This is a genomic window from Nocardia sp. NBC_01388 (assembly GCF_045040085.1).
In the GTDB taxonomy this organism is placed as follows: domain Bacteria; phylum Actinomycetota; class Actinomycetes; order Mycobacteriales; family Mycobacteriaceae; genus Nocardia.
In genome coordinates this window covers 5,988,877-6,045,417 of the sequence record NZ_CP109553.1, presented here as the reverse complement: position 1 = coordinate 6,045,417, position 56,541 = coordinate 5,988,877, and the positions used below count along the sequence as shown (strand labels likewise).

General features: G+C 66.7%; 57 protein-coding genes (2 of these 57 cut by a window edge). 33 read left to right on the top strand and 24 right to left on the bottom strand.

The window, feature by feature from the left end:
* Nucleotides 1-694: the 3' portion of an enoyl-CoA hydratase/isomerase family protein gene (locus OG716_RS29205; protein ID WP_405133773.1), read on the top strand. The gene continues 119 nt to the left of window position 1, outside the view; only the last 694 of its 813 coding nucleotides appear in the window; its start codon lies off the left edge, out of view; the stop codon is at nt 692-694.
* An 18-nt stretch (nt 695-712) separates the two neighbouring features.
* Here OG716_RS29205 and OG716_RS29200 read toward each other — a convergent pair whose 3' ends face one another.
* The 6 genes from OG716_RS29200 to OG716_RS29175 form a co-directional block, all read right to left on the bottom strand.
* Nucleotides 713-991: a DUF4190 domain-containing protein gene (locus OG716_RS29200; RefSeq protein ID WP_355130224.1), complete on the bottom strand. Its 279-nt coding sequence runs from the start codon at nt 989-991 to the stop codon at nt 713-715.
* A gap of 154 nt (nt 992-1,145) precedes the next feature.
* A complete protein-coding gene (rlmB, locus tag OG716_RS29195; protein WP_355130226.1) occupies nt 1,146-2,129 on the bottom strand; it encodes a 23S rRNA (guanosine(2251)-2'-O)-methyltransferase RlmB in 984 nt (327 codons plus the stop codon).
* Between the two features lie 241 nt (nt 2,130-2,370).
* The gene (gene cysS / locus OG716_RS29190) at nt 2,371-3,771 is read right to left on the bottom strand and encodes a cysteine--tRNA ligase (RefSeq protein WP_405133772.1); all 1,401 of its coding nucleotides are present in this window, start codon (nt 3,769-3,771) and stop codon (nt 2,371-2,373) included.
* Nucleotides 3,772-3,855: 84 nt separating this feature from the next.
* Nucleotides 3,856-4,323: a 2-C-methyl-D-erythritol 2,4-cyclodiphosphate synthase gene (gene ispF / locus OG716_RS29185; protein ID WP_355130280.1), complete on the bottom strand. Its 468-nt coding sequence runs from the start codon at nt 4,321-4,323 to the stop codon at nt 3,856-3,858.
* 14 nt (nt 4,324-4,337) lie between these two features.
* A complete protein-coding gene (gene ispD / locus OG716_RS29180) occupies nt 4,338-5,072 on the bottom strand; it encodes a 2-C-methyl-D-erythritol 4-phosphate cytidylyltransferase (protein WP_405139975.1) in 735 nt (244 codons plus the stop codon).
* Between the two features lie 11 nt (nt 5,073-5,083).
* A complete protein-coding gene (locus OG716_RS29175) occupies nt 5,084-5,572 on the bottom strand; it encodes a CarD family transcriptional regulator (protein WP_297607767.1) in 489 nt (162 codons plus the stop codon).
* A gap of 304 nt (nt 5,573-5,876) precedes the next feature.
* On the opposite strand from OG716_RS29175, the gene OG716_RS29170 reads away from it, so the two are divergent.
* Both OG716_RS29170 and radA read left to right on the top strand, forming a co-directional pair.
* Nucleotides 5,877-6,500, top strand: coding sequence for a hypothetical protein (locus OG716_RS29170; protein WP_405133771.1), 624 nt, complete (start codon nt 5,877-5,879; stop codon nt 6,498-6,500).
* A gap of 335 nt (nt 6,501-6,835) precedes the next feature.
* The gene (radA, locus tag OG716_RS29165) at nt 6,836-8,236 is read left to right on the top strand and encodes a DNA repair protein RadA (protein ID WP_405133770.1); all 1,401 of its coding nucleotides are present in this window, start codon (nt 6,836-6,838) and stop codon (nt 8,234-8,236) included.
* A gap of 203 nt (nt 8,237-8,439) precedes the next feature.
* Here the strand turns inward: radA and OG716_RS29160 are convergent, their stop codons facing one another.
* Both OG716_RS29160 and OG716_RS29155 read right to left on the bottom strand, forming a co-directional pair.
* Nucleotides 8,440-9,123: a hypothetical protein gene (locus OG716_RS29160; RefSeq protein WP_405133769.1), complete on the bottom strand. Its 684-nt coding sequence runs from the start codon at nt 9,121-9,123 to the stop codon at nt 8,440-8,442.
* A 195-nt stretch (nt 9,124-9,318) separates the two neighbouring features.
* A complete protein-coding gene (locus OG716_RS29155; RefSeq protein WP_327143374.1) occupies nt 9,319-9,942 on the bottom strand; it encodes a carbonic anhydrase in 624 nt (207 codons plus the stop codon).
* A 119-nt stretch (nt 9,943-10,061) separates the two neighbouring features.
* Here OG716_RS29155 and OG716_RS29150 point away from each other — a divergent pair, with 119 nt between their 5' ends.
* Entirely contained in the window at nt 10,062-10,925 is an 864-nt protein-coding gene (locus OG716_RS29150) for an A/G-specific adenine glycosylase (protein WP_405133768.1), read from the top strand.
* 223 nt (nt 10,926-11,148) lie between these two features.
* Here OG716_RS29150 and OG716_RS29145 read toward each other — a convergent pair whose 3' ends face one another.
* The 5 genes from OG716_RS29145 to kstR form a co-directional block, all read right to left on the bottom strand.
* Nucleotides 11,149-12,027, bottom strand: coding sequence for a metal ABC transporter permease (locus tag OG716_RS29145; RefSeq protein WP_355130238.1), 879 nt, complete (start codon nt 12,025-12,027; stop codon nt 11,149-11,151).
* Nucleotides 12,024-12,929 (bottom strand): metal ABC transporter ATP-binding protein, encoded by a 906-nt coding sequence (locus tag OG716_RS29140; RefSeq protein ID WP_405133767.1) that lies wholly within the window; start codon nt 12,927-12,929, stop codon nt 12,024-12,026. The genes OG716_RS29145 and OG716_RS29140 overlap by 4 nt, the downstream gene beginning before the upstream one ends.
* Before the next feature lie 324 nt (nt 12,930-13,253).
* Nucleotides 13,254-14,237: a metal ABC transporter solute-binding protein, Zn/Mn family gene (locus tag OG716_RS29135; RefSeq protein ID WP_405133766.1), complete on the bottom strand. Its 984-nt coding sequence runs from the start codon at nt 14,235-14,237 to the stop codon at nt 13,254-13,256.
* 227 nt (nt 14,238-14,464) lie between these two features.
* On the bottom strand, nt 14,465-17,056 hold the full coding sequence (gene otsB / locus OG716_RS29130; protein ID WP_405133765.1) for a trehalose-phosphatase: 2,592 nt from the start codon (nt 17,054-17,056) through the stop codon (nt 14,465-14,467).
* A gap of 269 nt (nt 17,057-17,325) precedes the next feature.
* A complete protein-coding gene (kstR, locus tag OG716_RS29125) occupies nt 17,326-17,979 on the bottom strand; it encodes a cholesterol catabolism transcriptional regulator KstR (protein WP_297607791.1) in 654 nt (217 codons plus the stop codon).
* 160 nt (nt 17,980-18,139) lie between these two features.
* Between kstR and OG716_RS29120 the strand changes: the two genes are divergently transcribed.
* From OG716_RS29120 to OG716_RS29095, 6 genes are all read left to right on the top strand, one after another.
* A complete protein-coding gene (locus OG716_RS29120) occupies nt 18,140-20,305 on the top strand; it encodes an acyl-CoA dehydrogenase (RefSeq protein WP_405133764.1) in 2,166 nt (721 codons plus the stop codon).
* Nucleotides 20,306-20,331: 26 nt separating this feature from the next.
* On the top strand, nt 20,332-21,420 hold the full coding sequence (locus OG716_RS29115; RefSeq protein ID WP_405133763.1) for an acyl-CoA dehydrogenase family protein: 1,089 nt from the start codon (nt 20,332-20,334) through the stop codon (nt 21,418-21,420).
* Entirely contained in the window at nt 21,405-22,574 is a 1,170-nt protein-coding gene (locus OG716_RS29110; RefSeq protein ID WP_327143381.1) for an acyl-CoA dehydrogenase family protein, read from the top strand. Before OG716_RS29115 ends, OG716_RS29110 begins: the two co-directional genes overlap by 16 nt.
* Before the next feature lie 209 nt (nt 22,575-22,783).
* Nucleotides 22,784-23,734: an OB-fold domain-containing protein gene (locus OG716_RS29105; RefSeq protein WP_355130250.1), complete on the top strand. Its 951-nt coding sequence runs from the start codon at nt 22,784-22,786 to the stop codon at nt 23,732-23,734.
* Nucleotides 23,731-24,141 (top strand): MaoC family dehydratase, encoded by a 411-nt coding sequence (locus OG716_RS29100; RefSeq protein WP_355130252.1) that lies wholly within the window; start codon nt 23,731-23,733, stop codon nt 24,139-24,141. Before OG716_RS29105 ends, OG716_RS29100 begins: the two co-directional genes overlap by 4 nt.
* Nucleotides 24,138-25,310 carry a lipid-transfer protein gene (locus tag OG716_RS29095; RefSeq protein ID WP_405133762.1) on the top strand — a complete coding sequence of 391 codons (1,173 nt, stop codon included), beginning with the start codon at nt 24,138-24,140 and terminating at the stop codon, nt 25,308-25,310. Before OG716_RS29100 ends, OG716_RS29095 begins: the two co-directional genes overlap by 4 nt.
* A gap of 59 nt (nt 25,311-25,369) precedes the next feature.
* Here the strand turns inward: OG716_RS29095 and OG716_RS29090 are convergent, their stop codons facing one another.
* Nucleotides 25,370-25,576 (bottom strand): hypothetical protein, encoded by a 207-nt coding sequence (locus tag OG716_RS29090; RefSeq protein ID WP_405133761.1) that lies wholly within the window; start codon nt 25,574-25,576, stop codon nt 25,370-25,372.
* 71 nt (nt 25,577-25,647) lie between these two features.
* Here OG716_RS29090 and OG716_RS29085 point away from each other — a divergent pair, with 71 nt between their 5' ends.
* From OG716_RS29085 to OG716_RS29030, 12 genes are all read left to right on the top strand, one after another.
* Nucleotides 25,648-26,211, top strand: coding sequence for a TetR/AcrR family transcriptional regulator (locus OG716_RS29085; protein ID WP_405133760.1), 564 nt, complete (start codon nt 25,648-25,650; stop codon nt 26,209-26,211).
* A gap of 79 nt (nt 26,212-26,290) precedes the next feature.
* Nucleotides 26,291-27,322: a medium chain dehydrogenase/reductase family protein gene (locus tag OG716_RS29080; RefSeq protein ID WP_405133759.1), complete on the top strand. Its 1,032-nt coding sequence runs from the start codon at nt 26,291-26,293 to the stop codon at nt 27,320-27,322.
* A gap of 115 nt (nt 27,323-27,437) precedes the next feature.
* Nucleotides 27,438-27,662 carry a DoxX family protein gene (locus OG716_RS29075; protein ID WP_405133758.1) on the top strand — a complete coding sequence of 75 codons (225 nt, stop codon included), beginning with the start codon at nt 27,438-27,440 and terminating at the stop codon, nt 27,660-27,662.
* Nucleotides 27,663-27,824: 162 nt separating this feature from the next.
* Nucleotides 27,825-28,166, top strand: coding sequence for a hypothetical protein (locus OG716_RS29070; protein WP_405133757.1), 342 nt, complete (start codon nt 27,825-27,827; stop codon nt 28,164-28,166).
* Nucleotides 28,167-28,282: 116 nt separating this feature from the next.
* Nucleotides 28,283-29,245 carry a cell division protein ZapE gene (zapE, locus tag OG716_RS29065; protein WP_405133756.1) on the top strand — a complete coding sequence of 321 codons (963 nt, stop codon included), beginning with the start codon at nt 28,283-28,285 and terminating at the stop codon, nt 29,243-29,245.
* A gap of 116 nt (nt 29,246-29,361) precedes the next feature.
* Nucleotides 29,362-30,576 (top strand): glycosyltransferase family 4 protein, encoded by a 1,215-nt coding sequence (locus OG716_RS29060; protein WP_405133755.1) that lies wholly within the window; start codon nt 29,362-29,364, stop codon nt 30,574-30,576.
* A 2-nt stretch (nt 30,577-30,578) separates the two neighbouring features.
* Nucleotides 30,579-32,030: a UDP-glucose dehydrogenase family protein gene (locus tag OG716_RS29055; protein ID WP_405139973.1), complete on the top strand. Its 1,452-nt coding sequence runs from the start codon at nt 30,579-30,581 to the stop codon at nt 32,028-32,030.
* Nucleotides 32,031-32,422: 392 nt separating this feature from the next.
* On the top strand, nt 32,423-33,373 hold the full coding sequence (locus tag OG716_RS29050) for a DUF4129 domain-containing protein (protein WP_355123881.1): 951 nt from the start codon (nt 32,423-32,425) through the stop codon (nt 33,371-33,373).
* Complete coding sequence (locus tag OG716_RS29045) at nt 33,370-33,873, top strand: hypothetical protein (protein WP_355123883.1); 504 nt, start codon at nt 33,370-33,372, stop codon at nt 33,871-33,873. The genes OG716_RS29050 and OG716_RS29045 overlap by 4 nt, the downstream gene beginning before the upstream one ends.
* Before the next feature lie 25 nt (nt 33,874-33,898).
* The gene (locus OG716_RS29040) at nt 33,899-34,861 is read left to right on the top strand and encodes a MoxR family ATPase (RefSeq protein WP_327143393.1); all 963 of its coding nucleotides are present in this window, start codon (nt 33,899-33,901) and stop codon (nt 34,859-34,861) included.
* 184 nt (nt 34,862-35,045) lie between these two features.
* Nucleotides 35,046-36,323 (top strand): DUF58 domain-containing protein, encoded by a 1,278-nt coding sequence (locus tag OG716_RS29035; RefSeq protein ID WP_405133754.1) that lies wholly within the window; start codon nt 35,046-35,048, stop codon nt 36,321-36,323.
* Entirely contained in the window at nt 36,320-36,751 is a 432-nt protein-coding gene (locus tag OG716_RS29030) for a hypothetical protein (protein ID WP_405133753.1), read from the top strand. The genes OG716_RS29035 and OG716_RS29030 overlap by 4 nt, the downstream gene beginning before the upstream one ends.
* 26 nt (nt 36,752-36,777) lie before the next feature.
* On the opposite strand, the gene OG716_RS29025 is transcribed toward OG716_RS29030, so the two are convergent.
* Nucleotides 36,778-37,125, bottom strand: coding sequence for a hypothetical protein (locus OG716_RS29025; RefSeq protein WP_405133752.1), 348 nt, complete (start codon nt 37,123-37,125; stop codon nt 36,778-36,780).
* 183 nt (nt 37,126-37,308) lie between these two features.
* Here OG716_RS29025 and OG716_RS29020 point away from each other — a divergent pair, with 183 nt between their 5' ends.
* Nucleotides 37,309-38,343, top strand: a complete 1,035-nt coding sequence (locus OG716_RS29020) for an AraC family transcriptional regulator (RefSeq protein ID WP_405133751.1) — start codon at nt 37,309-37,311, stop codon at nt 38,341-38,343.
* 131 nt (nt 38,344-38,474) lie between these two features.
* Here OG716_RS29020 and OG716_RS29015 read toward each other — a convergent pair whose 3' ends face one another.
* Both OG716_RS29015 and kstD read right to left on the bottom strand, forming a co-directional pair.
* On the bottom strand, nt 38,475-39,338 hold the full coding sequence (locus OG716_RS29015; RefSeq protein WP_355123893.1) for a MaoC/PaaZ C-terminal domain-containing protein: 864 nt from the start codon (nt 39,336-39,338) through the stop codon (nt 38,475-38,477).
* 508 nt (nt 39,339-39,846) lie between these two features.
* Complete coding sequence (gene kstD / locus OG716_RS29010; RefSeq protein WP_405133750.1) at nt 39,847-41,562, bottom strand: 3-oxosteroid 1-dehydrogenase; 1,716 nt, start codon at nt 41,560-41,562, stop codon at nt 39,847-39,849.
* A 142-nt stretch (nt 41,563-41,704) separates the two neighbouring features.
* On the opposite strand from kstD, the gene OG716_RS29005 reads away from it, so the two are divergent.
* The 3 genes from OG716_RS29005 to dmpG are packed head-to-tail and all read left to right on the top strand — an operon-like array spanning nt 41,705 to nt 44,492.
* Nucleotides 41,705-42,490, top strand: coding sequence for a 2-keto-4-pentenoate hydratase (locus OG716_RS29005; protein WP_327143400.1), 786 nt, complete (start codon nt 41,705-41,707; stop codon nt 42,488-42,490).
* Between the two features lie 28 nt (nt 42,491-42,518).
* The gene (locus OG716_RS29000) at nt 42,519-43,427 is read left to right on the top strand and encodes an acetaldehyde dehydrogenase (acetylating) (protein ID WP_355123898.1); all 909 of its coding nucleotides are present in this window, start codon (nt 42,519-42,521) and stop codon (nt 43,425-43,427) included.
* A gap of 12 nt (nt 43,428-43,439) precedes the next feature.
* On the top strand, nt 43,440-44,492 hold the full coding sequence (dmpG, locus tag OG716_RS28995) for a 4-hydroxy-2-oxovalerate aldolase (RefSeq protein ID WP_327143402.1): 1,053 nt from the start codon (nt 43,440-43,442) through the stop codon (nt 44,490-44,492).
* Between the two features lie 80 nt (nt 44,493-44,572).
* Here the strand turns inward: dmpG and OG716_RS28990 are convergent, their stop codons facing one another.
* Nucleotides 44,573-44,995, bottom strand: a complete 423-nt coding sequence (locus OG716_RS28990) for a hypothetical protein (protein ID WP_405133749.1) — start codon at nt 44,993-44,995, stop codon at nt 44,573-44,575.
* Nucleotides 44,996-45,217: 222 nt separating this feature from the next.
* On the opposite strand from OG716_RS28990, the gene OG716_RS28985 reads away from it, so the two are divergent.
* From OG716_RS28985 to OG716_RS28975, 3 genes are all read left to right on the top strand, one after another.
* Nucleotides 45,218-45,892, top strand: coding sequence for a hypothetical protein (locus tag OG716_RS28985; RefSeq protein WP_405133748.1), 675 nt, complete (start codon nt 45,218-45,220; stop codon nt 45,890-45,892).
* A gap of 149 nt (nt 45,893-46,041) precedes the next feature.
* Nucleotides 46,042-46,968, top strand: a complete 927-nt coding sequence (locus tag OG716_RS28980; RefSeq protein ID WP_405133747.1) for an NADP-dependent oxidoreductase — start codon at nt 46,042-46,044, stop codon at nt 46,966-46,968.
* Between the two features lie 70 nt (nt 46,969-47,038).
* The gene (locus OG716_RS28975; protein ID WP_405133746.1) at nt 47,039-47,971 is read left to right on the top strand and encodes an AraC family transcriptional regulator; all 933 of its coding nucleotides are present in this window, start codon (nt 47,039-47,041) and stop codon (nt 47,969-47,971) included.
* Between the two features lie 81 nt (nt 47,972-48,052).
* Here the strand turns inward: OG716_RS28975 and hsaB are convergent, their stop codons facing one another.
* Genes hsaB through hsaA form a run of 4 tightly spaced genes read right to left on the bottom strand, consistent with a single transcriptional unit; the run spans nt 48,053 to nt 51,628 of the window.
* Nucleotides 48,053-48,640, bottom strand: coding sequence for a 3-hydroxy-9,10-secoandrosta-1,3,5(10)-triene-9,17-dione monooxygenase reductase subunit (gene hsaB, locus OG716_RS28970; RefSeq protein ID WP_405133745.1), 588 nt, complete (start codon nt 48,638-48,640; stop codon nt 48,053-48,055).
* A 33-nt stretch (nt 48,641-48,673) separates the two neighbouring features.
* Nucleotides 48,674-49,573 carry an iron-dependent extradiol dioxygenase HsaC gene (hsaC, locus tag OG716_RS28965; RefSeq protein ID WP_405133744.1) on the bottom strand — a complete coding sequence of 300 codons (900 nt, stop codon included), beginning with the start codon at nt 49,571-49,573 and terminating at the stop codon, nt 48,674-48,676.
* Nucleotides 49,574-49,575: 2 nt separating this feature from the next.
* Nucleotides 49,576-50,454, bottom strand: coding sequence for a 4,5:9,10-diseco-3-hydroxy-5,9,17-trioxoandrosta-1(10),2-diene-4-oate hydrolase (gene hsaD / locus OG716_RS28960; RefSeq protein WP_327143409.1), 879 nt, complete (start codon nt 50,452-50,454; stop codon nt 49,576-49,578).
* Nucleotides 50,455-50,458: 4 nt separating this feature from the next.
* Nucleotides 50,459-51,628, bottom strand: coding sequence for a 3-hydroxy-9,10-secoandrosta-1,3,5(10)-triene-9,17-dione monooxygenase oxygenase subunit (hsaA, locus tag OG716_RS28955; RefSeq protein WP_405133743.1), 1,170 nt, complete (start codon nt 51,626-51,628; stop codon nt 50,459-50,461).
* Nucleotides 51,629-51,842: 214 nt separating this feature from the next.
* Here hsaA and OG716_RS28950 point away from each other — a divergent pair, with 214 nt between their 5' ends.
* On the top strand, nt 51,843-53,048 hold the full coding sequence (locus OG716_RS28950; RefSeq protein ID WP_405133742.1) for a Rieske 2Fe-2S domain-containing protein: 1,206 nt from the start codon (nt 51,843-51,845) through the stop codon (nt 53,046-53,048).
* The gene (locus OG716_RS28945) at nt 53,048-53,377 is read left to right on the top strand and encodes a hypothetical protein (protein ID WP_327143412.1); all 330 of its coding nucleotides are present in this window, start codon (nt 53,048-53,050) and stop codon (nt 53,375-53,377) included. Before OG716_RS28950 ends, OG716_RS28945 begins: the two co-directional genes overlap by 1 nt.
* Here the strand turns inward: OG716_RS28945 and OG716_RS28940 are convergent.
* Nucleotides 53,374-53,784, bottom strand: a complete 411-nt coding sequence (locus OG716_RS28940; protein ID WP_405133741.1) for a cupin domain-containing protein — start codon at nt 53,782-53,784, stop codon at nt 53,374-53,376. The genes OG716_RS28945 and OG716_RS28940 overlap by 4 nt on opposite strands.
* Nucleotides 53,781-54,533: a DUF427 domain-containing protein gene (locus OG716_RS28935; RefSeq protein WP_405133740.1), complete on the bottom strand. Its 753-nt coding sequence runs from the start codon at nt 54,531-54,533 to the stop codon at nt 53,781-53,783. Before OG716_RS28935 ends, OG716_RS28940 begins: the two co-directional genes overlap by 4 nt.
* A gap of 161 nt (nt 54,534-54,694) precedes the next feature.
* Between OG716_RS28935 and OG716_RS28930 the strand changes: the two genes are divergently transcribed.
* Nucleotides 54,695-56,092, top strand: coding sequence for an amino acid permease (locus OG716_RS28930; protein ID WP_405133739.1), 1,398 nt, complete (start codon nt 54,695-54,697; stop codon nt 56,090-56,092).
* 106 nt (nt 56,093-56,198) lie between these two features.
* Nucleotides 56,199-56,541, top strand: the 5' portion of a protein-coding gene (locus OG716_RS28925) for a hypothetical protein (protein ID WP_405133738.1). The gene runs 527 nt beyond the window's last position; the window shows 343 of its 870 coding nt (coding positions 1-343); its start codon is at nt 56,199-56,201; its stop codon lies off the right edge, out of view.

Below are 56,541 nucleotides of genomic sequence, written 5' to 3'. Positions count from 1 at the left end.
GCGCTGCGATACCGAGGATGCGATCGGCGCGGTCGTCATCACCGGCACGCCGCCCGCATTCTGCGCGGGCGCGGATCTGTCCCTGAAGTCCGGCGAGGTGAACGGGCTCATCGATCCGCCGCCCTTCCGCATTCGTAAACCGGTCATCGCCGCGGTGAACGGGCATGCGGTGGGCATCGGCCTGGAAATCGCGCTGCAGTGCGATCTGCGGTACGTGGCGCGCGATGCGGTGTACGGCCTCAACCAGGTCCGCCGCGGTGCGATCGCCGGCGGCTACGCGCACTGGACGCTGCCCCGGCTGGTCGGCAATGCCAATGCCGCCGATCTGCTGCTCACCGGCCGCACCTTCGACGGGGAAGAGGCGCAGGTCCTCGGTGTGGCCAATTCCTGCCTGCCCGCCAGCGAGGTGCTGCCGACCGCGCTCGCGGTGGCGCACGATATCGCGCACGGTTCCGCGCCGCTCCCGGTGGCGCTGTCCAAGCGGTTGCTGTGGGAGGCGCCCGCCATGACGCCGGAAACCGTGGGCCGCCTGGAAACCGAACTCAACGACTATGTAGCCAAGAGTTCCGACGGCGGCGAAGGTGTGGCCGCGCTCAAGGACCGCAGGCCGCCGAAGTGGACCGGGAGCGTCAGCTCCGAATGGCCCGCCTGGGATGCCGTCACCGGCAGTGCGCCCCGGCCCGGACTGGACTGAGCGCTGGTGGACTGAGCCTCAAGCCCTTCCGCTGACGACCATCATCAGGAACAGGATTCCGAACAGGACCATGAACACGGTCCCGACGATGCCCAGCACGTAGCCGACCACCACCTGCACCCGGCCACCGTAGGCGCCGCCCGACGCCTCGATCTCGTTCAGTGCGCGCCGCCCCATGACCCAGGCCACCGGCCCCAGTGCGCCACAGCAGAACACGCTGAGCGCTCCCATGATCAACACCGCCGTCGCGTACTCGTGCTCGGTGGGTGCGCCGATGGGCTGCTGAGGGATGACCACCGCCTGATTTTACGTTCGCGGCGGCGGAATTGCCCTGCGGACTCGCAGTGTTCGGTTGTGCGACACCCCGTTCCGCGTGTCGCGGCCGATATCGCGAGGCCCGCCCCCGATCGCCGATCGGATTGTGCCGGAGGCGATTCGGGGGCGGCCGGGCTCAGACGCGGCGCTGGCGCGCGATGTCGGCGAGGACCACGCCCGCCGCCACGGAGGCATTGAGCGATTCCACCGGACCGGCCATCGGAATGGAGATGATGGCGTCGCAGGTTTCGCGAACCAGGCGGGACAGGCCTTTACCTTCCGAGCCGACCACGATGACAGTCGGTGCGCTGCCGTCGAATTCGTCCAGATGGGTATCGCCGCCGGCATCCAGGCCGACGATCTGGTAGCCCTCGTTCGCCCAATCCTTCAGGGTGCGAGTGAGATTCGTGGCGCGCGCGACGGGCAGGCGAGCTGCCGCACCGGCGCTGGTGCGCCATGCGACAGCGGTGACGCTGGCACTGCGCCGCTGCGGGATGACCACGCCGTGACCGCCGAACGCGGACACCGAGCGAATGACCGCACCCAGATTGCGCGGGTCGGAAATATTGTCGAGCGCCACCAGCAGGGCCGGCTCGCCGGAGGCCCGCACGCGCGCCACCATGTCGTCCGGATGCGCGTAGCGGTACGGCGGCACCTGCAGGGCGACGCCCTGGTGCATACCGTTGCGGCTCATCTTGTCCAGGTCGCTGCGCGGCACCTCGAGAATGGTGATGCCGGTATCGGCGGCGATCTTCACCGATTCGGTGAGCCGGTCGTCGTTCTCGGTGCCCACCGCGACGTACAGCGCGGTGGCCGGGACCTCCGCGCGCAGGCACTCCACCACCGGGTTGCGGCCGAGCACGAGCTCCGGGCCCTCGTTGTCCTTGCGCCCGGCGATCGGACGGCTCGCATTGCGGCTGCGCGCGTCCGCGGCGGAGGTCTTCGCCTTCGCCGCCGCCTTGGCCCGCTTGGCCGCGGGATGTTTGGTGCGCTCGACCGCGGGCGGCGTAGCGCCCCGGCCCGCGAGCCCGCGGCTGCGCTTGCCGCCGGAGCCGACGACGGCGCCCTTCTTGGTGCCGTCCTTGCGGGTCGCACCGCGTCGCTGCGAATTGCCTGCCATTACTTCGCCTTCCGTATTACGCGGGGAACCCGCAGTCGGCCGGTCACGGGAGAACCCGCGCTCCGTCGATCATGCGGGAAACCTGCATCCGGTCGGCGCAGCGAACGGCTGCGCCCAAATATCTGTGCCGCCCGAAGACAGCGCTTGGCTGCCCGAGGGCAGTGTTCGACCCGGCGTCAGCCGTGTCATGTCTCGCCTCGAGTATCTCGAGACCCTGTTCTGCCGGAGGACCCGGCCGAACTCAGCGTTCTTCCTTGGTCAGCGACCATTCCGGGCCGCGCGGAGTATCGGTGACCTCTACCCCCGCCGCCTTCAGGCGATCGCGGACCGCATCGGCCGCCGCCCAGTCCTTATCGGCCCGAGCCTGCTGCCGCCGCTCCAGTTCCGCGCCGATCAGCACATCCAGCGCCGCCACGGCGGTGGACGAATCGGCGGGCGCGGCCCAGTGCGGATCCAGCGGGTCCACGCCGAGAATTCCCAGCATGGTCCGGATCTGCCCGGCCAGCACGCGCGCGGTGTCCAGATCGCCGGCCTCGACGGCCTTGTTGCCCTCGTGCACCAGCCGGTGAATTTCGGCGAGCGCCTTGGGAACTCCGAGATCGTCGTTCAACGCGTCGGCGAAGGCCTCGGTCCAGGTCCCCGGGAGAATATCCCCGGTGCGCTCGCCCACCCGCTGGATGAACGCCTCGATCCGCTGATAGGCGGACGCGGCCTCGGTGAGCGCGTGGTCGGAGTACTCGAGCATGGAGCGATAGCTCACGCTGCCCAGGTAGTAGCGCAGCTCGACGGGCCGAACACCCACCCGCTGCAGCACATTCGGAATGGACAGCACATTGCCCAGCGATTTGGACATCTTCTCGCCGCCCATGGTCACCCAGCCGTTGTGCAGCCAGTAGCGGGCGAACCCGTCCCCGGCGGCACGCGACTGCGCGATCTCGTTCTCATGGTGCGGGAAGATCAAATCCATTCCGCCGCAATGGATATCGAATTCGGCCCCGAGGTAGTACTCGGCCATGGCGGAGCATTCCAGATGCCAGCCCGGGCGACCCGGACCCCACGGCGACGGCCAGCTCGGCTCACCGGGCTTGGCGGCCTTCCACAGCGTGAAATCGCGCGGATCCTTCTTGCCCTGCCCGAGGCTCTCGCCCTGGTGCACATCGTCGAGCCGATGTCCGGACAGCTTGCCGTAGTCCGGGAAGCTCACCACGTCGAAATAGACATTGCCTTCGGACGGATACGCGTGCCCGCGCTCGATGAGCCGCTCCATCATGCACACCATCTGGGTGATGTGGCCGGTTGCCCGCGGTTCCGCGGACGGCGGCAGCACCCCGAGCGTGTCGTACGCGCGATCGAAGGCCCGCTCGTGCGTGGCGGCCCACTCCCACCACGGGCGGCCGTGCTCGGCGGCCTTGTTCAGAATCTTGTCGTCGATATCGGTGACGTTCCGGACGAAGGCCACATCGGAACCATTGGCGCTCAACCAGCGTCGCAGCACGTCGAAGGCGACGCCGCTGCGCACATGTCCGATATGGGGTTCGCCCTGCACGGTGGCGCCGCACAGGTACACCGAAGCGTGGCCGGGGACCAGCGGAATGAAATCACGCAGGGTCCGCGTCTCGGTGTCGAACAGGCGCAGAGTCACGACCAGGCATCCTAGCTGTTGAGATATGGCGGAAGGCGGGCGGATACGGCATAGGTCAGCCGCGAAGGGAATTGCGGAGGCGGTTCAGGACCGACAACACAGCAGGGCGGTGGCGACCGACGCCACGCCTTCACCACGGCCGGTGAGTCCCAGACCGTCGGTGGTCGTGCCGGAGACCGACACCGGTGCACCCAGAATCTCGCCCAGCACCTGTTGCGCCTCGGCGCGCCGCGGACCGATCTTGGGCCGATTGCCAATTACTTGTACAGCCGCATTGACAATTGTGAAGCCGGACTCATCCAGCAGCCGCCGCACTTCCTTCAGCATGGCCGCGCCGGACACGCCCTCCCATTCGGGACGGCCGGTGCCGAACACCGCGCCGACATCGCCCAGACCGGCGGCCGACAACAGCGCATCGCATAGCGCGTGAGCAGCGACATCGCCATCGGAATGGCCCTCGCAACCACTGTCGTCGTCGAACAGCAGACCGGCCATCCAGCAGGCCCGGCCGGGCGCGATCGGGTGCACGTCACTGCCGATTCCGACGCGCATGGCGGTGGGGTCGATCATGAGTTCGCCACCGCCTCCCGGTCCTGGTCACGCTGCTTTACGGGGACGGCAATCCCACCCTGTGCCACCAGTGTATTAGCGAGTACCAGGTCCAAGGGCGTGGTGATCTTGAAGGCCAGCGCATCACCCGGCACCGTGCGCACGACGGCGCCCAGAAGTTCCACCAGGCCCGCATCATCGGTCGCCTGGGTGGTGGTCGCATAGGCCGCGCGCAAAAGCTGCGCATCGAAGCCCTGCGGAGTTTGTATGGCGCGCAAGGTGGATCGATCGGGCGTTCCGGTGACCGCACCCGTGGCATCCACGGATTTGATGGTGTCGGTGACCGGTAGCGCGGGCACCACGGCCGGCGCGCCCGCACGCAGTTCGGCGACCACCCGCGCGATGAGCGCGGGCGGCGTGAGCGCGCGAGCCGCATCGTGAACGAGCACCAGGGTGGCGTCCGGCGCGGCATCGAGACCTGCCCGGACCGAATCGGTGCGCTCGGCGCCGCCGGGCACCACATGAATCGGAATTTCGCTGACCGGCAGTAGTGCACGGGTCTGGTCGACGAGTTCGGCGGGCACCATCACCACCACCTCGTCGACGGACCCGGAGGCGATCAGCCCCTGTAGCGCGAGTGCGAGCATGGGACTGCCGCCGACCGGAACGAAGGCCTTCGGTGTGGATTCACCGAGGCGCACGCCCATGCCAGCGGCAGGAACCAGCGCAACAACACGACTGGCGCCGTGCAATGCGTTCACGTTCAGGAGGCCGCGGCGAGAACCTCGTCGAGCAAAGTGTCGGCCCGCTCGGCGTCAGTACCCTCGGCGAGCGCGAGCTCACCGACGAGAATCTGCCGGGCCTTGGCCAGCATTCGCTTCTCACCAGCGGAGAGACCCCGATCCTGCTCGCGACGCCAGAGGTCACGAACGACCTCGGCCACCTTGTTCACATCGCCGGAGGCGAGCTTCTCGAGGTTGGCCTTGTAGCGGCGAGACCAGTTGGTGGGCTCTTCGGTGTGCGGTGCACGCAGCACCTGGAAAACCTTGTCGAGGCCTTCCTGGCCGACGACGTCGCGGACGCCGACATACTCTGCGTTCTCAGCGGGAACCCGAACGGTCAGGTCGCCTTGAGCGACCTTCAGGACCAGATACTCCTTTTGTACACCCTTGATGGTGCGAGTTTCGATAGCTTCGATCAACGCCGCTCCGTGGTGGGGGTAAACGACGGTGTCTCCGACCTTAAAAATCATCTGTCCCGTGCCCCTTTCGATGTTCACAGTTTAACATGCGACTCGGTAACGGCGCGATCAACGGCGCAGGTCAGGGCCACAACGAGCCAGCGGTGGGGGTTGACAACCGCAGAATCGTGTGCATCCTGTTGTGGCATAAGGGGATACCGCTCGGCGGTATCGGAAGACATATGCGTTGCCGCTCTCCGCATACGAGACTTTCCGTATACGCCGCCCCCTCGAGAGGCGTGGGAACGCACGCATTACTCTCGTTGACTACTACTCTGCATAGTGGAGTGAGCCCGGTCGACATGGAGGACAACCCGTGACTGCCCAGAAAGCCACCACAGCGTCGAAGGCGCGCCGGCGTGCCTTGACAGTTGCTGCACTCGCTGCGGGCGCGGTGCTCGCGCTGACGGGTTGCAGTGCCGGTCAGCTCGCGCAGACCTCGCACGAGGTCGCGGCGGTCAATGGCAACAGCGCCGATGTCGGCAAGATCGCCCTGCGTGACGTGCGATTCCTGCTGCCGCAGTCGGAGGAGTACAACAACGCCAAGGGCGGCAAGGCCGTCCTGGCCTTCAGTGCCGCCAACCTCGCCCAGGCCGCGCCGGACGAGCTGGTCAGCGTCACCACCGACTTCGGCACGGCGAAGATCAACGGCAAGGCCGATATCAAGGCCCAGGGCACCCTGGTCGCGGACTTCAGCAAGCCGTCCACCACCACCACGCCCGCCGCGGCGCCGGCCGGTGACAAGCCCGCCGATCCGGATGCGCACCCGCTGCTCATCGAGGTCGACGGCCTGACCAAGGACATCACCCCGGGCCTCACCTACCCGGTCACCTTCATCTTCAAAGAGGGCGGCACCGTCGCGCTGAACGTCCCGGTGGACGCCGGCGCGAACAACCCGCGCTCCGAGCCTGTTTCGGCCGAGACCAAGTCCGGCCACTGAATTTTCTGCCTCCGCTTCGCTACGACGGGTTCGCGGCCCTGGGAGTCTCGGTCTTCCCTCCTCCGCTCCGTCAGTCCAGACCGAGACGGGCCGCGAACTAGGGGCGGTTGCATCGAGGCAGACCGCTAGGCTGACCCGAATTCGTTTGTCTCGCACCTCGCTTCGGATTTCCGAGGCGAGGTGCGGGTCTTTTCGGGGCGACAGGCTCTGCCGTTCGCGTTCCTGACGAGGCCCTATGCAGGCCGGGCGTGTCGTCGGGGGATGGGCGGCGAATCGGCGGTGATCGCCCGGTGCGGTGCGAGTTGTCTGTCGGAGTCCGTCATTAGGCTGCCCGCGTGGCCAAGGTGAAATCGCTGTACCGCTGTGCTGATTGCGCGAACGAGGTCGCCAAATGGGTGGGGCGGTGCCCGGCGTGCGAGGCGTGGGGCACCCTCGAGGAGGTTGCCGCCTCCTCCGCCGCAGTGGCGGTCGGGCGCCGGGCCATGCTGCCGAGTACGGCCGCCGCGCCCATTTCGAGTATCGATTCCAAGACCACGCAGGCGCGGTCCACCGGGGTTTCCGAATTGGACCGGGTGCTGGGCGGCGGGATCGTGCCCGGTTCGGTGGTGCTGATCTCGGGTGAGCCCGGGGTCGGCAAGTCGACGCTGCTGCTCGAGGTCTCGCACCGGTGGGCACGGGCGCGCGATGAGATCGCGCTGTACGTGACGGCCGAGGAGTCGGCGGGTCAGGTGCGCCTGCGCGCGGACCGGACCGGCGCGGTGCACGAAAAGGTGTACCTCGCGGCCGAATCCGATCTGGCGACGATTCTCGGGCATGTCGAGCAGGTGCGGCCGACGCTGCTGGTGGTCGACTCGGTGCAGACCATGCTGGCCGGCGATGTCGACGGTGTGATCGGCGGTGTCACCCAGGTGCGGTCGGTGACGGCGGCGCTCACCTCGCTGGCCAAGTCCACGGGTATCGCGGTGCTGCTGGTCGGGCACGTGACCAAGGACGGCTCGGTCGCCGGCCCGCGCACGCTGGAGCATCTGGTGGACGTGGTGCTGCAGTTCGAGGGCGACAAACACTCCACGCTACGCATGGTGCGCGGCATCAAGAATCGTTTCGGCAGCACCGACGAGGTGGGCTGCTTCGAGATGCGCGAGGCCGGAATCGCCTGTGTGGACGACCCTTCCGGGCTGTTCCTGCACCATCGCGGGGAGGCGGTGTCCGGTACGGCCGTCACCGTGGCCATGGACGGTAAGCGGCCCATGCTGGGCGAGGTGCAGGGCCTCACCGTGGACACCTCGGTGCCCGCGCCCCGCCGCGCGGTGAGCGGGCTCGACTACAACCGCGTCTCCATGGTGCTGGCGGTGCTGCAGAGCCGCTGCGGCGTCTATGTCGGCAAGCAGGATGTGTACGCCGCCACCGTCGGCGGTATGCGGCTCACCGAACCCGCCGCGGATCTGGCTGTCGCGCTTGCCATCGCGAGCGCCAGTCAGGATCGTGCGCTGCGCAGCGGCATGATCGTGCTCGGCGAGGTCGGTCTCGCCGGTGAGGTGCGCCAGGTGACGGGCCTGACACGGCGGCTGGCGGAGGCCGAGCGGCTGGGTTTCACCGAGGCGCTGGTCCCGGCCGGGGTCGACCGGGTGGGCCGCACCATGAAGCTGCACGAGGTCGCCGATCTCAGTGCGGCCCTTGCCGTCTGCGGGCTGCGCGGCCCGCGCCGCGCCAAGGCGAAGGCCGATGTCGAGGATTAGACGCGATTTGCGCGCGCGGCGGGTTGAAACACGCCGTGCGCGTGTTCGGCCGTCACACGGGCTTCCAGGGGCCTGATCGGGCCGATCCGGGCGGATGACCGGAATGAATATCCAACGCGCACGCGGCTTTCGCGCCGCCGGGATTTCGACGGCGAAGGCCGGGCCCCGCGGGGACCCGGCCATCATGCTGAAAAGCGCTGGAATCAGGCGATATTGAAAGGTTCGGGTGCGCTGCGCACCGAACCGAGCTGAGCGACAACGGTGTAGGGGCCCGTGGGCACCGGTACGCGCTCGCCCGCGCAGCCGGGCTGCGAGGTGGATCCGGACCAGGTGACGGTGAATGCCGCCTGCTGACCGGGATTCAGAGTGCGCATATCGGGGGTGCCGTCCGGATAGCAGTCGGTGCTGGACCACAGGCGGCGCTGGCCGTCCAGCGATTGCACCGATACCAGCTGCAACCCCGAGCCCATATCGCGTTCGCAGGCGGCACTGGAGATATTGGTGATGACGATGCCGAAGACCGGTTGTTCGGTGGTCTTGTAGGTCGGCTGTCCGACATTCACCTTCACGGCGAGGGACTGGTCGGGGCACTGTCCGGCCGCGGCTACGGGCGCAGCGCTGCCGCTGACAGGTGCGCTGCCGCTGGCAGACGGCTTGGGCGCACCCGGATCGGGCGCGCTGGAGGAGGCTCCGGCGGCCTTGTTCGTCGACCCGGCGGCGGCGGAGGCGGTGGCTTTGGCGTCCGATTTGTGGTCGTCACCGCCGCCGCGTATCAGCGCGACGGCCACCCAGAGCACCAGCAGGAGGGCGACCGCTATCGCGCCGATCGCTATCGCGCGACGGCGCCAGTAGATTTCCGGCGGCAGTGGTCCATTCGGTTCCAGCACGCTGACAACGGTAAGGGCACCGTCGGGTGCATCCCGCTCAGGGTCTCGGCGTGTCGGAGGTGAAACGACCTACGTGCCAGGTACATTTCGCCGCTTCCGGACACGGGTCGGCTCAATCCCCATCTGCCGGTTATTGTCTCGGCATCGGGGACCGAATCCTGCTATCTCTGGCAGATTCCCGAAGAATCGGAAGAATCAGACAACTTCGCCGATATTGCCGATCACCCGGTGCAGTTTGATCTGTCCCTCTGCGAGGTTGTAGGTGACGCAGGCGATGGCGCATTCGCCGGTGGCGACCCGCTGGGAAATGGTCATGGAGCGCTGCATGAGCAGGCGGGCGGTCTCCTCGACGTGCCGGGCCTCCAGCTCATCGACCGATTCCAGACCCTCGCGGCGGCCGATGAGAATCGACGGCATGACCCGCTCGACAACGCTGCGAATGAAGCCGCCGGGCACATTGCCGTGGTCGAGGGCGTCGATGGTGGCGCGCACGGCGCCGCAGGAGTCGTGTCCGAGGACCACGATGAGCGGCACATTCAGCACCTGCACGCCATATTCGATGGAACCGAGCACCGAGGAGTCGATGACGTGTCCGGCGGTGCGGACCACGAACATATCGCCGAGGCCCTGGTCGAAGATGATCTCGGCGGCCACGCGGGAGTCGCCGCAGCCGAACAGAACTGCCCCGGGCTGCTGCCCGCCGACGAGCTTCGCCCGGTCGACGGCACCTTGGCTAGGATGCTGCAACGTGCCGTTGACGAAGCGGTCATTGCCTTCACGCAGGGATTTCCAGGCACTGATCGGATTGTTGTGGGGCATGTGTCTCATTTTCCATGGGGGAGCGGTTACTGGCGAGTCCGAGACGTTACGGTCCGGCAACTACCGGCTGGCCATCACACCGCCCAGCGAGTGAGCCGGCGGCGAAGAATCGAAGGACGATGGATAGCGACATTCTGATCGACTGGTACCGGGAGACCGCACGTGACCTGCCGTGGCGGCGCTCGGGCGTGACCGCCTGGCAGATCCTCATGAGCGAGATCATGCTGCAGCAGACCCCGGTGGTGCGGGTCGAGCCCATCTGGCGGGAATGGGTGGCGCGCTGGCCGGTGCCCTCGGCCATGGCCGCCGCACCGCAGGGTGACGTGCTGCGCGCGTGGGGCAAGCTCGGCTATCCGCGCCGCGCGCTGCGGCTGCACGAATGCTCCAGGGTGCTCGCGGAGCAGCACGGTGACGAGGTGCCGACCGATGTCGAGACACTGCTGAGCCTGCCCGGAATCGGCGATTACACCGCCCGCGCGGTGGCCTGCTTCGCCTACGGTCAGCGAGTTCCGGTGGTGGACACCAATGTCCGCCGTGTGGTGGCCCGCGCGGTGCACGGCCGGGCCGAGGCGGGCAATCCCGCCTCGCGTGACCTGGGGGAAACCGAGGCCCTGCTGCCCGCGCACGTGGGTCGCGCGGCCGTCTTCTCCGCCGCACTCATGGAACTCGGCGCGACCGTCTGCACCGCCCGCACCCCCGACTGCGCACGCTGCCCGCTGCCCACGTGCGCGTGGGTCGCCGCGGGCCGCCCGGCCTCGGACATGGTGCGCCGCACCCAGAAATACGAGGGCACCGACCGTCAGGCCCGCGGCCGCCTCCTCGACGTCCTGCGCGCCGCCACCGGCCCGGTCGAGCAGATCCGCCTGGACCTGGCCTGGACCCGCGATCCGGGCCAGCGCGCCCGCGCCCTGGACTCACTGCTGGTCGACGGGCTCATCGAGCAAACCGCAGACGGCTTGTTCGCCCTCGCCGGCGAAGGCTGATCGCCGCGCGCCCTCCCGGCCGCACGAATTTCTGCGCGTCCCTCCCAGGGCAGCACTGATCACCCTGGGAGGGATGCGACAGCACGATCTGCAGCCCCTCACGCGGCAGATCGCAGGAACCCCGTCATCCCGAACACCCCGGTCGTCGTCATCCCGGCGTGCTCTCGGCCGGGATCCACAGCGGATTCCAGCCGAATGCAGTGGTATGACGAGAAATTCGGCGTCAGGCGGGGACGAGTTCGCGGCGGCGGTTGCGGGTGCGGGAACCGACGGCGCGGCAGATCAGGTAGATGGTGAACGAGATGGCGGTGACGAAGGTCGAGATCGGGACGCCGGGTGCGAGGGACAGCAGAATGCCGCCCACCGCGGAGGTTTCGGCGAAGACGATCGCGAGCACGGTGGCGCGGACCGGGCTGGCGGTGAGTTGCGCCGCCGCGGCGGCCGGGGTGATGAGCAGCGACAGCACCAGCAGGGCGCCGACGATCTGCACGCCGAATGCGGCGGTGATGCCCAGCAGCACCGCGAACACGATGGACAGTGCCCGCACCGGAACTCCGCGCGCGACAGCCACTTCCGGGTCGGAGCTGGCGAACAGCAGCGGGCGGTAGACGGCGGCCAGCACCAGCAGTACCCCGACGGTGCAGATGGACAGCAGCGTGAGGCCGTTGTCGCCGACGCTCACCACCTGTCCGGTGAGCAGTGAGAATTTGGAGCCCGCGCGTTCCGGGCCGAGCCACAGGAACAGCACGGACAGGCCGAGGCCGAAGGACAGCACCACGGCGATGACCGAATCACGTTCGCGGGCACGGGAACCCAGAATGCCGAACAGGACGGCCGCGACCACCGATCCGGCGATCGCGCCGACCCCGACGCCGACCCCGGCGAGCAGCGCGGCCGCCGCGCCGGTGAGCGACAGTTCGCTGGTGCCGTGGACGGCGAAGGACATCTGGCGGCTGATGATGAGCGGACCGATGGCTCCGGCGAGCAGACCGAGTAGCGCCGCCGCCAGGACCGCCTGCTGGACGAAGTCGTAGGACATCAGGTGTGCGGTGGTGGAGAAGTCGAACATTCCGGAGAAGACGCCGGAGAGTTTGTCGATCATGCGCGCACCTCGTCGTTCTCGGCGTGGCAGTGCTGTGCTCCGGCCTCACCGAGCGCGTCCATGGTGTCGCCGGTGCCGACGACCACCAGTCGCCCGCGCACCCGCAGCACGTCGACCTCGGTACGGTACAGCTCGGAGAGCACCTCGGAGGTCATCACCTCGTCCGGCGTCCCGATCCGGAATTTGCCGTCGACCAGGTACAGCACCCGATCCACCAGCGGCAGAATCGGATTGATCTCATGTGTCACGAACAGCACCGCGGTGTCGTGCGTGCGCCGCCGCTTGTCGATGAGCTGCGATACCAGCCGCTGATTGGCGAGGTCCAGCGACAGCAGCGGTTCATCGCACAGCAGCACCCGCGGATCCCCGGCCAGCGCCTGCGCGACCCGCAGCCGCTGCTGCTCCCCACCGGAGAGCGCATCCAGCGGCGCATAGGCGTACTTCTCCGCCCCCACATCCGAAATGGCCTGCGCCACTTTCCGTTTCCGCTCCGCGCGCCCGCGCCACCCGAGCCCCCACCGATGCCCGTCCACTCCGAGCCCCACCAGATCGACACCGCGAAGCTGTGTCCCGGCATCCAGCGTCTTCTGCTGCGGCACGTACCCGATATCCGGATTCCCCACCCGCGCAGGCCCTCCCGCGATCTCCGCCGTCCCCTTGGACAGCGCGACCTGCCCCAGCAGCATCTTCAACAGCGAAGTCTTCCCGGACCCATTGGGCCCGAGCACCGCAATGAATTCCCCCGCCCCGACTTCGAGATCCAACCCCGCCCACAGCGTCCGATCCCCATAAGACAACCGCGCATCCGTAAGCCGCACAGCGGGAACCGCGCTCCGCGCCCGTGCGGCCGAACTCGTGTCCAGCGCCTGCTCGACCGAATCGTTCGCGTTGCCCACCGACATGCCTGCGCCGTTCGAAGCGGCACCAGTGCTGTCGAGCAAGGTATTCACGCCGGCCGTGGATAGGTCGCTCCGAGTCGCTCCGGCGTCTGCGCCATTCGGCGGCGCTTCCAGGGCGGGGCGCTCCTGTTCTGTTGCAGGGATACAGGTTTCGGTGGGATTGTTCATGGTGGAGCTCCCGGGGGTGGTCGTGGTCCGGGGGGAGGGGGCTGACGCGACGCTGACCCCGGGCGCGTTGTGTGCGCCCGGGGTGTGGGGGCCGGTCTGTTCGGCCGGTTCGGTCAGCGCCACTCCCGTGGCGGTGGTGGGGGGCATAGGTCGTCGGACCTATGCGAGTGCGGTCGCGAGAGATTGGGCGTTGCGGGTCATCCACTGGATGTAATCCAGGCCCTGGGGCAGGGTTTCGGTGACCTCGACGACCGGCAGGCCGGCCTTCTGCGCGGTGGCGCGCATATCTTCGGTGGTCTTGTCCTCGGTCTGGATGTTGTAGACGAGGGCGCGAACCTGTTTGGAGCTCAACATGTCTCGTACGGCGGCGACATCGGTGGGGGAGGGGTCGGTGCCCTGTTCGATGGCCTCCTGGAAGGCGTGCGGGGTGCGGTCGTCGGCCTTGGCGTCGAGCAGCATGTAGTAGGCGAGCGGCTCGGTCTGCACCACCGGCTGACCGGGGTGGTCGGCGGCGATCTCGGCGGTGATGGCCTCGATGCCGCTCAGCTTCGCGGTGAAGGCGGCGGCGCGATCGGTGTAGTCCTGCTTGTGCGCGGGATCGAGGTCGCCCAGTGACGTGGCAATGTGCTCCGCGATGTGACCGGCGGCGTGCACATCGTAGAAGACGTGCTCGTTGGTCCCCGAGTGATCATGTGCGGCAGCCTCTTTGGCAGGTGTAGCCGATTCGCTCGCGTGTGCGCCCTCGCCGGCGATATCCACCGCGTTCACGGTGCGCTTGCTCTTACCGGCGATGGCCTTGTCGATGAAACCGTCGTAACCGCCGCCGTTGTAGACGATCAGATCCGCATCGCTGATCTGTGCGCCCTGGACAGCGGTGACCTCGTACGAGTGCGGGTCGGCGGCCGGATCGTTGATCAGGGATTCGACCTTCACATCCGGCCCGGCGACGGTCTTCGCGATATCACCCCACACATTGGTGGAGGCCACGACGGTGAGCCCGCCGGAATCGTTCTTCGACGATCCGCAGGCGGTCAGGGTGGCCACTGTGGCGAGCCCCGCGGCGATCACGGCGAATCCTTTTGCAAAGCTTCTGGTCACGCGGGAACTCCTGGAACGCTTATCCGAAACGAAAACGATTGCCATTAAAATGTAGCGCACCTGTCCAGCCCCATCCGCATTACGAGCAGCAAATGTGGCGCTGAACACGCGGGTGTGCGACGGAAATCCCCTGGAACAGCAAAGACCCCGCGAATGCCTTCGCGGGGTCGATGGTGACGACAGATTTCGTGAGGGCCGGGTAACTCGTCGGGTACGTCCAGAACCTGAGGACGCACCCGACCGTCGGCACGCGAATGAGACTTTCGGGGCTCCTAGCCGTGCGCTGAAGTTCCGGAGAGGCGGGGCAGCACTGGTTGCGACAAGAGTTGGGCGCAGCGCAGCAGGCCGAGGTGGCTGTAGGCCTGGGGATGGTTGCCGAGGGAGCGTTCGGCGACCGGGTCGTACTCCTCGGAGAGCAGGCCGGTCGGGCCCGCCACATCGACGAGTTGGGCGAAGAGCGCCTCGGCGTCCTCGCGCTTTCCGATCAGCAGGTAGGCCTCCACGAGCCAGGCGGCACAGAGGTGGAAGCCGCCTTCCCCGCCGGGCAGACCGTCGTCGTGGTGGTAGCGGTACACCGTGGAGCCGCTGCGCAGTTCCGCCTCGGTGGCCACGACGGTGGCGGCGAAGCGCGGGTCGGAGGGGTCGATCAGACCGCTCAGCCCGATGTGCAGGGTGGCCGCGTCGAGGTCGGTGCCCTCGTAGGCGGCGGTGTAGGACTGGACCTCTTCGTTCCAGCCCTCGGCCTTCACCTCATCGGCGATGGTGTCGCGCAGCTTCTCCCATTCGGGGTCGGCGGTCCGGCCGAACTGGCGGGCGAGGGTGATCGCCCGGTCGGCGGTGAGCCAGCCCATGACCTTCGAGTACACGTGGTGCCGCGGGTTGCCGCGGATCTCCCAGATGCCGTGGTCGGGTTCGCGCCAGCGCCGCTGTACGGCCGAGACCATGGCGTGCACCAGATCCCAATCCGCGTCCGGCAGCGCCTTTTTCGGGTCGTTGATGCCCTTGTGCTCACGCGCGTGGGCGAGCTGTGAGATGAGGTCCACGATCGGCCCGAACACGTCGAGCTGGACCTGCATGTTCGCCGCGTTGCCGACGCGCACCGGCCGGGACCCGGCATAGCCGGGCAGCTGGTCGATGACGGCCTCGGGCGGCAGCGTCTCGCCGTAGAGCGTGTACAGCGGGTGCAAACGCTCGGGTCCGGGCAGCGTCTCGAGCACCCGGTGCACCCAGTCGAGCAGCTCCTCGGCCTCGCCGACGGAGCCCAGCGAGACCAGTGCGGCGGCGGTGAGCGAGGCGTCGCGCAGCCAGCAGTAGCGGTAGTCCCAGTTGCGCACGCCGCCAATGTCTTCCGGCAGCGAGGTGGTGGCGGCGGCCAGGATGGAACCGGAAGGTGCGTGCACCAGCCCGCGCAGAGTGAGCGCGGACCGCTTCATGAGATCGGGCTTGAGCGGCGGAAGCTCCAGTGTGGCAGCCCAATCCGACCAATACCGCTCGGCTTCCCGGCGCCGGTCGATCTCGGAGGTCATGCACGGTGCGAGATCGGAGGTGCCGCAGCGCATTTCCAGCACGACCGGCCCCTGGCGCGGGTCCACGGTGGCGCGGGCGGTGTGGTGATTGCCCTCGTCGATGATCTCCCAGTCCACACCCGGGGAGCGCAGCACGAGTGGATCATTGGTGCCCTGCACCCGCAGTCCGGCGGGATCGCGCACGATGCGCACCGGCACCTGCCCGAATTCCGGTCGCGGTGCGAAGGTGATGACGGCCTTGGTATCGCCGGTGATGACGCGGGTGAGATCGGTGCGCTCGGGCACCACGTCATGCGGCAGATAATCGACGACCTGCAAACTGGCCCACCGGGTTTCGACGGTCATGGTGCCGTCTTTGTAGCGCTGGGACAGCGGCAGTCCGGCGCGCTCCGGATGGATGGCGAAATGTCCGGCGCCCGGCCCGCCGAGCAGGTGCGCGAACACCGCCGCCGAATCCGGTTCCGGGTGGCACAGCCAGGTGATGGTGCCGTCGGGGGTGACCAGGGCCTTGGATCGCGGGCTGGCCAGCATGGTCAGCCGCTCGATGCGGGGGGCCGAGGCGCCCGCCAGCCAGGTGCGGCGTTCCTCCAGGATGAAGGCCAGCGCCTTGGACACGTCCTCGGTGCTGTCCACCCGGAATTTGGCGAGACTCTCGCCGGGGCCGACCTTGATGCCGACATCGGGCCCGGAGAGACGAGTGAACGCCTTCTCATCGGTGACGTCGTCGCCGATGAAGACGGCGGCCGAGGCGCCCTGCTGATGCCGGACGATGTCCAGCGCGGCGCCCTTGTCGGTTTCGACGACCGCGAGCTCGATGACTTCCTTGCCCTCGGTGGTCTGCACGCCGACCCAGCTGGCCGGACCCTGACGCACCTGAACCACTGCGCGACGGCCGATTTCGGGGCTGGCATTGCGGACGTGCAGGGCAACGCTGGCCGGTTTGATCTCGACGGTCGCGCCGGGATTGTCCTGCGCGATCTGGGTCAGCGTCGACTGCACTTCCTGCAGTAGCTGTTTGGCGTCATTGTCGATGGCATGCACGAAGCCGACGTCGAATTCGGAACCGTGGCTGCCGATCAGCTGCACCTCGACGGGTAAACGGGACAGTGCCGCGAGATCACGCAGGGCACGCCCGGAGATCACTGCGGCGGTGGTACCGGTGAGTCCGGCGAGTGCGCGCAGCGCATTCACCGACTCCCTGTGGGGATAGGCCTTCGCGGGGTCGTCGACGATGGGCGCGATCGTCCCGTCGTAGTCCGAAGCGACCAGCAGCCGTGGCACTCGGGCGACAGCCGCCAACGCACGGCGAAGTTCCAGTGGCAAATCCTGTGCGCTCACGCATCCAACCTAGTGATCGGAGGAGATTTTTCAGGGCGTGCGTGACTCTACTGGGTGTTCATTGCCTGCTCGTTCTGACGGTGATACATAGCGTTTACAAGACACTTCCCTGCGGTTCACATAATGTCCGATTTCCGCTCGCGCGGTGCACGTTTCGGGGGCTTGACCAGTGACGTTCCACAATCACGAAAAAGGGCCGCCCAGTCCTTTCGGACGGGGCGGCCCCGGTGTCATTCGTGCGAATGCCTAGATTGCGTTCGCCTCGGCGCTCAAGACTTCTCGCCGCCGATGAGCAGATCGACGGTGAGCTCCAGGCGCTCGGTCACATCGGTCGCGGAGGCGCGGCGGGTGAGCCAGGCCACCAGATTGGACAGCCACACATCGCTGATGACGCGGGCGATGGCGAGCTGGCGCTCATCGGGCACCTCGTCGGAGAGGGCGCGGGCGAAGAAGCGGTCCATCACCTTGCCGACCCGATCGACCTCGGCGGCCGCGGAGGCGTCGGCGAACATGAACGCTCGCGTCATGGCCTCGGTGAGCAGCGGGTCGCGCTGCATGGCCCGGGTGATCTGGGTCAGCATCAGGTGCATGCGCTCGCGGGGATCATTGCCGGGCAACGGTTTGCGACGGCCTTCGAGCTGCTCGAATTCGCGCGCGAGGGCCGAGACGAGCAGGTGCACCTTGGACGGGAAATACCGGTACAGGGTGCCGACGGCGACGTCGGCGCGCTCGGCGACCGCACGCATCTGTACCGCGTCGTACCCGCCCTTGGAGGCGAGCGCGAGGGTGGCGTCGAGGATGCGTTTGCGCCGGTCGCGCTGCGCTGCCGAACTCAGGTCCTCCTCGCTGAGGGTGGTGACGGGCGCGGTGGTGCGCGCGCCGGCAACCCCATCGTCGGACTGCGATCGGGAGGGACTGGCCATCGGTTGAGAGTCCTTTCCTGCACGAATCGTTCGGTTCATCTCACCGGCGTCGACCGGCTACGAGTTCGTACCGCGTTCGGGCGGCGCTTGACTTACGCCCGGCTCGAACATTAGAACATGTTCTAGGAGTGGAAGTCACCCCAGAAAGGCGGTATGGAGTGTGACCATAGCCACCACTGACGAGCATAAAGCCGTCCAGGAGTCGATGCGCGGATGGGCAGCGGCAGTACGCCCAATTGCAACAATGCGTACCGGAGGGCCGGATTTCTGGCGCGAATACTGGTCGCGCCTCGCTGATCTCGGAATATTCCGGGTCGCGGTCCCGGAAGAAGCCGGCGGAGCGGGTTGTTCCGTCGGAGATCTGGCCGTTCTGGTGGAGCAGGCGGCGCATGATCTCGTGGGCGGACCCGTGCTTTCGACGGCGCTTGCCGGCCTCGTTGCCGGTGAGATGCTCGACGAGAATACGCCGTGCGGGATTGCGCTCGAGGGCGAAATCGAGATATCGATCGGCGAATCCGGGGCAATTCTGACCGGTGAGTGGGACTCGGTTCTCGGCGCCGCACCGGGCACCGCTGTTCTGGTACCGGTTCGCGGCGGAGAGCGCCTGCTGTGGTGCCTCGTCGACGCCGATGCGGCGGGCCTGCGGGTGGAGCCGCTGGACGCCATCGACAAGACGCTGCCGCTGGCCCGGGTGTCGTGCTCGGAGGTTGCTGTCGCGCCGGAGCACGTCTTCGAACCGGCGCTGCCGGTGCTCGATATCGCGGCGACGCTGATTGCCGCCGAGGCCGCCGGCATTGCCGGCTGGTGTTTGGAGACCGCCACCGAATACGCCAAGGTGCGTGAACAATTCGGTCGCAAGATCGGCGAATTTCAAGCCGTGAAACATATTTGCGCGTGGATGCTGTGCCGGGCCGAACAAATTCGCGCCGTGGCCGCCGATGCGGCCGCCGCGGTGGATGCCGAGACGGCCGAACTCCCGCTCTCCGCCGCGGTGGCACTGGCGATCTCGCTGGATGCCGCGGTGGAGAACGCCAAGGATTGCATTCAGGTGCTCGGTGGCATCGGTTTCACCTGGGAACACGATGCGCATCTGTATCTGCGCCGGGCTACCGCGCTGCGGCAGCTGCTGGGCGGTTCGGCCCGCTGGCGGGCCCGGGTCACCGAGCTGACGCATGCGGGTGTGCGCCGCACCGTGGGCCTGGATCTGGCAGCCGCCTCCGGTGGCGAGGGCGGCGAACCCAATTGGGACGCTGTCGGTTTGGACGCCGCCGAGGCCGCCGTGCTGGCCGCCGATCTCACCACGATCGCGGCTCTTCCGGAGGCGGAGCAGCGTAATGCGCTGGCCGAGTCCGGATTGCTGGCCTCGCACTGGCCCGCGCCGTACGGGCGGGGCGCCGGTCCGATCCAGCGCACCTTCCTCGATGACCAGGTCCGCAAGGCGGGCATTACGCTGCCCGAGCTCGCGATTGCCAACTGGGCGATTCCGACTCTGCTGCAATGGGGTTCACCCGAGCAGATCGAGCGCTACGCGCTGCCCACGCTGACCGGTGAGGTGCTCTGGTGCCAGCTCTTCTCGGAGCCGGAGGCCGGTTCCGATCTGGCGTCGCTGCGCACGGTGGCCGAGCGGGTCGAGGGCGGCTGGAAGCTGCGCGGTCAGAAGGTCTGGACCTCGCTGGCGGACAAGGCCACCTGGGGCATCTGCCTGGCGCGGACCGATCCGGCCGCGCCGAAGCACAAGGGCATCAGCTACTTCCTGGTCGATATGAAGAGCGCCGGTATCGATATCCGGCCGCTGGTGGAGATCACCGGTGAGGCGCGCTTCAACGAGGTCTTCCTGGACGATGTCTTCGTCCCGGACGACTGCCTGGTGGGTGCGCTGGAGAACGGGTGGAAGATCGCCCGCTCCACGCTCTCTGCGGAGCGGGTCGCCATGGGCGGCAAGGGCATCGGGGACGAGCTGGAGGCCTTGATCGCCGCTGCGCCGACCTCGGGTCCGGGCGCCGAATTGGTGGCGGACCGACTCGGAGGACTTGTCTCGGAATCCATCGCTGGGACGTTGCTGGATGCCCGCGCTGCACAGAAACTGCTGTCCGGTGGAGACCCCGGTCCGCAAAGTAGCGTTCGCAAACTGGTCGGTGTCAGACACCGGCAGGCGGTCGCCGAATTTGCCGTGGAAGTGGCAGGCGCGGCGGGCGCGGTGGAAACCGATGTGGTGAAAGAATTCCTGCTCACACGCTGCTTATCCATTGCAGGCGGTACTGAGCAGATTCTGTTGACCGTCGCCGGTGAACGAATTCTCGGACTACCGCGCGAGTCGCACGGCTAGCCCACACCTCTACCGGGAGTATTGAATTGGACTTCACGCGGGACGAGAGCCAGGACGCTGTCGCCGAGGTTGTTGTAAGTTTGCTAGAGCGCGAAAGCGCTCGTGATATCGCGCTGTGGCCGATCTTCGCCGGCAGTGGACTGCTTGCTGTGCCGCTACCGGAACGCTTCGGTGGTGACGATATGGGTCTGCTCGAGGTTTCGGCCATGCTGACCGAACTCGCCACCGATGCGGTGCAGCTGCCCGCGCTGAGCACGCTCGCCTTCGGCGTACTGCCGCTGCTGGCGATCGGTGTTCCGGAAGCCGTGGCGGAGAAGGTGTTTCCCGCTGTGGCCAATGGCGCCGTGCTCACCGCGGCACTGCACGAGACCGGTTCGCCGTTCGTGGTGAAGCCGGAGACCGTGGCCGTGCCCGACGGCACGACGGTGCGCATCACCGGCCAGAAGGTGGCGGTGCCGTACGCCGACACCGCGCGCTGGATTCTGGTGCCCACCAATGCCGGCATCGCGCTGGTCGACAGTGATGCTCCGGGCATCACCCGCACCGCGAGCCCGAGTTCCGATGGCGTGCCGGAGTTTTCGCTCCGTCTCGACGAGGTGCAGATCCCGGCCGAGCAGCTGCTGCCCGGCGGGATCGCCGAACTGCACCGGTACGCGCTGGCCGGTATCGGCTCGGTCGCCGATGGTCTGCTGAAGGGTGTCATCACCCTGACCGCAGAGCATCTGCGCACGCGTCAGCAGTTCGGCCGGGCACTGGCCGAATTCCAGGCCGTCGCCCAGCAGATCGCCGATGTCTACGTGGTCTCGCGCACCCTGCACGCGGCCGCCGCCTCCGCCAATTGGGCGCTGGCGCAGGACACCGCCAATGTCCGGAACGGTACCGACAGCGCTGAGCACCGCGAGCGCACCGACGACGATCTGGACGTGCTGGCCTATACGGTGGCCTCGGAACTACCCGCGGCCATGCAGAAGTGTCATCACCTGCACGGCGGCCTGGGTGTCGATATCACCCATCCGCTGCACCGCTACTACTCACAGGCCAAGGACATCGCGCGCTGGCTGGGCGGCGAATCGTTCCGGCTGGACCGTTTGGGAGCCAGATGTTCATCGAACTGACCGCCGAGCAGCGGCAACTGCGGGACGAATTGCGTTCGTACTTCTCCACTCTCGTCACTCCCGCGGAGGAGGCCGAGATGCTGGTGAACCGGCACGGAGACGCCTACCGCACCGTGGTGAAGCGGATGGGCGCCGACGGCAAACTGGGCGTCGGCTGGCCGAAGGAGTACGGCGGGCAGGGTTTCGGGCCGCTGGAACAGCAGATCTTCTACAACGAGGCGGTGCGCGCCGATGTGCCCGTCCCGCTGGTGACGCTGCTGACCGTCGGCCCGGCGCTGCAGTCGTTCGGCTCCGAGGAGCAGAAGCAGAAATTCCTGCCCGGAATCCTCACCGGCGACGTGCATTTCGCCATCGGCTACTCCGAGCCGGATGCGGGCACCGATCTGGCCGCCCTGCGCACCAGTGCGGTGAAGGATGCCAATGGCGACTGGATCGTCAACGGGCAGAAGATCTTCACCACCGGCGCGCACGAGGCCGACTTCATCTGGCTGGCCGTCCGCACCGGGACGGTGGAGTCGCGGCACCGCGGCATCACCATCCTGATCGTGGACACCACCGATCCGGGTTACTCCTGGACGCCGATCATCACCGCCGACGGCGCGCACCACACCAATGCCACCTACTTCGACAATGTGCGCGTACCCGCGAACATGATCGTCGGCGTGGAAAACGGTGGCTGGAAGCTCATTACGACCCAGCTCAATCACGAGCGGGTCGGCCTGGGCCCGTCCGGCAAGATCGAGCAGCTCTACGAGCGGACGCGCGAATGGGCGCAGAAGCAGGGTGCGCTGGGCGAGTCCGAGGTGCGGCGTTCGCTGGGCCGCCTGCATGCCATGGTGCGGCTCAACGAGCTGCTGAACTGGCAGGTGGCCTCCAATATGGAGCGCCCGGACGCCGATCCGGCCGATGTGATCGCCGATGCCTCGGCCACCAAGGTGTACTCCACCGAGGCGCTGCAGGAGGCCGGCCGCCTGGCCGAGGAGATCGTGGGCCGCTACGGCGATCCCGCGGATCCGGCCACCGCCGAACTGCTGGTCTGGCTGGACCGGCGCACCAAGCAGAACCTGGTGGTCACCTTCGGCGGCGGCGTCAACGAGGTCATGCGCGAGCTCATCGCCCAAATGGGTCTGCGCCTACCCCGCGTCCCCCGGTAGGAGGTCACCGTGACGAAAACATCGCGGCGTCAACGAGATCATGCGGCTGAGTCCGTGGCCCAAATGGGTCTGCGCCTACCCCGCGTCCCCCGGTAGGAGGTCACCGTGACGAAAACATCGCGGCGTCAACGAGATCATGCGGCTGAGTCCGTGGCCCAAATGGGTCTGCGCCTACCCCGCGTCCCGCGCTAGCAAAAAGGAATTCGACAGTGACGCAAAGCTTCACGGCCGACGAGATCCGCGCGGCCGCCGAGAAGATCAAGGAAGCGGGGGAGTCGTCCCCGCGCCTGGCCCGCGATCCGGTCAACCAGGCCATGATCAACAACTGGGTCGAGGGGATCGGGGACACCAACCCGATCTACGTCGACGAGGCCGCGGCGCTGGCCGCCGGGCATCCCGGCATCGTCGCACCGCCCGCCATGGCGCAGGTGTGGACCATGCTGGGGCTCACCGGGGCGCGCCCCGACGACGACCCGATGACCGTCACCAACGAGCTGCTGGACGCCGCCGGGTACACCTCGGTCGTGGCCACCAATTGCGATCAGACCTACCACCGGTACCTGGAGGTCGGCGAGCACGTCAATGTGCGCAGCGCGCTGGAATCCATTGCGGGGCCGAAGCGCACGGGCCTGGGCGACGGCTGGTTCATCACCTACCGCACGAATTGGTACGTCGGCGACGAGCTCGTCACCGAAATGCTGTTCCGCCTGCTGAAGTTCGTGCCGGGCACCGGTGCGGCTCCCAAGCCGGATCCGGCCGCCGAACTCGCCAAGCGGGTGCGGCCGGTGGTCTCGCACGACACCGAATTCTTCTGGGATGGAACGAAGCTCGGCGAGCTGCGCATCCAGCAGCGGCCCGACGGCACGCTGCAGCATCCGCCGGTTCCGGCGCTGTGGCAGGACAAGGCGAAGCAGACCGACTACGTGGTGGCCTCCGGGCGCGGCACGGTCTTCAGTTTTGTTGTGCACCATGCCCCCAAGGTGCCGGGCCGGGCGCTGCCGTTCGTGGTGGCGCTGGTCGAGCTGGAGGAGGGCGTGCGCATGCTCGGTGAGCTGCGCGGCATCGATCCGGCCGACGTTGTCATCGGCACACCGGTCGAGGTCGGCTTCGAGGCCGTCGACGACGACAACACCGTGCCCTACTGGAAGGCAGTGCTATGACCGACACCCTGGACGTGCAGGTCGGAACTGTCCTGCCGGAGTTGGTGATTCACGCCGACACCACCTTCGTGGTGAGTTCGGCGCTGGCCACCCGCGACTTTCAGGACGTGCACCACGATCCGGCCAAGGCGGTGGAGCGCGGCTCGAAGACCATCTTCGTCAATATCCTCACCGATACCGGTCTGGTGCAGCGCTTCGTCACCGATTGGGCGGGACCGGGCGCGCGGGTGAAGTCGATTTCGCTGCGTCTCGGGGTGCCGCTGTACGCCGGTGACACCCTCACTCTCTCCGGCACGGTGTCCGCCATCGCGGGTCCCGACATCTCCATCGATGTGGTCGGCGCCGACAGCCTCGGCAACCACATCACGGCGAAAGCCGTTCTCTCGCTTCAGGAGGCACGCGCGTGACCGGTTTGAGTGGCCACGCCGCCATTGTGGGCATCGGCGCCACCGACTTCTCCAAGGATTCCGGTCGCAGTGAACTGCGCCTGGCCGCCGAGGCGGTCACCGCCGCGCTCGCCGACGCCGGACTCACCCCCGCCGATGTGGACGGGTTGACGACCTTCACCATGGACACCAACACCCAGGCCGCGGTGGCCCGGGCCGCCGGTATTCCGAGCCTGAAGTTCTTCAGCAATATCCCGTTCGGCGGCGGCGCGGCGGCTGCCACCGTGCAGCAGGCCGCCATGGCGGTCGCCACCGGTGTCGCGGATGTTGTTGTCGCATACCGCGCTTTCAACGAGCGGTCCGGGCATCGCTTCGGTCAGTTCTCCACACAGCTGGCGGGCAATGCCACGTCCTCCGGTGTGGACAATGCCTTCTCCTACACCCACGGTCTCGGCACCCCCGCGGCTCAGGTGGCCATGGTCGCGCGGCGCTATATGCACGTATACGGCGCTACCAGTGCGGATTTCGGCACCGTGGCGGTCACCGATCGCAAGCATGCCGCCGTGAATCCGAACGCGCACTTCTACGGCAAGCCGATCACGCTGCAGGAGCACCAGGCCTCCCGCTGGATCGCCGAACCGCTGCACCTGCTGGACTGCTGCCAGGAGACCGACGGCGGCGTGGCCATTGTGGTCACCAGTGCCGAGCGGGCCCGGGATCTGCCGAACAAGCCGGCCGTGATCGCCGGTGCGGCACAGGGTTCCGGTGCGGACCAGTACGTCATGACCAGCTACTACCGCGATGCCATGACGGGTCTGCCGGAGATGGGGCTGGTCGGCGATCAGCTCTGGGCGCAGAGCGGTTTGCGGCCGGAGGATATGCAGGCCGCGATCCTCTACGACCACTTCACCCCGTTCGTGCTCATGCAGCTGGAGGAACTGGGCTTCTGCGGTCGCGGTGAGGCCAAGGACTTCATCAAGGACGGCGCGCTCGAACTCGGCGGCCGCCTGCCGCTGAATACGCACGGCGGGCAGCTCGGCGAGGCCTACATCCACGGTATGAACGGCATTGCCGAGGGTGTGCGGCAGATTCGCGGCACGTCGGTGAATCAGGTCGACGGCCTGCGCAATATTGTCGTCACCGCCGGAACCGGCGTTCCCACTTCCGGACTGGTCCTCACCGGCAACTGACTCATCGCGCTATGACAACAATGCCTGAGCGAACCCGCTTCGCTCAGGCATTGTCGTATCTATTTGCGGTGGAACAGCCGATACAGATTGAAGTCGTAGCCCCAGCCGTAGGACTTGGGTGTCAGGAACTTCGGCTCATCGGGATTCCACCACCGCGCCTTGACCTTCTCCACCGTCGGCCGCCGCCAATCGTAGGGAACGCCGAGGAAGCTGCCCTGCGGTTCCGGCGGCGTGGATTTCTCTTCTGTGTGCTCCGGTCCGGTCATATCCCCACGCTACGGCGATTCTCGCGCGGAGGGGTTGCGTCGCAAGAAAGAGTGAGTGTACGGTCACTCACATGGCAAAGCGCGGAGTCACCCTCTCCACCTCGGATGTACGGCGGGAAGCAGTTCTCGATGCGGCCATCGTGGAGTTCGCGCGGACCGGCTATCACGGCACGCCGATCAATACCGTGGCCACGGCCGCCGGGATTTCGACGGCCTATGTGTTCAAGCTGTTTCCGAGCAAGGTGGAGTTGTTCGTCGCCGCGCTCGATCGGTGCTTCGAATTGGTGGAGCAGTCGATGGCCACCGGGGCGGCCCGGGCGGCAGGCGGTGATCCGGAAGCCATTCTTTACGAAATGGGCGGCGCCTACGCCGAACTCATCTCGGACAAGAGCTTGCTCATGCTGCAGGTGCACGCGCAGTCCGCGACCGATATCGCGGAGATTGCCGAGGGGCTGCGGCGCGGGCTGGCCCGGGTGACGGACTATGCCAAGTCGCGTTCGGGTGCGCCGGATGCAGCGGTGCAGCGGTTCATCGCCTACGGGCAGCTGTGCCATCTGATCACCACGCTCGGGCTCGATGGGCGCGAGGGCGCGTGGGCCGAAATTCTCAATATCGGTATTCGGCATCCGGGCTGATTTTCTGAGCCCCTGACCGGGGCTTTTTATTTGACCAGCGGGTGACTGACCAGTCACTCACCGAAGAAGAGGAAGAATAATGTCGATCACCGCAGTAGAAATCGTGCTTCCAGGGACCGTCGAGCCGGAGGAGCTGCTCACCACTCGCCGTGAGCTGCCGCCGCTGCGGGCCGGGCAGGCGCTGGTCCGCGTCGAGGCCAGCGGGGTCTCGTTCGCGGAGCAGCAGATGCGGCGGGGGAAGTACTACGACCAGCCCGCGTACCCGTTCGTGCCGGGCTACGACCTGGTGGGCACGGTCCTCGAGGTCGGTTCGGACGCCGATGCCGCGCTCATGGGCCGCCGGGTCGCCGCGCTGACCAAGGTCGGCGGCTGGGCCAGCCATGTGGTGCTCGAGACCGCGGACCTGGTCGAGGTGCCCGCCGATCTGGCCGCCGACGAGGCGGAGACCTTCGTGGTCAATGGCATCACCGCCTGGCAGATGCTGCACCGCTACGCGAAAGTCCGTGCGGGGCAGACCATTCTGGTGCACGGCGCGAACGGCGGCGTCGGATCGACGCTGGTGCAGCTGGCGCGAGCGGCCGGGGTCCGGGTGATCGGCACAGCCTCGGCGCGCAATGCGGAGGCCGTGACAGCGCTTGGTGCCGCGCCGGTCGACTACCGCGGTGATGTGCCCGCGCAGGTCCGGGCGCTCGCCCCCGCCGGAGTGGATGCGGTATTCGATCACGTCGGCGGCCCCGGCATTGTCGATTCCTTCCGCCTGCTGGCCCCCGGCGGCACCCTGGTCGCCTACGGCAGCGCCTCCACCAAGGACGAATCCGGCAACTCCCGCCTACCCGTGCTCCGGCTCTTCGCCCGCCTGCTGCTGTGGAATGCCCTCCCCAACAACCGCCACGCCCACTTCTACAACATCTGGTCCGGCCTCCGCCGCCGCACCACCTTCCGCACCCGTCTGACCGAAGACCTCACCGCCGTCTTCGCCCTAGCCGCCCAGGGCGTCCTCCACCCCCAAATCGCCGCCCGCTTCCCCCTCTCCCAAGCCGCCCAAGCCCTGACCCTCGCCGAATCCCGCACCGTCACCGGAAAAGTCGTCCTCGTCCCCGACGAGCAGTAGGTGCGATCTCCGACTGGGTCTCGGAAAGAGATTCGGCGGGGATGTCACACCGGGAGGCGCTACTCCGTCACCTGGGCAGAACGCATTCGAAGCTGCTGAAGGGAAACGGATTCCAATGAACACCGCTTACTACATCGTCGGAATTGTTACTGCACTGTGGGTCGGATTTTCGGCCTATTCGATCTTCACGGATCAGGCCTTTGTGACGGAACCTCTTGTGGAGTACGGGGTTCCGCGGTCCTGGTGGAATTGGCTGGGAACGGCCAAGGCGGCTGGGGCGGTGGGTTTGCTCGTCGGGTTCTTTGTTCCGGCTATCGGGTCGCGGCGGCTATCGGGGTGATTCTGTATTTCGCCGGTGCGGTCGCCACCACTATTCGGGCGCACTCGTATAAGACGACTGTGTATCCCGTGATGTATATGGCTCCGGCTATCGCGACTCTCTGGTTGCAACTCGCCCGCTGAGCGTAGGTTTGGGGGAACTATGGTTCGAAGGGGTGAGGCCATGCTGCTGGATCGATGGAAAGAGCTACCGGCGGTGGACAGTTCGCTGATCTACGGGGAGCCGCACGAAACAGCGGATGGGTCCACCATCATCACGGTGATGGGGACCGGGGGGTTCTTGCGGCCGCGGCCACGGCCGATGGGGGTTTTCGTGGTGCACGGCGGCGGGGTGAAGTGGGAGCCTGCGGTGGATGTCGCCCGGGTCGAGACCATCGAGGCGGCAGCCGGTTTCGTGGCCGCCACGATCGGGGTGCTGACCGGACTCGTGGCCGCCACGCTCGCGACGATGGCGGTGTTCAAGCGCCCGCCGTGGCCGGATCTGCATATCACGCAGCAATTCTGACGTTCGGGCAGAAGCGCGCACTGCCTGTGCAAGTGATCACCTTCGCTGTTTCTCGGCCCGTGAAGCCTCTACAAATGTAGAGAGGCTCTACGGATGCAGAGGATGGGGAGGGCGTCGTGCAGACTTCGGAAATCGTGCTCGATCACGATCAGCAGCGGGCCGCGGATCAGTTGGCCGGGATCGCCGGGCGGCTGGGCAGGCGGTGGCGGCGGCCGCGCGGGCTGTACCTGTACGGCGGGCCGGGGCGCGGCAAGACCATGCTGATGGATCGCTTCTTCGCCGCGGCGCCCTCCGGCCGCAAGCGGCGCTTCCACTTCCACAGCTTCTTCGCCCGCCTGAATGCGGGCATCCATGAATACGGCGGTATCGACGCCGCGGCGGACGCGCTGCTCGGTGACGCGGAACTGCTGTGTTTCGACGAATTCCATGTGCACGATGCGGGCGATGCCCGGTTGGTCGCGCGATTGCTCGACACTCTGTTTTCCCGCCGGATCACCCTCGTGGTGACTTCAAACTATCCACCGCAAGAACTATTGCCGAATCCCTTCACGCACTCCATATTCGTGCCGACCATCGCGCGGATTCTCGAACATCTCGACGTGCTGCCGGTGAACGGACCGCAGGATTACCGGAGTCTCGGCGGGCGGCACACCGGATTCGCGGCGGGGCGCTACACGGTCGGTGTGTGCGAGACCCGCGGTGTGGCCGAGGTGCCCGTCGCGCACCGTCTGATGCAGGCCCGAAAGTCCGAAAATGGCGAGCTGACAGTGGATTTCGCGGAACTGTGTGGCATTCCGATCTCAGCGGCCGACATCCTCGAACTCGCCGGGAGGTTCCAGCGCTGGACGCTGTGCGAGGTGCCGCCGCTGGACACCGTCGAGCCTGATTGGGTAATGCGGCTGGTGTATCTGGTCGACGTCCTCTACGACGCGGACCTGGAACTCTCCCTCTACGCGGCTGTGCCGCCCACTGAGCTGGGCGCGGCAATCGCCCGTGTTCCGGACCTGTATCGAACCCTGAGCCGCCTCGGCGAACTGTCCGTAGAACGGCAGCAAGAAGGGGCGGCGACGTCCGGGTGAACTGGCCGACTTGATCGACGCGAACGATTCACGTGCCGTCAACGCGGAGGGGGGCTGACGTTGCGAGCGCTTTCTTACCGTGCTTTCAGGAGGCAGCACCGAACCGGAGGGGACCGATGCGAATCCGCGAGCAGGCCAGGGGTTCCGCACCCCGGCACCCGAGTATCCCCGGCGGTCGACTGCGCGTGCTGGTGGTCGCCGAATCCTTCCTTCCCCAGGTCAACGGCGTCACCAACTCGGTGCGGCGGGTCCTGGATCATCTGGCGTCCAAGGGCCACGAGGCCGTACTGGTGGCTCCGACCGGGCCGGCGAAGTACGCCGGATTCCGGGTGCACGTGGTGCGCGGTGCGCGCCTGCCGTTCTACCGGGACTTCCGGATCGGCCTGGAAACGCGCCGCCGGTTGCGCAAGATCATGCGCGAATTCGAGCCGGACGTCGTGCATATCGCCTCCCCGGCGACGCTCGGCTATCAGGCAGCCAAGGTGGCGGCGGAGCTGGATGTGCCGACCGTGGCCATCTATCAGACCGACCTGATCGGTTTCGCCGAGCGCTACGACCTGCCGGGCGGCGTGCGCACCATGGTCGCGCTCACCCGGCGCATTCATCTTCAGGTGGATCGCACCCTCGCACCGTCGACCGCGAGCCTGCGGCAGCTGGAACTGATGGGCATTCCCGGACTCGCGCGCTGGCCGCGCGGCGTGGATCTGGATCAGTTCGATCCGCACCGCCGCTCGGAAGAATTGCGAAAGCGCCTGGCCCCCAACGGGGAATTGCTGGTCGGCTATATCGGCCGGCTGGCCCCGGAGAAGGAACTCGAACTGCTCGCGCAGCTGCGCCCGCTGCCCGGGATCCGGCTGGTCATCGTCGGCGGCGGTCCGGAGGAGAAGCGGCTGCGGAAACTGCTGCCGGGCGCGGCCTTCCTCGGTGTGCTGCACGGCGCGGAGCTGGCCGCGGCCTATGCCTCGCTGGATGTGTTCGTGCACACCGGCCGTCACGAAACCTATTGCCAGGCAGCGCAGGAGGCGATGGCCTCCGGTGTTCCGGTGGTAGCCCCGAAGTCCGGCGGCCCGATCGATGTGGTCACGCCGGGCGCCGGATTCCTTTATCCCCCCGGCAATGCCGAGGCGCTCGTCGATTTCGTGCGCCGCCTGATCGACGATCCGCAACTGCGCGCCCAGACCGCTGAGATTGCCCAGCGCAGTGTGCAGGACCGCTCCTGGACCGCAGTGAACAACCTGCTCGTCCGCCACTACCGCGAAGTGATCGCGGAACGCCGCCGACTGCCGGTCGATGGTGACCTCCGCGGCCCGCTCTCCAAGGAGGCCTCCTGATGCTGCGCATCTCCGTGATCGGTACCGGCTACCTCGGTGCCACACATGCCGCGGGCATGGCCGAGCTCGGCTTCGAAGTGCTCGGTGTGGACAACAATCCGGCCAAGGCGGATGCGCTGTCGGCCGGCCGGGTGCCGTTCCACGAGCCCGGGCTGCCCGAGCTGCTGGCCGGGCACGTCGCGAAGGGGCGGCTGCGGTTCGGCACCTCGCTGGTGGCCGCCGCCCGCTTCGCCGATGTCCATTTCCTCTGTGTGGGAACGCCGGCCGGGCCCAGCGGCGCGGCCGATCTGTCCCAGCTGTACGCCGCCCTCGACGGGCTGGTCCCGCATCTGACTCGCAATTGCCTGATCGTCGGCAAGTCGACGGTTCCGGTCGGTACCGCCGAGGCGCTGATGGCGCGCATCGCCGAACTCGCGCCGCCGGGAATCTCGGTGGATCTGGCATGGAATCCGGAATTCCTGCGCGAGGGTCACGCGGTGCACGACACCTTGAGCCCCAATCGACTGGTCTTCGGTGTGACCACACCGGATGCGGAATGGGCGCTGCGCCAGGTCTATGCGACGCCGATCGCCGCCGGTTCGCCGGTGGTGATCACGAATCTCCCCACCGCGGAATTGATCAAGGTCTCCGCGAATGCCTTTCTGGCGACCAAGATCTCGTTCATCAATGCGATGGCCGAGCTGTGTGAGCTCACCGGCGCGGATGTGACGCTACTGGCCGATGCCCTCGGCCACGACGATCGCATCGGCCGCAAATTCCTCGGCGCCGGACTGGGTTACGGCGGTGGCTGTCTGCCCAAGGATGTCCGCGCGCTCATTGCCCGTGCCACCGAACTGGGTGCGGGCGAATCCGTCGAGTTCCTGCGCGATATCGACACCATCAACCTGCGCCGCCGCGAGCGCGTGGTCCGCGAGACCCTGGAACTGTTGCGTGCCAGCGGTTCCCGACGCGTCGGCATTCTCGGCATCGCCTTCAAGCCGCTGTCCGACGATGTCCGCGACTCCCCGGCCCTGGATGTGGCCATCCGCCTGCAGGCCGCGGGTGTGGAAGTCACCGCCTTCGACCCGGCCGCCACCGCCACCGCCCGCGCCGTAGCTCCTCAGCTCGTCTACGCCGCCACCGCGGCCGCCGCCCTGCACGAGGCGGACGTGGTCCTGCACCTCACCGAATGGCGCGAATTCCGCGACCTCGACCCGAATTTCCTGCGCACCGTCGCCCGCGGCCGCACCCTCATCGACACCCGCAACACCCTCGACCCCGAACCCTGGCTCGCCGCCGGGTGGGACTTCCGAGCCATGGGCCGCCTCGTCGAACCCCGCACCGCGACCTCCCACCCGGAGCCGCTGCGCCCCGCCGCCCCGATCCGCCAGCCCCGCCGCCTCCCCGAAGCCCCTGCCGCCCTGGCAGATTCCCCCCTGAACCGCCTCCGCGCCCGAGTCCGCCGCACCGCCTGAACCTCTCCTCCCGCGCGCACCCGCTTGTCTACCGCCCGCGGATTCTGCGGCGATGTCGTACGTGCCACACCAAACTCGTGCGTGTCCCGCCAACGTGCGCGTGGCACATTCGGGCAGCCGGGATGGGCGTCCGCCCTCTCGTTCTCATTCGCGGGAGTCCAGCGTGTGCACGGCAGCTCCGGTAGTGGAGAGTTCGCCGGCGCTGTCGGATTCCGGGGCGGTGGCACGGATTGTCGGTGGGCGCGCGGGGTGCGGGTCGGGCGCGTGCGGGGTGGCTTTCGGGCGAATATATGCCGGAACTGCATGTAATCGGTGTTTGCGATTCCTCCCCAACCGGACCTACTGGCATGTAACTATGTGCCTGATTTGCAAGACTCTGGTTGGGAGCATGTGTGACTGGGGTGGGGACGCTGGCATCACGGGCGATCGGGTTGATCGCTCTGCTGGTGCTGGCCGTGGTCGCCCTGCGCGGGTACATACCCGGCACGGGGGGACCGTCCTCACCGGGGACGCCGTCGGCGGTCACGCTGGCACTCATGCCGGTGCTGCTGCTGGTGTCGGTGGTGATTCTGGCTGCGGGCGTGGTCAATAGCCAGCATCGGCTGCCGCTGGCCATGCCGGAGCCGGAGCGCGAGACGGACCGGCGCGGTACCGGGCTGAGCAAGCTCGCGCTGCTGGTGCTGGTCGGGCTGGCGGCGGTGGCACTGCTGCTCACCGCGGTTGCGTCGATATACCTGGTCGGGCCGGGGCACAAGAACGCACCGGAGACGACGATGACCACGCAGACCCCGAGCACCGGTGCGGCGCAGCCGGTCGAGAACGTTGCGCCGCCGCAGGACTCGATATCCACGCCCGCGCTGAGTGGTACCGCGCTGCTGCTGGTCGCGATCGGCGCGGTGGTGCTGGTACTGGTCGCCATGACCGGGCTGGTGGTGGTCGCGGTCAGTTCCAATCGCGGTCCGGTGGCGAAAGCCGCAGGGCATGCGGCGAGTACGCCGATCGAGGCGGTCTCACTGGCCAAGGTCGCGGAAATGGGCCTGGCCGCCATGATCGCGCCCGGTCAGGATCCGCGTACCGCCATCATCGCCTGCTATGTCGCCATGGAACGCGGTCTGGCGCAGGCGCGGGAGGTGGCCCCGCTGGCCTCGGACACCCCGTCGGAGGTGCTGGCGCGCGCCTTCGACCGCGGCTTCCTGCACGATGCGTCGGCGCGGGAACTGGTGGCGCTCTTCGAGGAGGCGCGGTTCAGCCCGCACTCCATGCTGGAGTGGCAGCGCATGCGGGCCGAGCAGCTGCTGCGCATCGTTTTGGCTGATCTGCAGGGACAGGCGGAAGCATCATGAACCGGGCTGCGATCGTGGTGATCGGGTTGATCCTGGCGGGTCTGTTCGAACTCATCGCCTTGAATCACGAGCGGGACACCCTGCTGCCGATTGCCGGCATTCCGGTGGCCGGCGCACTGGGCCTGCTGGTCTGGTCGCTGCTGGAACGTGCGCGCCGCCGCCGCCCCACCGGTCCGGACGATCACGAGATCGACAATGGCCCAGCCGAAATGCTGCAGCGCTGGCAGGCCCGCGCCCAGATGCTCGCCGACCGCGCCGAGGGCACCCGCGCCGACTGGGACCGCCATCTGCGACCCTTGCTGGCCAAGGAGTTCGAGAGCAACAGCGGCCATCGGATGGCCAAGAACCGGCGTGCCCACGAGGCGGCCGGACAGCTACAGTTCGGTCCCGAGCTGTGGCGGTGGGTGGATCCCGCCAATTCGGCGCTGCGCGATCAGACCAATCCGGCGCCCGGCCGACCGGCGCTGGACGAGATCCTGCGCCGCCTCCAGAACATGTGAACAGGTTTGAGATGCGAGTACTAGAATGACTTCACCGATGGACGTGACCATCAAACGCACCGATGCCGTACTGCGGGAAATGTCCCGGGTGGTGGTCGGCAAGCGAGATGAGCTGCAGCTGATCATGATTGCGGTGCTCGCCGGCGGCCACATCCTCATCGAGGACCTGCCGGGGCTGGGCAAGACGCTCATCGCCCGATCCTTCGCGGCCGCGTTCGGGCTGAACTTCACCCGCGTGCAGTTCACCCCCGATCTGCTGCCCGCGGATCTCATCGGCGCGACGATCTACGACATGCATTCTGGCCGTTTCAGTTTCCGCCGCGGCCCGGTCTTCACCAATATGCTGCTGGCCGACGAGATCAACCGCACCCCGCCCAAGACGCAGGCCGCACTGCTGGAGGCGATGGGGGAGGGACAGGTCTCGATCGACGGTGAAACCTTCCTGCTGCCACAGCCTTTCATCGTCATGGCCACCGACAATCCGATCGAGTACGAGGGCACCTACCCGCTGCCCGAAGCCCAGCTCGACCGTTTCGCCATGCAATTGCGCCTCGGCTACCTCTCCGAGAGCGATGAGATGCAGATGATCCGCCGCCGCCTGGAGCGTGGCACGCAGCCCGCCCAGATCGCGCAGGTGGTGGATGCCGAGGGCCTGCTGGAAATGCGCCAGGCCGTCGAATTCGTCACCGTGCACCCGGATGTGGTCGGCTACGTGGTCTCCCTGGCCTCCGCCACCCGCAGCCACCCCCAGGTGGAAGTGGGCGCCAGCCCGCGCGCGGAACTCGATCTGGTCCAGATGGCCCGGGCCCGTGCGCTGCTCAACGGCCGCGACTACGTGGTCCCCGAGGATGTGAAGGCCCTGGCCCTGCCCGCTATGGCACACCGCATCACGCTCCGCCCCGAAATGTGGGTCCGCCGCATCCGCGGCGAGGACGTCATCGCCGAACTCCTGCGCCGCCTCCCGGTCCCGCGCGCGACCCCGGCGTGAGCACCGCATGAGGCGCACATGACAAACCCAGCGAAACCTACTGCGCAAGCGGTGGATCCGAGCACTCCGCGAGGTAAGTGGCCGGATGCCGATGCAAGTGCGCGTGTGAGCACCCCACGAGGTGGACAGTCGGAGGACACCTCGCGAATTGCATACACGCTCGGTCAGCGGACCGGGGGTGCGTATGAAGCACCGTGATCTGAGTACGGCTTCGGAGACCGAATTGCGGTGGCGGCCGGCGCCGTTGGTATTCATGCTGGCCGCGGTGTCCGCACCGGCCCTGGTGCTGGCGATCGTGCTGGGGCATTGGCAGCTGGCGGTATTCGCCGCGCCCATGCTCGGCGTGCTGGCAACCGCGCCGCTGCAGCAGTCGCGCACCAGGATCCAGGTCGACGGGGTCGATGTGCTGCGCTGCTTCGAGACCGAAGAGGTGGTGCTGACGGCGGCCGCGTTCGTGGAGAGCGGACATGCCCTGCTGCGCATGCATGCTCAGCAGATCAAGGGCATGGAGGTGCGGGTTGAAGAGGCGTTCGATTCGGGTGCCGCGCCCGCGGGGATGCGATTGGCGCTGTCCGCAATGCGCTGGGGCCGGTATCCGGTGCCGTTGCGGATCACCGCGCTGAGTCCGGCGGGCTTGTCGGTGGCCTCGGTGCAGTTGCCCGCCGGTGAGGTGTTCGTCTACCCGATCGCCGATCCGCAGCGAATGGAACTGCCGCGCACCGAACTTCCCGAGCGTATCGGCACCCACCTGACCCGCCGGCACGGTCCCGGCGTGGAATTCGCCGATGTGCGCGCGTACGCGCCCGGCGATCAACTGCGCACGGTGAACTGGGCGGTGAGCGCCCGTCGCGGGCGACTGTTCGTGACCGAGCGTTTCACCAATCGCGCCGCGGATGTGGTTGTGCTGGTGGACACTTCGATGCAGGCGCCGGGACCGGCCTCGGACTCGCTGGAACTGTCCGTGCGCGGCGCGGCGCAGGTGGCGCAATCGGCGCTGCAGGCGGGTGACCGCACAGCCGTTGTGTGCCTCGGCCGTTCACCGCGCTGGCTGCGACCCGATATCGGCCGCCGCCAGTTCTACCGCATTGTCGACACGGTGCTCGATGTCGGTGATGAGCACATCGAGACCTCCGGAACGCTCGCCCCTCATGCGGCCGTTCCGATCGGTGCGGTGGTGGTCGCCTTCTCCACCCTGCTGGATACCGAATTCGCCTTGTCGCTCATCGATCTCCGCAAGCGCGGACATGTTGTGGTGGTGGTGGATGTGCTGCGCGGACCGCCGTTCGCCGGCGGCCTGGAATCCACCCTGGCTCGCATGTGGCAGCTGGAGCGCACCTCCATGTACCGCGATATGGGCACCGTCGGCGTCGATATCGTGCCCTGGCCGGAAGATGCCCGGCTGGACCAGATCATGCGCCTGCTGCCCGAACATCGCCGTCGCGCTGTGCGAGTGCGCCGATGACCAGATTCCTCGCCGTACTGTCCGGCCTGCTGCTGGCACTGGCCGTTGGCCTGGTGCAGCCGTGGGCCGCCCTGCCGGTGCTGATCTTCGCGGTGGGCGGCTGGCGATGGCGGGTCAGCGCGGTGGGCGCGGTACTGGTCGCGCTCGCCACGCTGGCATTCACCGATACCGGCGCGCTGGCCGCGGGGGCGATCGGGCTGGTCGCCACCACCTACCTGCTGAATACGGCGACCGTATCCGCGCCGGTGGGAGTGGTGCCCACTACCGTCCCCTCGGTGGCGGGCGCCCTCGTCTTCACTATTGCCGCAGGGGCCGCGACCCTGCTGCCCACAGGCCTGTCCTGGATCCCGATCGTGGCGCCGATCGCAGTGATCCTGCTGTACGCCATGATCATTCGGGGACTCGTGGACGAAAGGCCCAGCGGCTAGCCGCTTTCGGGCGTCGGCGGCGGTCGCTATTGCAGGGCGGGTGGCATACGTGTCGGCTTGATGCGTCCGGCGTCGATGAGGGCGCGGAATGCCGCTGCCTTGCGGGCACATTCGGTCACCGGGCAGCGGCGATGCTGCTGCATGGCGCGGTGCGCCTCCTGCACATCGAGCTGATGGTCGGGTGCTCCGTGGGACCAAGCGGAGGTGAGCAGGGGGGAATCGGCGGATGCGATGTGCTCGTTGCTGATTCGCTCGCGGATCCGTTCCACCGACAATCTGTCCGGATCTCGATGTGGTTGATGCAGGCTCGCGACCGTTACGGCCATGATCGTGAGCATTGCCAGGGTGGCTGTGAACACCTGCCAGCCGGCCATTGGTTCACCTTCTCCAGTTCATCGTTCGCTATCGGGTGTAGTTCGCTAGATATTCACCATAAGCCCGGAGGCGTTACTTGTTCCAGTACTTCATAGGTCAGAAACAGCCGAATTTCGGCCTATAACAGCAACTTACCGGCCAGTTCCGGTCCTAAGCGGCCGGGAGTTTGCGAAGCTTTTACTGTGACCGACGGCCAGGCGCAGTTGCGTTCCATCACCAGTGCGGCACTACTGGTTGAGTTCGCCACCGGGCGGGGCGTCGCCACGCCTGCCCTGTTGCGCGGCACGGGTATCCGGGAAGGCGATCTGGCCGATTCGACCGCCGAGATCGCGCTCGGCCAGGAGTTGGCCCTGATGCGCAATGTGGTGGCCGGAGTGGGAGACGAACCGGGCATGGGCCTGATGGCGGGGCTGCTGTGCCATCCGCCCAGCCTCGGCGTGCTCGGATTCGCGCTGATGAGTTGCCCGACCGTGCGCGATGCGGTCGGCCTGGCACTGCGCTATGCCGACCTTTCCTTCACTGTCGCAAGGCATCACCTGGTCATCGACGGCTCGGATGTCTCCATCGTGCGCGACGACAGCGGCGTGCCGCGCGATGTGCGCCGCTTCGCGGTGGAGCGGGATGTGGCGGCGATCTGGACGATTCAGCAGGACGTGCTGCCCATGCGCCCGCCCATCACCCGGGTCGCCGTGGCCTTCCCGCCGCATCCGGTCTACGAGATGTTCGGCGCCATGCTCGGTGTCGAGGAGGTCGTCTTCAATGCCGCCCGCTCGGTGGTGACCGGCCCGGCCGATATCCAGAGTCTGCAACTGCCGCAGGCGAATACGGCCACCGCTCGCTTCTACGAGCAGCAGTGCGCCGACCTCGTGCAGCGCCGCCGCAGCCGGGTGGGCGTCAGCGGCCGGGTCCGCCAGTTGCTCATCAGCCGCGGCGGTGTCGCCGACCAATCCCGCATTGCCGCCGCCCTGGACCTCAGTGTGCGCACCCTGCGCCGCCGATTGGCGGACGAGGGCACCACTTTTCGCGAACTGACCACCGAAACCATCGGTCTCCTGGCCGAAGAACTTCTCATAACGGGACTGACGGTCGAACAGGCCGCAGTCCGCCTCGGCTACGCCAGCGTCTCCGCCTTCACCGCCGCCTTCCGAGCCTGGAACGGCCAGTCCCCTGGACAATTCGCCCGCGAGAACCGCGGCCGCGTCTCCCGTGCCGGCTGACGTCCGGAACATTCGGGCGACAACCACGTGCGGGGCCGGCTGACAGGTGCGGTCGGTGATTGGCCGCTGAACGCGAAGAGCCGCGACCGAATTCGGTCGCGGCTCTGCCGTTTTGGGTTGTTTCGGGCGATTTACGCGGTGTGGGTGAGGACTACGTCGGCGAGGACGGGGGCGTCGTCGCGCTCGACGACCGTTGCGGCGATGAGGAGTTCGCTGCCGGTCTGCCAGATGCGGGTGCGCAGGGTCTCGCCGGGGTAGAGAACTCCGGCGAATCGGGCGCGGAATCCGGTGACACGGGCGGCATCCGAGGCGAGCACGGTATCGGTGGCGGTCTTGAGGACCAGGCCGTAGGTGCACAGGCCGTGCAGGATCGGGTTGGGGAATCCGGCATTACGGGCGAATTCCGGGTCCGAGTGCAGCGGGTTGCGGTCACCGCACATGCGGTAGAGCAGCGCCTGCTGCGGCAGGGTCGGGGTCAGCACATCGAAATCCGGTGCGCGGTCCGGGAGTTCGGTCTTGGCGCTGGGGCCGCGGTCGCCACCGAAGCCGCCCTCGCCCTTGGCGAAGATGGAAGAGCGCGCGGTCCACAGCAATTCACCGTCGGAGCTGGTGGCGGTGTGCTCCTGCCAGATCACCGCGGCGGAACCCTTGTCCCAGATCTCGCTGATGCGACGCTCGAAAACCGCCTTGCCCGAAGCCGGAATCGGCCGGTGCACCACGATCTCCTGGCTGCCGTGCACAACCTTGGCCAGGTCGATCTCGACGCCGGGGAACTTCACCTGCGGCGGCTCGGTCTCGTGGAAGAACGGTGCGACGGTCGCGAAGGACGGCAACACCTGCGGATTCCGGTCATCCACATAGCGAAGTTCGGCCGCGTCGGTCCAGCGCCCGCCCGCGCCCAGCGCCAGGTTGTACAGCTGCACATCGGACGGCGTCCAGCTGAAATCGACGGACGGAAGGACCGCGCCGAGAGCGATATTCGGATCGATGGGCATGAAGTTCTCTCCTTGTGAGATCAGTGGGCGCTCACCCACGGACGACCGTTGTGCCGCGCCGGCCGTATCGACCGGCCGCCTCTAGCGACGCTGTGACGAGCACTGCCGGGGCAACCGCCGGTATGCATCGACGGCGCGGCCGCCGCGGGCCGCGGACCCACTCGGTCCGATCCTGCGGCGCATTCCGCCCGGCCGCAAGTAACTCGCCCGCTCGCCGGGATGGTTCGTGCGCGTCGCTCCGTGCGCGTCCCGCTCGGCATGCTTCTGGCCGGGATACATGGTGACCCATCCGGTTCGGGTGGATTCCGCCCGAGAACATGCCGGAATTGCGGGACGGCCGGTTGGCGAATATTGATGGGCCGGGCGCAATTTCGCGATTGTGCAGTTGTAGCGCCCGCCCCGGCGCGGGCAGGGTTTTCGGCGTCGGTGCGGGCAGAGGTGGGTTGGGCGCGGGCTCGACGTGACCCGGACTCGCGCCCAACCCGGTCCTGAACCGGGTTGGGACGGTTCAGGACGCCTGGTCGGCTGCCACGGGTGCGCCCGACTTCGCCTTGGCGGCGATATTCAGGGCGGCCAGGTAGCCGAAGGTGATCGCGGGTCCGATGGTGGCGCCGGGGCCCGCGTAGGTGTGGCCCATGACCGGGGACGAGGTATTGCCCGCGGCGTAGAGACCCTCGATGACGGTGCCGTCCTCGCGGACCACGCGGCCGTCGTTATCGGTGACCAGACCGCCCTTGGTGCCGAGGTCGCCGGGGACCATGCGCACCGCGTAGAACGGGCCGACCTCGAGCTTGTTCAGGCACGGGTTCGGCTTGATGGTCGGATCGCCGTAGTACCGGTCGTAGGCGCTGTCGCCGCGGCCGAAGTCCTCGTCCTTGCCGCTCGCGACGAACCCGTTGAAGCGTTCGACGGTCGAGCCGAGGGTCTCGGCGGGCACGTTCATCTTCGCGGCGAGCTCCGCCAAGGTCGGCGCCACGACGATGTTGTCGTTTTCCATCCAGCGGGACGGAAAACGCTGACCGGGCTGCAGACCAGCGAAGATGTAGCGACTCCGGTAGCGCTGATCGAAAACCAGCCATGAGGGCACGTTCTCGCCGGGGCCTTCACCCTGCCCGTATTTGCCGCCGTACATGGTGTGCACAGCCTCGACGTAAGGAGCGGACTCATTACCGAATCGCTTGCCGTCGTTGTTGACGATGATGCATCCGGGCAGATTGCGCTCCGCCAGCGCGAACCACGGCTTGCCCGCGCCCTTGAGCGTCGTCGGACCCCACCACGCGTCTTCCATGAAGTCGATGGCCGCGCCCGCGTCGATGCCCGCGCGAATCGCGTCGCCGGTATTGGCGGCCGCACCCGTGGTCCACTCGGTGGTGATGGGTTCACGCTGGTACTTGTGCCGCATATCGGCGTTGTGCTCGAAGCCGCCCGCGCCCAGGATCACGCCGTACTTGGCGTTGAAGCGCACCGTCTCGCCGTTCTGCTCGGCCTCGACGCCGGTGACCACACCGTCCTCGATGACCAGCCCGGTGAGCGGAGTGTTCAGCAGCACAGGCACATTCGCGTCGAGCAGGCCCTTGCGCATGCCCGCGATGATCGCCTGGCCCATACCCACGAGCGCCTTGCCGGTGACCTTGCCCCACGCCCAGCGGGTGCCGACGCGCAGCACGGTGACCATGCCGATCGGGTGGCGGCGCAGCAGGTTGATCTTCTTGTAGTCGGCCTGCAGGATCACCACATTCAGCGGAGCCTTGGAGTAGGGGGGTTCCAGGTTGAAGCGTTCGGCGCCGAGTTTCTTGGTATTGAAGGGCTTGGGTTCGCAGGAGCGGCCGTCGGACTTGCCGCCCGGTGCCTCCGGGTAGTAGTCGGAGTAGCCCGGCACCCACTTCATCTTCAGTGGCGAGTTGTCCAGTACGAAGTCGAAAGCCTCTGCGCCGCGGTCGATGTAGGTGTCGATCTTGTCGGCCGGCACCACATCTCCGATGATGCTGTGCAGGTAGGTCCGGGCTTCCTCGCGGTCGTCCGGCCGGCCCGAAGCCTTGAGCGCCTTGTTACCGGGGATCCACACGCCACCGCCGGAGCGGGCGGTAGAACCACCGAAATGCGCGGCCTTCTCGATGAGCACCACGCGCAGACCGCGGTGTGCGGCGGTGAGGGCGGCGGTCATACCGGCGGCACCGCTGCCGACCACCACCACGTCGTAATCCCGATCAGTCATGTAGAACACGTTATAGAATCAATCCTGGTTTGGTCTATGTTGGTCTGGCAGATGGGACTGCTGAGGCGATGTTCTTCACAAAAACTCGTTTCAGTTTCTAGTCTCGTAACTGCACGGCCACCGGCTGGCCCCCCGATGGAAGGAACACAGCGTGCTGACCGACGCGCTACGGAGTGAACTGGCAGAAGAGCTCGCCCTGGCAGAGCGGGATCGCATTCCGCTCGACCCATTGGTCGCGCGTTATCCGGACATCGACGTGGTCGACGCCTATGAGATCCAGCTGGCGAATATCCGGCGGCGGACCTCGGCCGGAGCCCGAATCATCGGCCACAAGGTGGGTCTTTCCTCGGCCGCCATGCAGCAGATGATGGGCGTCGACGAACCCGATTACGGCCACCTGCTCGCCGAGATGGAGGTCTTCGAGGACGTCCCCGTCGACACCTCGAAGTTTCTGTACCCGCGGGTCGAGGTGGAGGTCGGATTCGTGCTCGGCGCGGACCTGCCCGGCGAGGATTGCACCGAGGAGGATGTGCTGAACGCCACAGTCGCGTACGCGCCCTCCATCGAACTCATCGACACCCGCATCAAGGACTGGAAGATCGGGCTGTGCGACACCATCGCCGACAATGCCTCCTCCGCCGGCTGGGTGCTCGGTAAGGAGCGCGTCGCGCCGAACGAGCTGGATATCAAGAAGATCGACGCCGTCCTCACCCGCAATGGCGAGGTCGTGGCCGAAGGTCGCTCCGATGCCGTGCTCGGTGACCCCACCATCGGCGTCGCGTGGCTGGCCCGCAAGGTCGCCTCGTTCGGGGTCCGCCTGAAGAAGGGCGACATCGTGCTGCCCGGTTCCTGCACCCGCGCCATCGACGCCCGCCCGGGCGACGACTTCACTGCCGAGTTCGCCGGACTCGGTTCTGTACGTCTGCGTTTCAGCTGACACTGAGCTAACCGAGTAGGAGTATGCCGTGACTGCAAGCAAAGTCACCGCCGCGATCGTCGGGTCCGGCAATATCAGCACCGATCTGCTGTACAAGCTGTTGCGTTCGGACAAGATCGAACCGCGCTGGATGATTGGTATCGACCCGGATTCGGAGGGCCTCAAGCGGGCTCGCGGACTGGGTCTGGAGACCTCCGCCGAAGGCGCGGATTGGCTTCTGGCCCTTGATGAGAAGCCGGACATCCTGTTCGAGGCCACCTCGGCGTATGTGCACCGCGCGTACGCGCCGAAGTACGAGGCGGCGGGCATTCGCGCCGTTGACCTCACCCCCGCTGCCGTCGGCCCGGCGGTCATTCCGCCGGTGAACCTCGATTCGCTGCGGGACGCACCGAACGTCAACATGATCACCTGTGGTGGTCAGGCGACGATTCCGATGGTAGCGGCAGTGTCGCGGGTCGTCCCGGTGGCTTATGCCGAGATCGTCGCGTCGGTCTCCTCGGTGTCGGCCGGTCCCGGAACCCGTGCGAACATCGACGAATTCACCAAGACCACCTCCAAAGGTGTTGAGACCATCGGTGGAGCGCAGCGCGGCAAGGCCATCATCATCCTGAACCCCGCCGAGCCGCCGATGATCATGCGCGACACCATCTTCTGCGCCATCCCGGAGGACGCGGACCGCGACGCCATCACCGCCTCCATCCACGACATGGAGAAGGCGATCCAGGAGTACGTGCCCGGCTACCGTCTGCTCAACGAGCCGCAGTACGACGAGCCGTCACTGGTTTCCGGTGGGCTGGCGAAGGTTTCGATCTTCGTCGAGGTCGAGGGCGCGGGCGATTTCCTGCCGCCGTACGCCGGAAACCTCGACATCATGACGGCCGCCGCCACCCGCGTGGGTGACGTGATTGCCGATCAAATCATTTCGGCTCGGGTGTAAGGAGATTCGATCATGAACAATGTGCTGAAGCCCTTCTCGGGCGAACTCGATGTGCGCGTCACCGACACCTCGCTGCGGGACGGCTCGCATCACAAGCGTCACCAGTTCACCGTCGAGGATGTGCGCAATATCGTCGGCGCCCTCGATGCCTCCGGCGTTCCGGTCATCGAGGTGACCCACGGCGACGGCCTCGCCGGTTCCTCGTTCAACTACGGATTCTCCAAAACGCCTGAGCAGGAACTGATCAAGGCTGCCGCGGAGACCGCCAAGCAGGCCAAGATCGCCTTCCTGATGCTGCCGGGTGTGGGCATCAAGGAGGACATCAAGATCTCGCAGGACAACGGTGCGTCCATCTGCCGCATCGCCACCCACTGCACCGAAGCGGATGTATCCATCCAGCACTTCGGCTACGCGCGGGATCTGGGCCTGGAGACCGTCGGCTTCCTCATGATGGCGCACAGCACCACGCCGGAACTGCTCGCCAAGCAGGCGCGCATCATGGCCGATGCGGGCTGCCAGTGTGTGTACGTCGTCGATTCCGCCGGCGCCCTTGTGCTGGAACAGGTTTCGGACCGGGTCTCGGCGCTGGTCGCCGAGCTCGGTGATGACGCGCAGGTCGGTTTCCACGGCCACGAGAACCTGGGCCTGGCCGTCGCCAACTCCGTGTACGCGGTGCGGGCCGGCGCCACCCAGATCGACGGCAGCGCGCGCCGCTTCGGCGCGGGCGCGGGTAACCTGCCCGTCGAGGCGTTCATCGGCGTCTGCGACAAGCTCGGCGTCAAGACCGGCGTCGACTTCTTCGCCGTCACCGATGCCGCGGAAGATGTTGTGCGCCCGGTCATGCCGTCCGAATGCCTGCTCGATCGCCAGGCCCTGATGATGGGCTACGCGGGCGTCTACTCCAGCTTCCTGCGCCATGCCGAGCGTCAGGCCGAGCGTTACGGCGTCTCCGCCGCGGAGATGCTGGTGCGCGCCGGTAAGCGCAAGCTGGTCGGCGGCCAGGAGGATCAGCTCATCGATATCGCCCTGGAGCTCCAGCGCGAGAAGGCGGCGGTCACCGCCTGATCGACCGCAGGAGATGAACTGGGCCGCAACCGGAAACGGTTGCGGCCCAGATCGTTTACGTGCGGCTCGCGCCGCCGTTTTCAGGCGGCCAGACGCTGGGGGAGGCGTGACACCAGCTGGTCCAGCTCGGTGCGCCAGCGGCGGTGCACGTTCAGGCGCTCCGGTGCGGCGGTATTCGGCATGCGGTAGTACACCTTCGACCAGATCGAATTGATCTGCATCTCGGTGAACTGCGCAGTGCCGAAGTGCTCGGCGCACACGAACTTCGACGGCCGGCCCGTCCATTTGCTGGCCTCGACAATGACGACCGACGTCTGCGTCAGCGCCACGAAGTAGTATTTCCGCAGGAACAGCATCACGAACCGCACGAAGGGCAGATCATCCACCCACGGGCTCGGCCCGGTGATCGCCTGAAAAGTGAGCTGCAATTGCTCACCCTGCGGTGCGAACTCGACCAACTTCTTGGCCAGCTGCTTCTGAATTGTCGACTTACGAAAAGCCATGCGGCCCAAACCCCCAAAAAGATCTCCCACGGCCCCCAATGGCAGCGGGACGGACCGACCTTAGCGGCCCCTACGCCGGTCCGCCACTCATAAACAACCACCGCCGAGAATTCCGGTGGTGGCGGCGCGCGACCGGCCCTCCGTGACCGCTGCTTCGCACAAATAGCTGGCAGGGAGCTGTCAAGACTGGTCAAATGCTGCGGTACCGCAGATGATGGGGGTATGCGGAAGGATGATGCGATTGCGCCCGGCATTGTCCGGCTGCACCCGAGCGAGGACCTCGGGAGCGATGTGAAGCATTTGCTGCGACGGGTTCGGAGCGAGGCGGTGGTGGCCGTTTCCAGTCCGGTGCGGCAGGAGCGGCATTATTCGCTGGGGCATACGGTGATTCGCGGGCTGCTGGCGGAGGGGAAGCAGGTTCGGCTGCTGTACTCGCCGGATTTCCTGGATTCGCGCGATCGCCGCCCGCTGCTGGAGGATTCGTCGCTGAGCCCGAAGATCCGGGTGTCCAGCCACGACTTTCACAACACCTTCATCATCGACCGGCATGCGGCCATTCTGTGGAGTGGGGCGGGCGCCGCGCATCCCTACATGGTGATGGTTCGCGGACCGGCGCTGGTCGGTGCGATCCATCAATTCGCCACCAGGACATGGGAATCCGCCGACCACCTGTCCACCCGGCCGGGGTTCGGTAGTGCGGAATTCGACGACAAGTCGCTGGCGGTTCTCGATGCGCTCAATCGGGGGCTGAAGGATGAGGTGGCTGCTCGGCAGTTGGATGTTTCGTTGCGTACCTATCGCAGGTATGTCGCTGACCTCATGGTTCGGCTCGATGTCACCACTCGGTTCCAGGTCGGTGTGCGGGCTGCGCAGCTTGGCTTGCTGCCGCCGGGGTGACTCGGGTTGCTGTCGGCGGGGTGATGTGAAGACTCCTGGATAAAAACGCGAGATTTTCAGCTATTCAACGTCTCATCGGTTCTGTCTACTGTTGCTTTTGTTCGGTTCCCCCGGAACGGCCGGGGCGGAAGCGGTAGAGGGAGAAGACGATGCGCGCGGTGATTCAGAAGTCCTTCGGCGGGCCCGAGGTGCTGGAGGTGGCAGAGATCGAGAAGCCGGCGCTGCTCTCGGGTGAGGTGCTGGTGCGGGTGCATGCCAGTTCGGTGAATCCGGTGGATATCGCGGTGCGGTCCGGGGCGTTCCCGCTGCTGGGTGAGCCGCCGTTCGGTGTGGGCTGGGATATTTCCGGGGTGGTCGAGGAGGCCGGGCCGGGGGCGCGCTACGAGATCGGTGAAGCGGTGTACGGGATGCCGTTCTTCCCCCGGGCCGCCACCGCGTACGCGGAGTACGTGGCCGCACCGTCGCGGCAGTTGGCCCGCAAGCCCGCATCGCTGAGCCATATCGAGGCGGCGGCGCTGCCGCTGGCCGCTTTGACCGCATGGCAGGGACTGGTGGACAAGGCCCGTATCAAGGCGGGGGACCGGGTGCTGATTCACCGTGCCGCCGGTGGGGTCGGGCATCTGGCCGTGCAGATCGCCAAGGCGCGCGGCGCGTATGTGATCGCGCTCGCCAGTGCGGCCAAGCACGACTATGTGCTCGGGCTCGGCGCGGACGAGGTGATCGATTACCGCACAACGGATTTCACCGAGGTCGTGCGCGATATCGACGTGGTCTTCGATTCGGTGGCCGACGGGGCGCGGTCGCTGCGGGTGCTGAAGCCGGGCGGGGTGCTCGTCACCATTCTCGAGCATGTGAACCCGGAGCTGGCGGCCACCGTCGAGGCGGCGGGGCGGCGCTTCGCCGGAATCTCGGTGGAGCCGGATTATGCGGGGCTGGAGGCGATTGCCGAACTGGCCGATGCGGGTCTGCTGCGTCCCACCATCGCGGCGGAACTGCCGCTGGAGGACGCACCCAAGGCGCACGAACTCGTCGAGGGGGGACAGACGGTGGGCAAGGTCGTCCTGACGATCGGCTGAGGGGCGGGCATCGAATAATGGGGTCGGAACCCGGGTTGTAGAACTCGGGTTCCGGGCGAAGGAGAGCGGTATGGATGTGCTCAGCGAGGCGCTGGCCTCTATGCGGACGGGTGCGCCGAATTCGGTGCGCACCGACGGCCGCGCACCGTGGGCGCTGCAATTGCCGGCGACGGCGGGCGCCGGATTCCATGTCGTACTGCACGGCAACTGCTGGATCTACCCGTCCGCGAACGCCCTCGAACCCATTGCCCTCGGACCCGGCGATGTGGTGTTCGTGCGCGACGGCTCGGCGCATATCCTCGCCGACCATCCCGACACCCCGCCCGCAATACCTCGGCCGGAGCAGTACACCGCGCGCCCACCTGTCGGCGCGGTGCAGATCGGCGGCGGCGGCGCGGCCGCGAGCCTGCTCTGCGGCAGCTATCACCTGGACGGGCAGCGGCCGCATCCGCTGCTGCGGCAGTTGCCCGAGGTGATCCACCTGCCGGCCGGCGGCGGACGCTATCCCCAACTGGCTGCCGCCGTCGCGCTGCTGCGCGCCGAGCTGGACGCCCCGCGCATCGGCTCGCACGGGATCGTGCCCGCACTCATAGACTCGCTGCTGCTCTACATCCTGCGAGCCTGGATCGAGGAGCAGCCGCAATCGGAATCGGTGGGATGGGCTGCCGCACTGCGGGATCCGGCCGTCGCACTGGCGCTGGCCGCCATGCACGACGAACCGGCCGCCGCCTGGACCGTGCAAACTCTGGCGGATCGCTCGGGCCTGTCCCGCGCCGCCTTCGCCCGCAAATTCAACACCATGGTCGGCGAACCCCCGCTGGCCTACCTGACCCGCTGGCGCCTCACCACCGCTGCCCGCCTGCTGCGCGAAGAAGACCTGCCCATAGGCGTGGTCGCAACCCGCGCCGGGTACAGCTCGGAATTCGCCTTCGGCAAGGCATTCAAACGCGAATACGGCTCGGCCCCGGGGCAATACCGCCGCCAAGCCCGCACCGCAGCTTGAAAGTTATCCACATGCGAAGTGCCCCTGTGGATAACTCCACAGGGGCACTTTTCTATCGCCAGGGTTCGGGGTGAACCCGCCTCACAACCACGTGTCGAGCGTGGTGTTCGTGAGGAAGTGCTCGAGATCCGCACGCCAGGGCGCGGGCACGGTCTTTTCCGGCTCGATGGCCGTGTACTGCCCGCGGTAGAACAGCAGGGGCCGACCGGAATCGGTGGATTCCGACAGCGCCTGCACGCGGCCGATCACAATGTAGTGATCACCGCCGTCGATGACCTGATCCACCGTGCACTCGATGGTGGCCAGGGCATCGTCCAGCAGCGGCAGCTCCAGATCCGAAGTGCGCCAGGGCACCCCGGCGAACTTGTCGGGCTCGCGGGAGCCGAAGCGCGCGCACACCGGCTGCTGTTCCTCTGCGAGGATATTCACGCAGAACTTGCCGTTGGCCTCGATCGCCGCCCAGGACTTGGAAGCCTTGGTGGGGCAGAACAGGACCAGCGGCGGGTCGAGGGAGAGGGCGGCGAACGACTGGCAGGCGAAGCCGATCGGAGCTCCGTCACCGTCGAAGGTGGTGATGACGGTGATGCCGGTGCAGAACTGCCCCAGCACATTCCGGAACTGGCGGGCGTCGATCGCCGGCTGGTCGTCTGTCGTGATCTCGTCAGTCATGGCCAATGTCTCCGTCGCCCTGTCGCTCACTGCTTATCGCATTCCGACGGTGAAGTCGTGGCCCCACAGACTCACTGCGGTGGACTCGCGGGCGATCCACGAGGTGTCCTCGACTTCCAAACCCTCGCAGCCGAATTCGATATCGAATCCGCCCGGAGTCTTCATGTAGAAGGAAAGCATCTTGTCGTTGATATGCCGCCCGAGGGTAGCCGACATCTTCACCTTCTTGCGCGCCGCGCGATCGAGGCAGAGGCCGACATCGTCGGAGCTCTCCACCTCGACCATGAGGTGCACGATGCCGGTCGGATTCGGCAGCGGCAGGAACGCCAGCGCGTGATGGCGCGGGTTGCAGCCGTAGAACCGCAGCCAGGCCGGATCGCCGTCGGCGGGACGGCCGACCATCTGCGGCGGCAGCTTCATCGAGTCGCGCAACCGGAAGCCGAGCACGTCCTGGTAGAACGTCTGTGCCGCAGCATCATCCGTGCAGGTCAGTACCACGTGGCCCAGGCCCTGCTCGGCGGTCACGAACTTGTGCCCGTACGGGCTCATGAAACGCCGGGCCAGGTACTGCGATCCGTGGAACGCCTCCAGCACATTGCCGGAGGGATCCTCGAACGAGATCAGCGCCTCGACGCGGCGATCCTCGACCTCGGCCTTGGTGCCCTCGCGGAAGGCGATCCCGGCCTTGGACAGCCGCTCCCGAATGTCCTGCAGCGCAGGAGCGTCGGTGACCTCCCAGCCGGAGATCTGCAGGCGGTCCCGCTCACCCGGCACGATCACCAGGCGCGCCGGGAAATCATCCATGCGCAGGTAGAGGGCGGTCGGGTCGGGCCCGGTGCCCTCCATCATGCCGAGCACCTTGAGCCCGTATTCGCGCCAGGCCGCCATATCGGTGGCCTCGATGCGCATGTATCCGAGCGCTCGAATACTCATGCCTACTTCTCCTTGACGCCGAGCAGGAAGTCCGTTGCGAGGCGGTTGAACTCGTCGAACTTCTCCAATTGCGCCCAGTGCCCACAGCCACCGAACACGTGCAGTTGCACGCGCGGCACCATCTTCAAGGCCACGAGTGCGCCGTCGATCGGGTTCACCCGATCCTCCCGGCCCCAGATCATCAGCACCGGCTGCCGCAGCTTGAACGCATCGCGCCAGATCATGCCCTTGGCGAAATCGGGTCCGGCGAAGGAGCGACCCATGGCGCGGGTGGCCTCGAGCGACTCCGGCTTGCTCGCCTGCTCGAAACGCTCATCGATGAGCTCCGGCGTGATCAGCTTCTGATCGAAGACCATGATCCGCAGGAACGCCTCGAGGTTCGCGCGCGTCGGCTCGTAATTGAACTTCGACAGCAGCTTGACGCCCTCGGTGGGGTCCGGCGCGAACAGGTTGGTGGACAACCCGCCCGGGCCCATCAGCACCAGTTTGCCGGCGCGGTCCGGGTAGTCCAGCGCGAACCGGGCCGCCGCGCCGCCGCCGAGCGAATTGCCCAGCAGGTGCACTCGATCGGTGATGCCGAGGGTGTCCAGCAGATCCTTCAGCGCGGACGAGCTGTGCACGAAGTACTGCGGGTGCTCGGTCGGCTTGTCGGACAGCCCGAATCCGGGCTGATCCACTGCCAGCACATGGAATTCGCGCGCCAGCACCGGAATGTTCTTCGCGAAGTTCGACCACGACGACGCGCCGGGACCGCCACCGTGCAGCAGCACGATGGTGGGGCCGTTGCCGACGCCCGCCTCGTGATAGTGCAGCTTCAGATCCGGGCGAACCTGCGCGAACTTCGACGTGGACTCGAAGGTGATCTCTTCAACGGTGGTCATGGGGCTACACCATCGTGTCGGTGATCGGGAGCCCGAACGCGTGCGTGCCGTACATGACGTAGGCGCGCTCGGCATCATTGGCGGCGTGCACACGACCGGCGTGCGCGTCACGCCAGAAGCGCTGCAGCGGAGTGCCGTTGGCGAGTGCGGTGGCGCCCGAGGCCTCGAACAGCTTGTCGATCGACGCGACGGCCCGGCCGGTGGCGCGGACCTGGTCGCGACGGGCGCGAGCGCGCACGTCGAACGGGACGTCCTCGCCCTCGAGCAGGTAGGCGTACTCGTCCGCGACATTGCCGGACAGCTGACGCCACGCGGCGTCGATATCACTGGCGGCCTCGGCAATTCGCACCTTGCCGAACGGATCGTCCTTGGCGTTCTCGCCGGCGTAGGCGGCGCGCACGCGCTTGCCCTGGTGCTCGACGTGCGCGTCGTAGGCGCCGTAGGCCATGCCGACGATCGGGGTCGAGATGGTGGTGGGGTGGATGGTGCCCCACGGCATCTTGTACACCGGATCGGTATTCTGCTCGAGGCCAGGGGATTTCAACTCGCCCATGGCGCGGAAGCTGAGGAAACGGTGCTTGGGTACGAACACGTTCTCGACGACGATGGTGTTGGATCCGGTGCCACGCAGACCCACCACGTTCCACACATCGTTGATCTTGTACTCGCTGCGCGGGATCAGGAAGCTGCCGAAATCCACCGGCTTGCCGTTCTTGATCACCGGTCCGCCGACGACCACCCAGTCCGCGTGGCCCGAGCCGGAAGACCAAGCCCAGGAACCGTTCACGGTGTAACCGGTGCCGTCCTCGGTGACCACGCCGGCGCCCATGGGCGCGTAGGACGAGGAAATGCGGACGTCGGTGTTCTCGCCCCAGACCTCTTCCTGCGCACGCTGATCGAACAGCGCCAGGTGCCAGTTGTGCACACCGATGATGCCGGCCACCCAGCCGGTGGAGCCGCAGGCGCTGGCGATCTTGCGGACGGTGTCGTAGAAGACGACCGGATCGGCCGCGTAGCCGCCCCACTGCTTGGGCTGCAGCAACTTGAAGAATCCGGCGGCCTGGAGGTCCTTGATGGACTCTTCGGGGATCTGTCGCAGATCCTCGGCCTGCTGGGCCCGCTCGCGGAGAGTGGGCAGCAGTGCCTCGACCCGCTCAACTACTTCTTGCGTCATCGCGCCAGTTGCTCCTGCCTGGTGAATCGGGCGGTTCTCGTTTGTCTCTGAGACTAGAACACGTTCCTATTTCTGTCGAGAACAGAGGCCCGCCAGGGCCGTGTCGTGGACGTGGCGCGCCTCACGAGGACTTTTGTCCATTGTTTGGGCAGACAACTAGCGTGATCGCCCGCGTTTTTGTAACGTGTTCTAGTACTTCCAGAGGAGGATCACAATGTCGACAACCCCACCGGGGCCCCGTGGGAAGGTTCGCGAGATCGACGTGGGCGCGGCGCCCACTCGCTACGCCCGGGGCTGGCATTGCCTGGGTCTCGCCAGCACCTTCCGTGATGGCAAGCCGCACGCGGTCAACGCTTTCGGCACCAAGCTGGTCGTTTTCACCGACAGCAAGGGCGATCTGAAGATCCTCGACGGTTACTGCCGCCACCTGGGCGGGGACCTGTCCATGGGCGAGGTCAAGGGCGATTCCATCGCCTGCCCGTTCCACGATTGGCGCTGGGGCGGCGACGGCAAGTGCACGGGCATTCCGTATGCCCGGCGCGTGCCCCCGCTGGCTCGCACCCGCTCGTGGAGCACCCTCGAGCGCAACGGACAGCTGTTCGTGTGGCACGACCACGAAGGCAGCAAGCCCACCGACGAGGTGACGATTCCCTACATCGACGGCGCCTACAAGGACGCCGAGGGCAACCCGCTCGAGGAACTGTCCGGCGAGTGGACCGAGTGGACCTGGAACTCGATGCTGATCGAGGGCGCCAACTGCCGCGAGATCATCGACAACGTCGTGGATATGGCGCACTTCTTCTACATCCACTACGCGTTCCCGACCTTCTTCAAGAACGTGCTCGAGGGTCATGTCGCGACCCAGTACCTCGAGACCAAGGCCCGCCCCGATATCGGCAATGCGGCCAAGGCCGGCATCGATGTGCTGCTCAAGTCCGAGGCGTCGTACTTCGGGCCGTCGTACATGATCAACCCGCTGCTGAACATCTACAGCGGCTTCGAGGTCAAGACGGTCCTGATCAACTGCCACTACCCGGTCACGCAGGACTCGTTCATGCTGCAGTGGGGTGTGGCGCTGCAGAAGCCCAAGGGTCTGCCCGAGGCGCAGGCCGCGGGTTTCGCCGCCAAGATGACCGAGGGCGTCAGCGAGGGCTTCCTGCAGGACGTCGAAATCTGGAAGCACAAGTCCAAGATCGACAACCCGCTGCTCACCGAGGAAGACGGCCCGGTCTACCAGCTGCGCCGCTGGTACGACCAGTTCTACGTGGACGTCGCCGATATCGACCCCAAGTCGACGCAGCGCTTCGAATTCGAGGTCGACACCTCCAAGGCCAATGAGGCCTGGGGTCTCGAGGTCGAGGAGAACCTGCGCAAGAAGCGCGAGGCCGACGAGGCCGCTTCCCAGGAGGCGAGCGTCTGATGACCGCCTGGGCGAAAGCACCCGACTTCGCGGACCGTCCCGAGCGGCGGGCGCAGGTGCGCGCCCAGACTGTCCTGGACAAAGAGCACTACATGGAGTCCGGACTGACACCGATCGCGTGTTCGTCCTGCGGTACCGAGGTGCTGGTGCGCAAGCACAGCAGCAATCAGAAAACCGTGCAGTGGACGGTCAATCCGGCCGACCACTGCCCGGTGTTCCGCAAGATGGCCGAGGCCGGGCCGATCTTCGGCAAGCCGGACTCCTGCCCCAACCTCGAGCGGACCATCGACCACGCGGTGGCCGAGGGCCTGCTCGAAATAGACGACTAGTCCAGACGGAAGTCGGCGAAGTCGAAACCCGGTGCGACGACACAGCTCACCAAGGCATAGTCGTCACCCGCCGGGCGGGCGGATTGGCTCAGCCCACCGGGGACCACCGCCTGGGGCCGGTGCCCCTGCTCGACATCGGGTCCGAGGACGATCTCCTCGCCCCCGATGTTCAACAGCAGGGGGCCGCCCCGATGCCAGAACCACATCTCGTCCGAGCGCACCGTATGCGGTGCGGACTCTTCGCCCGGCAGCAGCAGGAAATAGATCGCGGTCGCGCTCGAGCGCGGGCCGTCATAGCCCTTGGGCTCGAATTCGACTCCGCTGCGCCAGGTTTCCCGATACCAGCCGCCTTCCGGATGCGGCAGCAGATCCAATTCCGCGGCCAGCTGCGGCCGCTCGTCGCTCATGAGAAGTGCGTCTTCGGCTTGGTTTCCAGGACGCCGTCCACGTAGATATCCACCTTCTCGTTGTAGAAGCTGGCGAAGCCCGCTATTTTCTGGCTTTCCGGTGTCGGGGTGCGGTAGATCCAGACCAGATCAGGGTGCACGTCCTCGCCGAGCCGCACATTCCAGTACTCGGCATTTCCCTTGTAGGGGCACAGGGTTCGAGTATCCGAGTGCTGCAGCAGGTCCAGGCGGATATCGGTGAGGGGCAGGTAGTAGCGCGCCGGGAGACCGGTCTCGAAGAGAATGCGCGGATTGCGGGAGTCGGCGACGGTCTGCCCGGCCACCTCCACGCGAATGTGCCGGGAGCTGGAGAGAATATCGATGCGGTGGTAGGGATCGCGGGGATGGCCGTAGATCGGCTCGTCCTCCTCGAACCATTCGTCCATCGCCTTGGCTTCGAGGCGCACCAGGTCCTGTAGGTCCGAGGTCGGCGAGTCGAGGTAGCGCACGGCCGCGCCGGGGGCGACGGTCCCGTTCGCGATCACATCGAATCCGGTGGGCGTGCCCAGATGATTCGCGTCCCGGGTGTCGCCGGTCGGCTCCAGTTTCACCCGCAGCTCATCGGGTGGAAAGTAGTAGGTGGGGTAGTAGGCGTGCTCCCACACCAGCTTGGATTTGATGGTGTCGACGGCCAGTTGACCGCCCAGATAGACGCGCACGCGCTTGGCGCACGGTTCGACGCGTACCTGATCCGTCTTCGATTCGGACATGATTCCGACGGTACTCCGACTGGAAGCGGTAGGCGGATAACACAATTCATCACACGGTCGCGCTCGGGCGGAGGCCGCGCGCCGTGACGATTTTCTTACCCTGACCTGCCTCGATATGGTGTTCTAGCAACATTCGAGCAACAACGTGAGGTGGCAGGTACATGTCGGAACCGAGCAGCGCCGGACCGGACGGGCTGCGGACCGGGCTACGCCGCCGCCATATGACCATGCTCGCCATCGGCGGCGCGATCGGCGCGGGACTGTTCGTCGGCAGCGGTTCGGTGATCGGCACTGCTGGACCGGCCGCCGTCATCTCCTACGCGGCCGCCGGACTGCTGGTGCTGTGCGTTATGCGGGCCCTCGGCGAGATGGTGGTGGCCCGGCCGGTCGCCGGCTCGCTCGCGGAGTACTCGCGCATGGCCATGGGTCCGTTCGCCGGATTCACCATCGGCTGGATCTACTGGTACCTCTACGTAATTCTGGTCGGTGCCGAGGCCGTCGCCGGTGCGGCCATCCTGTCTAGTTGGATCGATCTGCCGCAGTGGGTGCTGTCGGCGGGACTGCTGATCCTCATGACCTCGGTCAATCTGGTGTCGGTGAAATCGTTCGGCGAGTTCGAATTCTGGTTCGCCTCCATCAAAGTGGTGGCGATCGTGCTGTTCCTGGTGATCGGCGCGGCCTGGGTGTTCGGGCTGTGGCCGGATGCCGATGCGGGTTTCCACAATCTGACCGCGTTCGGCGGCTTCGCACCCAATGGCGTCACCGGGATCTTCTCCGCGATCGTGGTCGTCATGTTCGCGTTCGGCGGCACCGAGATCGTCACCGTCGCGGCCGCCGAATCCAAGGAGCCCGGCAAGGCCGTCGCCAGCGCCACCAACAATGTGCTGTGGCGCGTGGGCCTGTTCTACGTGGCCTCGATCTTCCTGGTCGTGACCATCCTGCCGTGGAACGACGCCCAGGTGCTGAAGAGCCCGTTCGTCACCGCCCTCGACCATATGGGCGTCCCCGCGGCAGGCACCATCATGGAGGTCGTCATCCTGACGGCGGTGCTGTCGGTGCTCAATTCCGCCATTTACGTCTCCTCCCGCATGCTCTACGTCCTCACCCGGGACGGCGATGCCCCCGCGGCCCTGGTGAAGGTCAACAAACGGGGTGTGCCCGCGCGGGCGGTGCTGCTCGGCACGGTCGCGGCCTGGGGTGCGGTCATCGCCTCGTACATCTCGCCGGACCAGGTCTTCACCTTCCTGGTGAACTCCATCGGCGTAGTCCTGGCCTTCGTCTACATCGCAATCATGTTCTCGCAGATCAGACTTCGAGCCCGCCTCGCCCGCGAAGACCCCGCCGCCCTCACCTACCGCATGTGGGGCTACCCCTACATCAGCTGGTTCGTCATCATCGCGATCTTCGCCGTCTTCATCGCCATGGCCACCAACCCCGCCCAGCGCAACCAACTCCTCGCCTCCACCGTCAGCCTCCTGGCAGTGGCCGCCCTCTACCCCCTCCGCAAACGCTTCGGCAGCAGGGCCCCGGTGCGTGAGGTCGAGGTCCTGCATCACTGATGTATATCGCTGCGGCACACTGAAACCCGCGATGAATCAGGCGATTCTGGACTGATGCCGACTGTTGTCGAACAAGAGTTCGATCAATCGATCTACCGTTTCATCTATGGTCAGCTCGAAACATGAAGCGTTGCACCGCATCTTCCAGCGGCACCCTGAGGTATTCGCCCATGCCTTCGCGGCGTTGAAACTGCCATTTCCTGAGCCGCGCGAGGTTGCGCTGCTGCCAAATGACCTCACGGAGATCGAACCAATTGAACGTCGCGTGGATACCTTGCTACGCATCGAAACCGACAACGGTGCATTTCTACTCTTGATCGAGGCGCAGGGCCGCGATGACCGGAACAAACCCGGATCTTGGGCCTACTACCTCGCGCATGTCTACGCCAAATACAAGGTGCCGCCGGTGCTGCTGGTGGTATGTCACGATGCCGCCACCGCCAGCTGGG

Bases quoted from the DNA above. Each gene is read 5' to 3' on its own strand.
- dmpG (WP_327143402.1), top strand. From the start codon at position 43,440: ATGAACAATGTGCTGAAGCCCTTCTCGGGCGAACTCGATGTGCGCGTC.
- OG716_RS29040 (WP_327143393.1), top strand. From the start codon at position 33,899: ATGACTTCACCGATGGACGTGACCATCAAACGCACCGATGCCGTACTG.
- OG716_RS28975 (WP_405133746.1), top strand. From the start codon at position 47,039: ATGGATGTGCTCAGCGAGGCGCTGGCCTCTATGCGGACGGGTGCGCCG.
- OG716_RS29030 (WP_405133753.1), top strand. From the start codon at position 36,320: ATGACCAGATTCCTCGCCGTACTGTCCGGCCTGCTGCTGGCACTGGCC.
- kstR (WP_297607791.1), bottom strand. From the start codon at position 17,979: ATGGCCAGTCCCTCCCGATCGCAGTCCGACGATGGGGTTGCCGGCGCG.
- OG716_RS29015 (WP_355123893.1), bottom strand. From the start codon at position 39,338: ATGCCCATCGATCCGAATATCGCTCTCGGCGCGGTCCTTCCGTCCGTC.
- OG716_RS29135 (WP_405133766.1), bottom strand. From the start codon at position 14,237: ATGGCAATCGTTTTCGTTTCGGATAAGCGTTCCAGGAGTTCCCGCGTG.
- OG716_RS29155 (WP_327143374.1), bottom strand. From the start codon at position 9,942: ATGCCCCACAACAATCCGATCAGTGCCTGGAAATCCCTGCGTGAAGGC.
- OG716_RS28940 (WP_405133741.1), bottom strand. From the start codon at position 53,784: ATGAGCGACGAGCGGCCGCAGCTGGCCGCGGAATTGGATCTGCTGCCG.
- OG716_RS29145 (WP_355130238.1), bottom strand. From the start codon at position 12,027: ATGATCGACAAACTCTCCGGCGTCTTCTCCGGAATGTTCGACTTCTCC.
- OG716_RS28985 (WP_405133748.1), top strand. From the start codon at position 45,218: ATGCGGAAGGATGATGCGATTGCGCCCGGCATTGTCCGGCTGCACCCG.
- OG716_RS29045 (WP_355123883.1), top strand. From the start codon at position 33,370: ATGAACCGGGCTGCGATCGTGGTGATCGGGTTGATCCTGGCGGGTCTG.
- OG716_RS28950 (WP_405133742.1), top strand. From the start codon at position 51,843: ATGTCGACAACCCCACCGGGGCCCCGTGGGAAGGTTCGCGAGATCGAC.
- OG716_RS28930 (WP_405133739.1), top strand. From the start codon at position 54,695: ATGTCGGAACCGAGCAGCGCCGGACCGGACGGGCTGCGGACCGGGCTA.
- OG716_RS28935 (WP_405133740.1), bottom strand. From the start codon at position 54,533: ATGTCCGAATCGAAGACGGATCAGGTACGCGTCGAACCGTGCGCCAAG.
- hsaD (WP_327143409.1), bottom strand. From the start codon at position 50,454: ATGACCACCGTTGAAGAGATCACCTTCGAGTCCACGTCGAAGTTCGCG.
- OG716_RS29140 (WP_405133767.1), bottom strand. From the start codon at position 12,929: ATGTCGGTGGGCAACGCGAACGATTCGGTCGAGCAGGCGCTGGACACG.
- rlmB (WP_355130226.1), bottom strand. From the start codon at position 2,129: ATGGCAGGCAATTCGCAGCGACGCGGTGCGACCCGCAAGGACGGCACC.
- ispF (WP_355130280.1), bottom strand. From the start codon at position 4,323: ATGCGCGTCGGAATCGGCAGTGACGTGCACCCGATCGCGCCCGGCCGG.
- hsaA (WP_405133743.1), bottom strand. From the start codon at position 51,628: ATGACGCAAGAAGTAGTTGAGCGGGTCGAGGCACTGCTGCCCACTCTC.
- OG716_RS29090 (WP_405133761.1), bottom strand. From the start codon at position 25,576: ATGACCGGACCGGAGCACACAGAAGAGAAATCCACGCCGCCGGAACCG.
- OG716_RS29085 (WP_405133760.1), top strand. From the start codon at position 25,648: ATGGCAAAGCGCGGAGTCACCCTCTCCACCTCGGATGTACGGCGGGAA.
- OG716_RS29025 (WP_405133752.1), bottom strand. From the start codon at position 37,125: ATGGCCGGCTGGCAGGTGTTCACAGCCACCCTGGCAATGCTCACGATC.
- OG716_RS29150 (WP_405133768.1), top strand. From the start codon at position 10,062: ATGGATAGCGACATTCTGATCGACTGGTACCGGGAGACCGCACGTGAC.
- OG716_RS28945 (WP_327143412.1), top strand. From the start codon at position 53,048: ATGACCGCCTGGGCGAAAGCACCCGACTTCGCGGACCGTCCCGAGCGG.
- OG716_RS29080 (WP_405133759.1), top strand. From the start codon at position 26,291: ATGTCGATCACCGCAGTAGAAATCGTGCTTCCAGGGACCGTCGAGCCG.
- OG716_RS29100 (WP_355130252.1), top strand. From the start codon at position 23,731: ATGACCGACACCCTGGACGTGCAGGTCGGAACTGTCCTGCCGGAGTTG.
- OG716_RS29070 (WP_405133757.1), top strand. From the start codon at position 27,825: ATGCTGCTGGATCGATGGAAAGAGCTACCGGCGGTGGACAGTTCGCTG.
- OG716_RS28990 (WP_405133749.1), bottom strand. From the start codon at position 44,995: ATGGCTTTTCGTAAGTCGACAATTCAGAAGCAGCTGGCCAAGAAGTTG.
- hsaB (WP_405133745.1), bottom strand. From the start codon at position 48,640: ATGACTGACGAGATCACGACAGACGACCAGCCGGCGATCGACGCCCGC.
- OG716_RS29060 (WP_405133755.1), top strand. From the start codon at position 29,362: ATGCGAATCCGCGAGCAGGCCAGGGGTTCCGCACCCCGGCACCCGAGT.
- hsaC (WP_405133744.1), bottom strand. From the start codon at position 49,573: ATGAGTATTCGAGCGCTCGGATACATGCGCATCGAGGCCACCGATATG.
- OG716_RS29035 (WP_405133754.1), top strand. From the start codon at position 35,046: ATGAAGCACCGTGATCTGAGTACGGCTTCGGAGACCGAATTGCGGTGG.
- OG716_RS29075 (WP_405133758.1), top strand. From the start codon at position 27,438: ATGAACACCGCTTACTACATCGTCGGAATTGTTACTGCACTGTGGGTC.
- OG716_RS28980 (WP_405133747.1), top strand. From the start codon at position 46,042: ATGCGCGCGGTGATTCAGAAGTCCTTCGGCGGGCCCGAGGTGCTGGAG.
- OG716_RS29175 (WP_297607767.1), bottom strand. From the start codon at position 5,572: ATGATTTTTAAGGTCGGAGACACCGTCGTTTACCCCCACCACGGAGCG.
- OG716_RS29110 (WP_327143381.1), top strand. From the start codon at position 21,405: ATGTTCATCGAACTGACCGCCGAGCAGCGGCAACTGCGGGACGAATTG.